50 protein-coding genes and 8 pseudogenes (1 of these 58 running past the window's edge) are annotated in these 56,588 nt (G+C 72.1%); 39 read left to right on the top strand and 19 right to left on the bottom strand.

Going from position 1 to position 56,588, the window contains the following annotated elements:
• Positions 1-126 (bottom strand): DUF4193 family protein (locus EAO77_RS41330; RefSeq protein WP_410088551.1); only part of this gene is annotated, 126 nt, incomplete at its 3' end.
• Here EAO77_RS41330 and EAO77_RS15255 point away from each other — a divergent pair.
• From EAO77_RS15255 to EAO77_RS15275, 5 genes and pseudogenes are all read left to right on the top strand, one after another.
• Positions 67-573, top strand: a pseudogene (locus tag EAO77_RS15255) (PaaI family thioesterase); the annotation flags it as partial. The gene EAO77_RS41330 and the pseudogene EAO77_RS15255 sit on opposite strands and share 60 nt — an antisense overlap.
• Positions 573-1,085, top strand: coding sequence for a dUTP diphosphatase (gene dut, locus EAO77_RS15260; protein WP_147988514.1), 513 nt, complete (start codon positions 573-575; stop codon positions 1,083-1,085). The pseudogene EAO77_RS15255 and the gene dut, both read left to right, overlap by 1 nt.
• Before the next feature lies 1 nt (position 1,086).
• Positions 1,087-1,860: a DUF3710 domain-containing protein gene (locus EAO77_RS15265; RefSeq protein ID WP_147988515.1), complete on the top strand. Its 774-nt coding sequence runs from the start codon at positions 1,087-1,089 to the stop codon at positions 1,858-1,860.
• A gap of 339 nt (positions 1,861-2,199) precedes the next feature.
• Complete coding sequence (locus tag EAO77_RS15270) at positions 2,200-2,928, top strand: ABC transporter ATP-binding protein (protein WP_147988516.1); 729 nt, start codon at positions 2,200-2,202, stop codon at positions 2,926-2,928.
• A 352-nt stretch (positions 2,929-3,280) separates the two neighbouring features.
• A pseudogene (locus EAO77_RS15275) lies at positions 3,281-5,791 on the top strand (DUF4118 domain-containing protein); the annotation flags it as partial.
• A 26-nt stretch (positions 5,792-5,817) separates the two neighbouring features.
• On the opposite strand, the pseudogene EAO77_RS41335 reads toward EAO77_RS15275, so the two are convergent.
• Together EAO77_RS41335 and EAO77_RS41340 are read right to left on the bottom strand one after the other, a co-directional pair.
• Positions 5,818-5,943 (bottom strand): annotated as a pseudogene (locus EAO77_RS41335) (ATP-binding protein); the annotation flags it as partial.
• A 98-nt stretch (positions 5,944-6,041) separates the two neighbouring features.
• Positions 6,042-6,134: pseudogene (locus tag EAO77_RS41340) on the bottom strand (hypothetical protein); the annotation flags it as partial.
• A 27-nt stretch (positions 6,135-6,161) separates the two neighbouring features.
• Here EAO77_RS41340 and EAO77_RS15290 point away from each other — a divergent pair.
• The 3 genes from EAO77_RS15290 to EAO77_RS15300 are packed head-to-tail and all read left to right on the top strand — an operon-like array spanning position 6,162 to position 8,057.
• The gene (locus EAO77_RS15290) at positions 6,162-6,848 is read left to right on the top strand and encodes a response regulator (RefSeq protein WP_147988517.1); all 687 of its coding nucleotides are present in this window, start codon (positions 6,162-6,164) and stop codon (positions 6,846-6,848) included.
• A 33-nt stretch (positions 6,849-6,881) separates the two neighbouring features.
• Entirely contained in the window at positions 6,882-7,307 is a 426-nt protein-coding gene (locus EAO77_RS15295) for an OB-fold nucleic acid binding domain-containing protein (RefSeq protein WP_147988518.1), read from the top strand.
• A gap of 3 nt (positions 7,308-7,310) precedes the next feature.
• The gene (locus EAO77_RS15300) at positions 7,311-8,057 is read left to right on the top strand and encodes a DUF3159 domain-containing protein (RefSeq protein WP_147988519.1); all 747 of its coding nucleotides are present in this window, start codon (positions 7,311-7,313) and stop codon (positions 8,055-8,057) included.
• Positions 8,058-8,132: 75 nt separating this feature from the next.
• On the opposite strand, the gene EAO77_RS15305 is transcribed toward EAO77_RS15300, so the two are convergent.
• Positions 8,133-8,801, bottom strand: coding sequence for a potassium channel family protein (locus EAO77_RS15305; protein ID WP_147988520.1), 669 nt, complete (start codon positions 8,799-8,801; stop codon positions 8,133-8,135).
• Complete coding sequence (locus tag EAO77_RS15310; protein ID WP_147988521.1) at positions 8,801-9,469, bottom strand: potassium channel family protein; 669 nt, start codon at positions 9,467-9,469, stop codon at positions 8,801-8,803. Before EAO77_RS15310 ends, EAO77_RS15305 begins: the two co-directional genes overlap by 1 nt.
• A gap of 205 nt (positions 9,470-9,674) precedes the next feature.
• Between EAO77_RS15310 and EAO77_RS15315 the strand changes: the two genes are divergently transcribed.
• Positions 9,675-11,723 carry an APC family permease gene (locus tag EAO77_RS15315; RefSeq protein WP_147988522.1) on the top strand — a complete coding sequence of 683 codons (2,049 nt, stop codon included), beginning with the start codon at positions 9,675-9,677 and terminating at the stop codon, positions 11,721-11,723.
• Positions 11,724-11,909: 186 nt separating this feature from the next.
• A complete protein-coding gene (locus tag EAO77_RS15320) occupies positions 11,910-13,244 on the top strand; it encodes a class I SAM-dependent RNA methyltransferase (protein ID WP_147988523.1) in 1,335 nt (444 codons plus the stop codon).
• Positions 13,245-13,680: 436 nt separating this feature from the next.
• On the opposite strand, the gene EAO77_RS15325 is transcribed toward EAO77_RS15320, so the two are convergent.
• The 3 genes from EAO77_RS15325 to EAO77_RS15330 form a co-directional block, all read right to left on the bottom strand.
• Positions 13,681-13,893, bottom strand: a complete 213-nt coding sequence (locus EAO77_RS15325; RefSeq protein WP_147988524.1) for a hypothetical protein — start codon at positions 13,891-13,893, stop codon at positions 13,681-13,683.
• A 371-nt stretch (positions 13,894-14,264) separates the two neighbouring features.
• On the bottom strand, positions 14,265-14,441 hold the full coding sequence (locus tag EAO77_RS38625; protein ID WP_187283219.1) for a hypothetical protein: 177 nt from the start codon (positions 14,439-14,441) through the stop codon (positions 14,265-14,267).
• Entirely contained in the window at positions 14,441-15,124 is a 684-nt protein-coding gene (locus EAO77_RS15330) for a hypothetical protein (RefSeq protein ID WP_147988525.1), read from the bottom strand. The genes EAO77_RS38625 and EAO77_RS15330 overlap by 1 nt, the downstream gene beginning before the upstream one ends.
• Before the next feature lie 226 nt (positions 15,125-15,350).
• On the opposite strand from EAO77_RS15330, the pseudogene EAO77_RS15335 reads away from it, so the two are divergent.
• From EAO77_RS15335 to EAO77_RS15345, 3 genes and pseudogenes are all read left to right on the top strand, one after another.
• Positions 15,351-15,644 (top strand): annotated as a pseudogene (locus tag EAO77_RS15335) (polymorphic toxin-type HINT domain-containing protein); the annotation flags it as partial.
• Positions 15,645-15,702: 58 nt separating this feature from the next.
• Positions 15,703-16,038: a hypothetical protein gene (locus tag EAO77_RS15340; RefSeq protein ID WP_147988527.1), complete on the top strand. Its 336-nt coding sequence runs from the start codon at positions 15,703-15,705 to the stop codon at positions 16,036-16,038.
• Positions 16,035-16,295: a hypothetical protein gene (locus EAO77_RS15345; RefSeq protein WP_147988528.1), complete on the top strand. Its 261-nt coding sequence runs from the start codon at positions 16,035-16,037 to the stop codon at positions 16,293-16,295. Before EAO77_RS15340 ends, EAO77_RS15345 begins: the two co-directional genes overlap by 4 nt.
• 103 nt (positions 16,296-16,398) lie before the next feature.
• Here the strand turns inward: EAO77_RS15345 and EAO77_RS15350 are convergent.
• Positions 16,399-16,635 (bottom strand): annotated as a pseudogene (locus tag EAO77_RS15350) (tyrosine-type recombinase/integrase); the annotation flags it as partial.
• Between the two features lie 135 nt (positions 16,636-16,770).
• Between EAO77_RS15350 and EAO77_RS15355 the strand changes: the two are divergent.
• The gene (locus tag EAO77_RS15355; RefSeq protein WP_147988529.1) at positions 16,771-17,235 is read left to right on the top strand and encodes a hypothetical protein; all 465 of its coding nucleotides are present in this window, start codon (positions 16,771-16,773) and stop codon (positions 17,233-17,235) included.
• A 69-nt stretch (positions 17,236-17,304) separates the two neighbouring features.
• On the opposite strand, the pseudogene EAO77_RS15360 reads toward EAO77_RS15355, so the two are convergent.
• A pseudogene (locus tag EAO77_RS15360) lies at positions 17,305-17,529 on the bottom strand (NucA/NucB deoxyribonuclease domain-containing protein); the annotation flags it as partial.
• Between the two features lie 695 nt (positions 17,530-18,224).
• On the opposite strand from EAO77_RS15360, the gene EAO77_RS15365 reads away from it, so the two are divergent.
• Complete coding sequence (locus EAO77_RS15365) at positions 18,225-18,575, top strand: hypothetical protein (RefSeq protein WP_147988530.1); 351 nt, start codon at positions 18,225-18,227, stop codon at positions 18,573-18,575.
• An 84-nt stretch (positions 18,576-18,659) separates the two neighbouring features.
• Here EAO77_RS15365 and EAO77_RS15370 read toward each other — a convergent pair whose 3' ends face one another.
• Positions 18,660-19,061 carry a hypothetical protein gene (locus EAO77_RS15370; protein ID WP_147988531.1) on the bottom strand — a complete coding sequence of 134 codons (402 nt, stop codon included), beginning with the start codon at positions 19,059-19,061 and terminating at the stop codon, positions 18,660-18,662.
• 126 nt (positions 19,062-19,187) lie between these two features.
• Between EAO77_RS15370 and EAO77_RS15375 the strand changes: the two are divergent.
• The 11 genes and pseudogenes from EAO77_RS15375 (at position 19,188) to argF (ending at position 32,703) form a co-directional block, all read left to right on the top strand.
• A pseudogene (locus EAO77_RS15375) lies at positions 19,188-20,423 on the top strand (IS701 family transposase).
• 240 nt (positions 20,424-20,663) lie between these two features.
• Positions 20,664-21,389 carry a formylglycine-generating enzyme family protein gene (locus EAO77_RS15380; protein ID WP_410088552.1) on the top strand — a complete coding sequence of 242 codons (726 nt, stop codon included), beginning with the start codon at positions 20,664-20,666 and terminating at the stop codon, positions 21,387-21,389.
• A 189-nt stretch (positions 21,390-21,578) separates the two neighbouring features.
• On the top strand, positions 21,579-22,844 hold the full coding sequence (locus EAO77_RS15385) for an AAA family ATPase (RefSeq protein WP_410088554.1): 1,266 nt from the start codon (positions 21,579-21,581) through the stop codon (positions 22,842-22,844).
• Positions 22,841-23,173 (top strand): nucleotide pyrophosphohydrolase, encoded by a 333-nt coding sequence (locus EAO77_RS15390; RefSeq protein WP_147988534.1) that lies wholly within the window; start codon positions 22,841-22,843, stop codon positions 23,171-23,173. The genes EAO77_RS15385 and EAO77_RS15390 overlap by 4 nt, the downstream gene beginning before the upstream one ends.
• Before the next feature lie 268 nt (positions 23,174-23,441).
• Positions 23,442-23,939 (top strand): DUF6099 family protein, encoded by a 498-nt coding sequence (locus EAO77_RS15395; protein ID WP_147989145.1) that lies wholly within the window; start codon positions 23,442-23,444, stop codon positions 23,937-23,939.
• 37 nt (positions 23,940-23,976) lie between these two features.
• Positions 23,977-24,900 (top strand): LLM class F420-dependent oxidoreductase, encoded by a 924-nt coding sequence (locus EAO77_RS15400; protein WP_147988535.1) that lies wholly within the window; start codon positions 23,977-23,979, stop codon positions 24,898-24,900.
• A gap of 207 nt (positions 24,901-25,107) precedes the next feature.
• Positions 25,108-26,019 (top strand): homocysteine S-methyltransferase, encoded by a 912-nt coding sequence (gene mmuM, locus EAO77_RS15405; protein ID WP_147988536.1) that lies wholly within the window; start codon positions 25,108-25,110, stop codon positions 26,017-26,019.
• Positions 26,020-26,095: 76 nt separating this feature from the next.
• Positions 26,096-27,634, top strand: a complete 1,539-nt coding sequence (locus EAO77_RS15410) for a 3' terminal RNA ribose 2'-O-methyltransferase Hen1 (RefSeq protein ID WP_147988537.1) — start codon at positions 26,096-26,098, stop codon at positions 27,632-27,634.
• The gene (locus EAO77_RS15415; RefSeq protein ID WP_147988538.1) at positions 27,631-30,189 is read left to right on the top strand and encodes a polynucleotide kinase-phosphatase; all 2,559 of its coding nucleotides are present in this window, start codon (positions 27,631-27,633) and stop codon (positions 30,187-30,189) included. Before EAO77_RS15410 ends, EAO77_RS15415 begins: the two co-directional genes overlap by 4 nt.
• Positions 30,190-30,368: 179 nt before the next feature.
• Complete coding sequence (locus tag EAO77_RS15420; protein WP_147988539.1) at positions 30,369-31,604, top strand: arginine deiminase; 1,236 nt, start codon at positions 30,369-30,371, stop codon at positions 31,602-31,604.
• 88 nt (positions 31,605-31,692) lie between these two features.
• Positions 31,693-32,703 carry an ornithine carbamoyltransferase gene (gene argF / locus EAO77_RS15425; protein ID WP_147988540.1) on the top strand — a complete coding sequence of 337 codons (1,011 nt, stop codon included), beginning with the start codon at positions 31,693-31,695 and terminating at the stop codon, positions 32,701-32,703.
• Positions 32,704-32,852: 149 nt separating this feature from the next.
• Here argF and EAO77_RS15430 read toward each other — a convergent pair whose 3' ends face one another.
• Positions 32,853-33,272: an ATP-binding protein gene (locus EAO77_RS15430; RefSeq protein WP_147988541.1), complete on the bottom strand. Its 420-nt coding sequence runs from the start codon at positions 33,270-33,272 to the stop codon at positions 32,853-32,855.
• Positions 33,273-33,487: 215 nt separating this feature from the next.
• Here EAO77_RS15430 and EAO77_RS15435 point away from each other — a divergent pair, with 215 nt between their 5' ends.
• Together EAO77_RS15435 and EAO77_RS15440 are read left to right on the top strand one after the other, a co-directional pair.
• On the top strand, positions 33,488-34,315 hold the full coding sequence (locus EAO77_RS15435) for an enoyl-CoA hydratase family protein (RefSeq protein ID WP_147988542.1): 828 nt from the start codon (positions 33,488-33,490) through the stop codon (positions 34,313-34,315).
• Positions 34,315-36,657 carry a bifunctional salicylyl-CoA 5-hydroxylase/oxidoreductase gene (locus EAO77_RS15440; RefSeq protein ID WP_147988543.1) on the top strand — a complete coding sequence of 781 codons (2,343 nt, stop codon included), beginning with the start codon at positions 34,315-34,317 and terminating at the stop codon, positions 36,655-36,657. The genes EAO77_RS15435 and EAO77_RS15440 overlap by 1 nt, the downstream gene beginning before the upstream one ends.
• Positions 36,658-36,726: 69 nt before the next feature.
• Here EAO77_RS15440 and EAO77_RS15445 read toward each other — a convergent pair whose 3' ends face one another.
• Positions 36,727-37,533 (bottom strand): PaaX family transcriptional regulator C-terminal domain-containing protein, encoded by an 807-nt coding sequence (locus EAO77_RS15445; protein ID WP_147988544.1) that lies wholly within the window; start codon positions 37,531-37,533, stop codon positions 36,727-36,729.
• Between the two features lie 4 nt (positions 37,534-37,537).
• On the bottom strand, positions 37,538-39,154 hold the full coding sequence (locus tag EAO77_RS15450; protein WP_147988545.1) for an AMP-binding protein: 1,617 nt from the start codon (positions 39,152-39,154) through the stop codon (positions 37,538-37,540).
• A 226-nt stretch (positions 39,155-39,380) separates the two neighbouring features.
• On the opposite strand from EAO77_RS15450, the gene EAO77_RS15455 reads away from it, so the two are divergent.
• The 3 genes from EAO77_RS15455 (at position 39,381) to EAO77_RS15465 (ending at position 42,582) form a co-directional block, all read left to right on the top strand.
• Positions 39,381-40,520 carry an acyl-CoA dehydrogenase family protein gene (locus EAO77_RS15455; RefSeq protein WP_147988546.1) on the top strand — a complete coding sequence of 380 codons (1,140 nt, stop codon included), beginning with the start codon at positions 39,381-39,383 and terminating at the stop codon, positions 40,518-40,520.
• Entirely contained in the window at positions 40,517-40,915 is a 399-nt protein-coding gene (locus tag EAO77_RS15460; protein WP_147988547.1) for a RidA family protein, read from the top strand. The genes EAO77_RS15455 and EAO77_RS15460 overlap by 4 nt, the downstream gene beginning before the upstream one ends.
• 185 nt (positions 40,916-41,100) lie before the next feature.
• Positions 41,101-42,582: an MFS transporter gene (locus EAO77_RS15465; protein WP_261993910.1), complete on the top strand. Its 1,482-nt coding sequence runs from the start codon at positions 41,101-41,103 to the stop codon at positions 42,580-42,582.
• A gap of 93 nt (positions 42,583-42,675) precedes the next feature.
• On the opposite strand, the gene EAO77_RS15470 is transcribed toward EAO77_RS15465, so the two are convergent.
• Positions 42,676-43,125, bottom strand: coding sequence for an SPW repeat protein (locus tag EAO77_RS15470; protein WP_147988549.1), 450 nt, complete (start codon positions 43,123-43,125; stop codon positions 42,676-42,678).
• A gap of 228 nt (positions 43,126-43,353) precedes the next feature.
• Between EAO77_RS15470 and EAO77_RS15475 the strand changes: the two genes are divergently transcribed.
• Positions 43,354-44,265, top strand: a complete 912-nt coding sequence (locus EAO77_RS15475) for a shikimate dehydrogenase family protein (protein WP_261993911.1) — start codon at positions 43,354-43,356, stop codon at positions 44,263-44,265.
• 49 nt (positions 44,266-44,314) lie between these two features.
• Positions 44,315-45,706 carry a class II 3-deoxy-7-phosphoheptulonate synthase gene (locus EAO77_RS15480; protein ID WP_147988550.1) on the top strand — a complete coding sequence of 464 codons (1,392 nt, stop codon included), beginning with the start codon at positions 44,315-44,317 and terminating at the stop codon, positions 45,704-45,706.
• A 128-nt stretch (positions 45,707-45,834) separates the two neighbouring features.
• Here the strand turns inward: EAO77_RS15480 and EAO77_RS15485 are convergent, their stop codons facing one another.
• Complete coding sequence (locus tag EAO77_RS15485) at positions 45,835-47,109, bottom strand: acyltransferase family protein (RefSeq protein ID WP_261993912.1); 1,275 nt, start codon at positions 47,107-47,109, stop codon at positions 45,835-45,837.
• Positions 47,110-47,328: 219 nt separating this feature from the next.
• On the opposite strand from EAO77_RS15485, the gene EAO77_RS15490 reads away from it, so the two are divergent.
• From EAO77_RS15490 to EAO77_RS15510, 5 genes are all read left to right on the top strand, one after another.
• The gene (locus EAO77_RS15490; RefSeq protein ID WP_147988551.1) at positions 47,329-48,837 is read left to right on the top strand and encodes an FAD-binding oxidoreductase; all 1,509 of its coding nucleotides are present in this window, start codon (positions 47,329-47,331) and stop codon (positions 48,835-48,837) included.
• Between the two features lie 38 nt (positions 48,838-48,875).
• Positions 48,876-50,138, top strand: a complete 1,263-nt coding sequence (locus EAO77_RS15495; RefSeq protein WP_261993913.1) for a cytochrome P450 — start codon at positions 48,876-48,878, stop codon at positions 50,136-50,138.
• Positions 50,139-50,142: 4 nt separating this feature from the next.
• A complete protein-coding gene (locus tag EAO77_RS15500; RefSeq protein WP_147988552.1) occupies positions 50,143-50,364 on the top strand; it encodes a ferredoxin in 222 nt (73 codons plus the stop codon).
• A gap of 22 nt (positions 50,365-50,386) precedes the next feature.
• Entirely contained in the window at positions 50,387-51,181 is a 795-nt protein-coding gene (locus EAO77_RS15505) for a DUF2306 domain-containing protein (protein WP_222723656.1), read from the top strand.
• Positions 51,182-51,411: 230 nt separating this feature from the next.
• Positions 51,412-52,002, top strand: a complete 591-nt coding sequence (locus tag EAO77_RS15510) for a hypothetical protein (protein ID WP_147988553.1) — start codon at positions 51,412-51,414, stop codon at positions 52,000-52,002.
• A 114-nt stretch (positions 52,003-52,116) separates the two neighbouring features.
• Here the strand turns inward: EAO77_RS15510 and EAO77_RS15515 are convergent, their stop codons facing one another.
• Together EAO77_RS15515 and EAO77_RS15520 are read right to left on the bottom strand one after the other, a co-directional pair.
• Positions 52,117-53,229 carry a Gfo/Idh/MocA family protein gene (locus EAO77_RS15515; protein WP_261993914.1) on the bottom strand — a complete coding sequence of 371 codons (1,113 nt, stop codon included), beginning with the start codon at positions 53,227-53,229 and terminating at the stop codon, positions 52,117-52,119.
• 136 nt (positions 53,230-53,365) lie between these two features.
• Positions 53,366-54,805, bottom strand: coding sequence for an MFS transporter (locus EAO77_RS15520; protein ID WP_147989151.1), 1,440 nt, complete (start codon positions 54,803-54,805; stop codon positions 53,366-53,368).
• A 209-nt stretch (positions 54,806-55,014) separates the two neighbouring features.
• On the opposite strand from EAO77_RS15520, the gene EAO77_RS15525 reads away from it, so the two are divergent.
• Positions 55,015-55,461, top strand: coding sequence for a winged helix-turn-helix transcriptional regulator (locus tag EAO77_RS15525; RefSeq protein WP_147988554.1), 447 nt, complete (start codon positions 55,015-55,017; stop codon positions 55,459-55,461).
• 90 nt (positions 55,462-55,551) lie between these two features.
• Here the strand turns inward: EAO77_RS15525 and EAO77_RS15530 are convergent, their stop codons facing one another.
• Positions 55,552-56,588, bottom strand: the 3' portion of a protein-coding gene (locus EAO77_RS15530) for a bifunctional 3-(3-hydroxy-phenyl)propionate/3-hydroxycinnamic acid hydroxylase (protein ID WP_147988555.1). The gene runs 601 nt beyond the window's last position; 1,037 of the gene's 1,638 nt are visible here — the last part of the coding sequence; the start codon falls outside the window, past its right edge — the gene reads right to left on this strand; it ends in the stop codon at positions 55,552-55,554.

Genomic DNA, 56,588 nt, shown 5'->3' on the forward strand with positions numbered 1-56,588 from the left:
GGTGAACTCGTCGGCCTGCTTGGGCAGGACCCGGACGGCCAGTTCCTCGTTGGACAGGTCTGCTCCGGTGAGCTCCTCGGTGCCCACTACGGCCACTGCTTCGGCTGCGGCGGGGAGCAGCCCCACGGGCTGCACCTGGAGGCGCGGGCGCAGGACGGCGTGCGCGTGACGGCGGAGTTCACCGTCAAGCCGGCCCACCAGGGGGCGCCCGGGCTGGCCCACGGCGGAGTCCTCGCCACGGCCCTGGACGAGACCCTCGGCTCGTTGAGCTGGCTGCTGCGTGTCATCGCCGTCACCGGCAAGCTGGAGACCGACTTCGTGCGGCCCGTGCCCGTCGGCACCGTGCTGCACCTGGACGCCGAGGTCACCGCCGTCGCCGGGCGCAAGATCTACTCCTCGGCCGTCGGCCGCATCGGCTCGCCCGACGGACCCGTGGCCGTGCGCGCGTCGGCGCTGTTCATCGAGGTCAAGGTCGACCACTTCATCGACAACGGCCGGCCCGAGGAGATCCGGGCTGCCATGGCCGACCCGGACCAGGTGCGCCGTGCCCGCGCGTTCGAGGTGAACCCCTGATGCGCGAGCCCGTCGACGTGCTGATCCGCCGCGTGGACCCCGAGGTCCCCCTGCCGTCCTACGGTCACCCCGGCGACGCGGGGGCCGACCTCATGACGTGCGAGGCCGCCGAACTGGCGCCCGGCGAGCGTGCCGTGCTGCCGACCGGCGTCTCCATCGCCCTGCCCGACGGGTACGCGGCGTTCGTGCATCCCCGCTCGGGTCTCGCGGCCCGCTGCGGAGTGGCACTCGTGAATGCCCCAGGGACGGTTGATGCCGGGTACCGTGGGGAGATCAAGGTGATCGTGGTCAACCTCGACCCGCGCGAGAGCGTGCGGTTCGAACGGTTCGACCGGATTGCCCAACTGGTCGTCCAGCAGGTCGAGAAGGTGCGCTTCCACGAGGTGGCGGAGCTTCCCGGCTCCGCGCGGGCCGAGGGGGGCTTCGGGTCCACCGGCGGTCATGCCGCCGTGGACGGCTCTACGGGTGGGAATCGATACGCTTCGGTCGTATCCGACCGGGAAGGACAGTGACGTGTTCGGACGTCGCAAGAAGAGTGGTTCCGCCGGGGACGCGGCGGACGCAACGGGCGAGGCCGAGCGAGTCGCCGACGAGTCTGCCGAGCTCGGCACGGAGGCCGGGGAATCCCGTCGGGTGAACCTCCCGCCGGCCCCGCGGCCCGACGGCCCCTGGGACGCCTCCGAGGTCTCCCGGCCCGGCGAGGGCCGCGTCGACCTGGGCGGCATGTTCGTGCCCGGGGTCGAGGGCATGGAGCTGCGGGTCGAGGTCGCCGGCGACGCGATCGTCGCGGCCACGGTCGTGCTGCGCGACAGCGCCGTACAGCTGCAGGCCTTCGCGGCGCCCAAGAAGGAAGGCATCTGGGGCGAGGTCCGCGAGGAGATCGCCGCCGGCATCACCCAGCAGGGCGGCATCATCGACGAGGTCGAGGGCCCGCTCGGCTGGGAGCTGCGGGCGCAGGTGCCCGTGCAGCTGCCCGACGGCAAGGGCGGCGTACAGCTGGTGCGCTTCGTCGGCGTCGACGGCCCCCGCTGGTTCCTGCGCGGAGTGATCTCCGGCCAGGGCGCGGTGCAGCCGCAGGCGGCCGGGCTGCTGGAGCAGATCTTCCGCGACACCGTCGTGGTGCGCGGCGACGGCCCGATGGCGCCGCGCGACCCGATCGTCCTCAAGCTGCCGGACGACGCGCAGATGGTGCCCGAGGGCGTCCAGCAGACCGAGCAGGAGGGCTCCCGGTTCTCCGGGGGCATGGGCCAGCTCCAGCGCGGCCCGGAGATCACCGAGGTCCGCTGACCGATCCACGGCCGGCCCCGGGGCCGGCCACCACGGCGGGCGGGGCGCACCCGATCACGGGCGCGCCCCGCCCGCCGTCGTGTGCCGTCCCGTCGCGTGCCGTCCGCCCCTGACCGGCGCCGGGTGCTGCGTCCCCGTCCGGTGCCGGGCCCTGTGCACCTCACCGGCGCCGGGTGCTGCGCGCCCTGACCGGTGCCGGGCCCTGTGCACCTGACCGTGCCGGGTGCTGCACGCTCCCCTGACCGTTGCCCGGCCGCATGGCCCCTGCACATACTGTGGCCACACCGATCCGGCACGCACCGCCGGCGCAGGGCGCCGGTAGCTATGGGGGGACTCGGCATGACCGAGAGCAACAGCGAGCACGCAGGCACCGCCGTCATGGAACCGGGCGACGGCCCGATGGTGCGGGTGAGCGGCCTGCGCCGGTCCTTCGGCAGCGGGGCCGCGGCCGTGCACGCACTGCGCGGGGTCTCCTTCGAGATACCCCGCGGCGAACTCGTCGCCCTCAAGGGCCGGTCCGGCTCCGGCAAGACCACCCTGCTGAACCTGGTCGGCGGCCTGGACTCACCGGACGGCGGAAGCATCACCGTCGACGGCACGGAGCTCGCCGGCCTCGGCGAGAAGGGCCTCCTGGAGCTGCGCCGCGACCGCATCGGCTTCATCTTCCAGTCCTTCGGCCTGATCCCGATCCTCAGCGCCGCGGAGAACGTCGGCGTCCCGCTGCGCCTGCGCAGGACGGAGCCGCGCGTGCGCGAGGAGAGGGTCGCGCTGATGCTCGCCCTCGTCGGCCTCGCCGACCACGCGGCCCAGCGGCCCGGCGAGCTCTCCGGAGGGCAGCAGCAGCGCGTCGCCATCGCCCGCGCGCTGGCCAACCGCCCCGCCCTGCTGATCGCCGACGAGCCGACCGGGCAGCTCGACGCCGAGACCGGCGTCGCCGTGATGGAACTCCTGCGTGCCGTCGTCCGCAGCGAGGGCGTCACCGCCCTGGTCGCCACCCATGACGCCCAGCTGCTGGACCTGGCCGACCGTGTCCTGGAACTGCGCGACGGCGAGATCGTCGAGCACTGACCGCACGGGAGAGCCCGCGGGCCCGCACCCGCGCCTGCTTTCGGGCGCGCCTGCTCCCGGCCGCACCCGCTCCCGGCCGCGCCCGTTGCCGGGAACGCCCGCACCCGGAGGTGCCCCCCGCCCACGCCACGTCCGTGCCCTGACGTCGCCCCCGCCCCCGCACGTCCCCGCCGCGCCCCCTCCCCGTGACCGGCGCCTCGCGGCGCGGGCCCGTGGCGTCAGAATCCCGTCAATACGGACCCCCGAGGGCCCTCGGGGCCCGTGCCGGGCCCGCCGCGGACGTAGGGTCGACGCTGCGCGCGGCGGCCGGGAGCCGCCGGACGGCGCGCGGGACAGAGACGACAATGAGGCCATGGGACGCGGCAAGCTTCGGATCTATTTGGGCGCGGCGCCCGGAGTCGGCAAGACCTACGCGATGCTCTCCGAGGCGCACCGGCGTGCCGAGCGCGGCACGGACTGCGTCGTCGGGTACGTGGAGCACCACGGCCGGCCCCGCACCGAGGTGCTGCTGCACGGGCTGGAACAGGTACGGCGCCAGGAGCTGACGCACCGGGGCGCGCACTTCACGGAGATGGACGTCGACGCCGTCCTCGCCCGGGGACCCGCCGTCGCGCTCGTCGACGAGCTCGCCCACACCAACGTCCCCGGCTCGCGCAACGCCAAGCGGTGGCAGGACGTCGAGGAACTCCTCGCCGCCGGCATCGACGTCATATCGACCGTCAACATCCAGCACCTCGAATCACTCGGCGACGTGGTCCACTCGATCACCGGCGTCCGGCAGCGGGAGACGGTGCCCGACGAGGTGGTCCGCCGGGCCGACCAGATCGAACTCGTCGACATGGCGCCGCAGGCGCTGCGCCGCCGGATGGCGCACGGCAACATCTACCAGCCGGACAAGGTGGACGCCGCCCTGTCCAACTACTTCCGCCCCGGCAACCTCACCGCCCTGCGCGAGCTGGCCCTGCTCTGGCTCGCCGACCGGGTCGACGAGTACCTCCAGCAGTACCGGGGCGAGCACAACATCCGCTCGACCTGGCAGGCGCGGGAGCGGATCGTCGTCGGCCTCACCGGCGGCCCCGAGGGCCGCACGCTGATCCGGCGGGCCGCGCGGATGGCGGCGAAGGGCGCGGGCGGCGAGATCCTCGCCGTGTACATCGCCCGCAGCGACGGGCTGACCTCGGCGTCCCCGAAGGAACTGACCGTCCAGCGCACCCTCGTCGAGGACCTCGGGGGCACCTTCCACCACGTCATCGGCGATGACATACCGGCCTCGCTGCTCGACTTCGCACGCGGTGTGAACGCCACCCAGATCGTCCTCGGCTCCAGCCGCCGCCGCTCCTGGCAGTACCTCTTCGGCCCCGGCGTGGGCGCGACGGTGGCCCGCGACTCGGGCCCCGACCTCGACGTCCACATCGTCACCCACGACGAGGCGGGCAAGGGCCGCGGCCTGCCCGGGAACCGCGGCGCCCGGATCGGCCGCAGCCGCACGATCGCGGCCTGGCTCGTGGGCGTGGCCGCGCCCGTGCTGCTCACCCTGGTGCTGCTGAGCGTCGAGGACGGGCCGGGACTCGCCAACGACGTCCTGCTGTTCCTCTTCCTGACCGTGCTGGCCGCGCTGCTGGGCGGTCTGCGGCCCGCGCTCGCCTCCGCCGCCGTGGGGTCCCTGCTGCTGAACTACTACTTCACCCCGCCCCGCCACACCCTCGACATCGCCGAACCGCAGAACCTCGTGGCCCTGGTGATCTTCTTCGCCGTCGCGGTGGCCGTCGCGTCCGTCGTGGACCTGGCCGCCCGCCGCACCCACCAGGCGGCCCGCCTGCGCGCCGAGTCGGAGATCCTGTCCTTCCTCGCCGGCAGCGTGCTGCGCGGCGAGACGGCGCTCGACGCCCTGCTGGAACGGGTCCGCGAGACGTTCGCCATGGAGTCGGTCGCCCTGCTGGAGCGCGCCGGCGACGTCGACCCGTGGACCTGCACCGCGAGCGTCGGCCCCGCCCCCGCCGCCCGCCCCGACGACGCCGACGTGGACATGCCGGTGGGCGACCACATGGCGCTCGCGCTGTCGGGCCGGGTGCTGCCCGCCGAGGACCGCCGGGTGCTCGCCGCGTTCGCCGCGCAGGCGGCCGTCGTCCTCGACCGGCAGCGGCTGGTGGGGGAGGCGGAGTCGGCCCGCGCGCTCGCGGAGGGCAACCGCATACGGACCGCGCTGCTCGCCGCCGTCAGCCACGACCTGCGCACCCCGCTGGCCGGCATCAAGGCCGCCGTCACCTCGCTCCGCTCCGACGACGTCGCCTGGTCCGAGGAGGACGAGGCCGAACTCCTCGCGGGCATCGAGGAGGGCGCCGACCGGCTCGACCACCTGGTCGGCAACCTCCTCGACATGTCCCGGCTCCAGACGGGCACGGTCACCCCGCTGATCCGCCAGACCAGCCTCGACGAGGTCATCCCGCTCGCCCTCGCGGGCGTCCCGCCGGAGAGCGTCGGCCTCGACATCCCCGAGACGCTGCCCATGGTGGCCGTGGACCGGGGCCTGCTGGAGCGGGCCGTCGCCAACATCGTCGAGAACGCGGTCAAGTACTCCCCCGACGGCACCCCGGTCGTCGTCGCGGCCAGCACACTCGGCGACCGGGTCGAACTGCGCGTGGTGGACCGCGGCGGCGGTGTCCCCGACGACGCCAAGGAACGGATCTTCGAACCGTTCCAGCGGGTCGGGGACGCACCGCGCGGCGCGGGCGTCGGCCTGGGGCTCGCGGTGGCGCGCGGCTTCGTCGAGGCCATGGGCGGCACGCTCAGCGCCGAGGACACCCCGGGCGGCGGCATGACGATGGTCCTGACCCTGGGCGCGTCGCCCGGGGTGTCCTCGGCGCTGAGCGTGCCGCCCATGGCCTCGACGAAGCCGCGCGCCACCGCGAGCCCCAGGCCGACGCCCGCGCCGCGCGGTGCGTCCCCGACCCGCTGGAACGGTTCGAAGATCCGTTCCTTGGCGTCGTCGGGGACACCGCCGCCGCGGTCCACCACGCGCAGTTCGACCCGGTCGCCGAGGGACCGGGCGACGCGCCCAGGGTCAGGACCATCGTCATGCCGCCGCCCGGGGTGTCCTCGGCGCTGAGCGTGCCGCCCATGGCCTCGACGAAGCCGCGCGCCACCGCGAGCCCCAGGCCGACGCCCCCGCGGGCCCTGCCCGGCCCCGGCCCACTCCACAGTCCCATCCAGCACGGCAGAAAGGCGGACCGGTCATGACCCGGGTGCTCGTGGTCGACGACGAGCCGCAGATCGTACGCGCCCTCGTGATCAACCTGAAGGCGCGCAAGTACGAGGTGGACTCGGCCCACGACGGCGCCACCGCGCTCGAACTGGCCGCCGCACGCCACCCCGACGTCGTCGTGCTCGACCTCGGTCTGCCCGACATGGACGGCGTCGAGGTGATCAGGGGCCTGCGCGGCTGGACCAGGGTGCCCATCCTGGTGCTCTCCGCCCGCCACTCCTCCGACGAGAAGGTGGAGGCCCTCGACGCCGGCGCCGACGACTACGTCACCAAGCCCTTCGGCATGGACGAGCTGCTCGCCCGGCTGAGGGCCGCCGTGCGGCGGGCCGAGCCCGTCGGCGGCGGAGACGACGACGTCGTGAGCGTGGACACGGCGTCCTTCACCGTCGATCTCGCCGCGAAGAAGGTGCACCGCGACGGACGCGACGTCCGGCTCACCCCGACCGAGTGGCATCTGCTGGAGGTCCTGGTCCGCAACACCGGCCGGCTGGTCAGCCAGAAGCAGCTGCTCCAGGAGGTCTGGGGCCCCTCGTACGGCACCGAGACCAACTATCTGCGCGTGTACATGGCGCAGCTGCGCCGCAAACTGGAGGCCGACCCCTCGCACCCGCGCCACTTCGTCACCGAGCCGGGCATGGGCTACCGCTTCGAACGTTGATGCGCCGTCGAGAGGGGCCGGTACGCTTTCCGTATGAGTGCAACACCCCGCTCCGAGAAGGCGGCGCGCGACGAGAGGGCGGCCCGACCGGCCGGCCGCTTCCGCCGCATGTTCGACCGGCTCGCCTCCTCCCAGGAGGCCCTCGAGTCGGAGGAGCTCCAGGAGGACACGCAGGCTTCCGGATGCACCCGGATCTGCGACTGCGACGACCGCGCGATCGTCCGCGTCACTGGTACCTTGCGCACGGTGACCCTGCGGCCGCGGGCCGGGGTGCCGGCGCTGGAGGCGGAGCTCTTCGACGGCACGGCCCCGCTGGACGTCGTCTGGCTCGGCCGCCGGTCCATCGTCGGCATCGAGCCCGGACGCCGGCTGATCGCCTCGGGCCGGATCTCGATGAGCCACGGCCGCCGGGTGCTGTTCAATCCCAAATACGAACTCCGACCGCTCGGACAGGAGTAGCCGGTGACGTCCGCAGACAAGCCGACCCAGACGACCGATGACCAGCAGCCCGGCGACGCGGCCGACTCCAGGGCCGTCACGGAGGCGGCGCTGTTCGAGGCGTTCGGCGGCGTGCGCGGCATGGTGGAGACGGTCCTGCCGGGCCTGCTCTTCGTCACGATCTACACCGTCAACAAAGACCTGCACATGTCCGCGATCGCCGCGATCGCGGTCTCGCTGGTACTGGTCGCCGTCCGGCTGATCCGCAAGGACACCGTCAAGCACGCCTTCAGCGGCGTCTTCGGCGTCGGCTTCGGCGTCGTCTTCGCGATGATGACCGGCGACGCCAAGGACTTCTACCTGCCCGGCATGCTCTACACGCTCGGCCTGGCGCTGGCGTACCTCGTCACCGCCGTCGCGGGCGTCCCCCTGATCGGGCTGATCCTCGGGCCGGTCTTCAAGGAGAACCTCTCCTGGCGCACCCGCAACCCCGGCCGCAAGCAGGCGTACACCAAGGCCAGCTACGCCTGGGGGCTGATCCTCCTCGCGAAGTGCGCGATCCTCTTCCCGCTCTACTGGTGGGCCGACACCACCCAGCTCGGCTGGGTGCTGGTCGCGCTCAAGATCCCGCCCTTCCTGCTGGCCGTCTGGCTGACCTGGGTCTTCCTCGCCAAGGCGCCGCCGCCGATCGACGTGTTCGCCGAGATGGAGGCCGAGGAGCGGGCCGAGGAGGCCCGCAAGGCCGCCGCCAAGCAGGACACCGTGCCGTAGGCGCGCCGTCCTCGCCGCGTACGAAGGGGCCGGAACCGATCACGGTTCCGGGCCCCTTCGTGCTCAGTGGCCCGCTCAGGACTCGCGGCGCACCGACAGCAGGTCCTCCAGCTGCTCCTCCCGGGCCTGCGCCGCGACGAAGAGCAGCTCGTCGCCGGCCTCCAGCGACTCCTCCACGCTCGGCGTCAGGACCCGGGACCCGCGGATGATCGTGACCAGCGAGGTGTCCTGGGGCCAGTCCACCTCCCCGACCCGGGTGCCGGCGAGGGCCGACTCCGGCGGGAGGGTGAGCTCGACCAGGTTGGCGTCGCCGTGGCTGAAACGGAGCAGCCGGACGAGATCGCCGACACTCACCGCCTCCTCGACCAGCGCGGACATCAGCCGCGGCGTCGAGACGGCGACGTCCACGCCCCAGGACTCGTTGAAGAGCCACTCGTTCTTCGGGTTGTTCACCCGGGACACCACGCGCGGCACCCCGTACTCGGTCTTCGCGAGCAGCGAGACGACCAGGTTGACCTTGTCGTCGCCGGTCGCCGCGATCACCACGTTGCACCGCTGCAGGGCGGCCTCGTCGAGCGAGGTGATCTCGCACGCGTCGGCCAGCAGCCACTCCGCCTGCGGCACCCGCTCCACCGAGATCGCGGTGGGCGCCTTGTCGATCAGGAGCACCTCGTGCCCGTTCTCCAGCAGCTCGGCGGCGATGGAACGACCCACCGCGCCGGCGCCCGCAATAGCGACCCGCATCAGTTCCCGCCCTCCTCGGGGCCCTCGGCGAACGCCGCCTCGACCTTTCCGATCTCGTCCGTGCGCAGCATCACGTGCACGAGGTCGCCCTCCTGGAGCACCGTCTGCGACGTCGGCAGGACCGCCTCGCCCAACCGGGTGAGGAACGCGACCCGCACACCGGTCTCCTCCTGGAGCCGGCTGATCTTGTGGCCGATCCACGCCGGTGAGGTGTGCACCTCCGCCAGCTCGACCGTCCCGCTCGGATCCCGCCACAGCGGCTCCGCGCCCGACGGCAGGAGCCGGCGCAGCATCTGGTCCGCGGTCCAGCGGACCGTCGCGACCGTCGGGATGCCCAGACGCTGGTACACCTCGGCGCGGCGCGGGTCGTAGATGCGGGCGGCGACGTTCTCGATGCCGAACATCTCGCGGGCCACCCGGGCCGCGATGATGTTCGAGTTGTCCCCGCTGCTGACCGCCGCGAACGCGCCGGCCTCCTCGATGCCCGCCTCGCGCAGGGTGTCCTGGTCGAAGCCGACACCGGTGACGCGGCGACCGCCGAATCCCGATCCCAGGCGGCGGAAGGCCGTGGGGTCCCGGTCGACGACGGCGACCGTGTGCCCCTGCTGCTCCAGGGTCTGCGCGAGAGCGGCTCCCACTCGCCCGCACCCCATGATGACGATGTGCACGACCGTCCTTCCGGCTGTTTCTTGGTCTCATCTCGCTGTCAAGGCCCTACAGGGTCTCAGACCACGACCCCAGCCAACCACGCGCGGTCCTACCGTGGACCCCTGCGTCATGGCGAGATGACATTCCGCTAAGACGCAACAGGATTCCGTTAAGGCCCGCATGGTGAGTACGGTCGGCGCATTTCGAACGCTTACGATCCTCTCCGTGTCCAAACTGACCGACCTGCCCAAACGGATTCTGATCGGCCGGGCGCTGCGCAGCGACAGACTGGGCGAGACCCTTCTCCCCAAGCGCATCGCACTCCCCGTCTTCGCCTCCGACCCGCTCTCCTCCGTGGCGTACGCACCCGGCGAAGTACTGCTGGTCCTGTCCATCGCAGGTCTGTCGGCGTACCACTTCAGCCCCTGGATCGCCGGCGCGGTCGTCGTGCTGATGTTCACGGTCGTCGCCTCGTACCGACAGAACGTCCACGCCTACCCGAGCGGCGGCGGCGACTACGAGGTCGCCACCACCAACCTCGGCCCGAAGGCCGGCCTCACCGTCGCCAGCGCCCTGCTCGTCGACTACGTGCTGACCGTCGCCGTGTCGATCTCCTCCGGCGTCGAGAACCTCGGCTCGGCCGTTCCGTTCGTCGTCGAGCACAAGGTGCTCAGCGCCATCGTGATAATCGTGCTGCTGACGCTGATGAACCTGCGCGGCGTGAAGGAGTCCGGCAAGCTCTTCGCGATTCCGACGTACGTCTTCGTCTTCGGCGTCTTCGTCATGATCATCTGGGGCGCCTACCAGGGACTCGTCCTCGACGAGACCATGCGCGCCCCGACCGCCGACTACGAGATCAAGCCGGAGCACGGCGGACTCGCCGGCTTCGCGCTCTTCTTCCTGCTGCTGCGCGCCTTCTCCTCCGGATGCGCCGCGCTCACCGGCGTCGAGGCCATCAGCAACGGCGTCCCCGCCTTCCGCAAGCCCAAGAGCCGCAACGCCGCCACCACCCTGCTGCTCATGGGCACCCTCGCCGTCACCATGTTCTGCGGCATCATCGGCCTCGCCATGGCCACCGACGTCAAGATGGCCGAGAACCCGGCGAAGGACCTGCTCGCCGACGGCGTGCCCGTCGGCTCCGACTACGTCCAGCACCCGGTGATCTCCCAGGTCGCGGCCGCCGTCTTCGGCGACGGAACCTTCTTCTTCGTCGTGCTCGCCGCCGCCACCGCCCTGGTGCTGTTCCTCGCCGCGAACACCGCCTACAACGGCTTCCCGCTCCTCGGCTCGATCCTCGCCCAGGACCGCTACCTGCCGCGCCAGCTGCACACCCGCGGCGACCGCCTCGCCTTCTCCAACGGCATCGTGCTCCTGTCCGGAGCCGCCGTCCTGCTGGTGTGGATCTACGGAGCCGACTCCACCAAGCTCATCCAGCTGTACATCGTCGGAGTCTTCGTCTCCTTCACCCTCAGCCAGACCGGCATGGTCCGGCACTGGAACCGGCACCTGCGGACCGAACGCGACAAGGCCAAGCGGCGCCACATGATCCGCTCCCGCGCGATCAACACCTTCGGCGCCTTCTTCACCGGCCTGGTCCTCGTCGTCGTGCTCGCCACGAAGTTCACCCACGGCGCCTGGGTCGCCCTGCTCGGCATGGTCATCTTCTTCGGCACCATGACCGCGATCCGCCGCCACTACGACCGCGTCGCCGAGGAGATCGCCGCCCCCGACGAGCCCAGCGACGACACCGTGCGCCCCTCCCGGGTCCACTCCATCGTCCTCGTCTCCAAGGTCCACCGGCCCACCCTGCGCGCCCTCTCGTACGCCCAGCTCATGCGCTCCGACAAGCTGGAGGCCGTCAGCATCAACGTCGACCCGGCGGAGACCAAGGCGCTGCGCGACGAATGGGAACGGCGCGGCATCAACGTGCCCCTGAAGATCCTCGACTCGCCCTACCGCGAGATCACCCGGCCGATCATCGACTACGTCAAGGGCCTGCGCCGCGAGAGCCCGCGCGACGCGGTCAGCGTGATCATCCCCGAGTACGTCGTCGGCCACTGGTACGAGCACCTCCTCCACAACCAGAGCGCGCTGCGCCTCAAGGGCAGGCTGCTCTTCACCGCCGGTGTGATGGTGACCTCCGTGCCCTACCAGCTCGAATCCTCCGAGGCCGCGAGGAAGCGGGCCCGCAAGCGCGCCGACTGGAACGCGCCCGGTTCGGTGCGGCGCGGGCCGGTCGACCGCAGGCAGAAGGAGCCCAGCGGCAGGAGCTGACGCGCGGTGGGGGCGGATGCGGGCCGGGAGCGGGCCGGGTCCGGTGGGCATCCGGTGGGCCGCTCACCTCGTCCGGTCGGAAGCGTGCCGGGGCGGACGTAGACTGGTGGGTCGTTGTCCGCGCGCGGATCGTCTCGGCGATCCCCACCGTCCGCGGCCGCCCCCGATCTCTGGAGTCACCCCGTCATGCAGAACGCACCCGAGACGTCGCCGTCGCTGGTCGGGGAGGAGTACGAGGTCGAGGTCGGTCCCGTCGCCCACGGCGGCCACTGCATCGCCCGCACCGACGAGGGCCGCGTCCTGTTCGTCCGGCACACCCTGCCCGGCGAGAAGGTCGTCGCCCGCGTCACCGAGGGCGACGAGGACTCCCGCTTCCTGCGCGCCGATGCCGTCTCGATCATCGAGGCGTCCAAGGACCGCGTCGAGGCCCCCTGCCCGTTCTCCGGACCGGGCAGGTGCGGCGGCTGCGACTGGCAGCACGCCAAGCCCGGCGCGCAGCGCCGCTTCAAGGGCGAGGTCATCGCCGAGCAGCTCCAACGGCTCGCGGGTCTCACCCCCGAGGAGGCCGGCTGGGACGGCACCGTCATGCCGGCCGAGGGCGACAAGCTGCCGCCCGGCCAGGTCCCGCAGTGGCGCACCCGCGTCCAGTACGCCATCGACGAGGCCGGCCACGTCGGCCTGCGCCGGCACCGCTCCCACGAGGTCGAGCCCATCGAGCACTGCATGATCGCCGCGGAGGGCGTCAGCGAACTCGGCATCGAGGAGCGCCTGTGGGAGGGCATGGAGACCGTCGAGGCGATCGCCGCCTCCGGCTCCGGCGACCGCCAGGTCATCCTCACCCCGCGCCCCGGCGCCCGGCTGCCGCTCGTCGAACTCGACAAGCCCGTCTCCGTTCTCCGCGTCGACGAGAAGGACGGCGGCGTCCACCGGGTGCACGGCCGCGCCTTCGTCCGCGAGCGTGCCGACGAGCGCACCCACCGGGTGGGCAACGGCGGCTTCTGGCAGGTCCACCCCCAGGCCGCCGACACCCTGATGCGCGCCGTGATGCAGGGCCTGCTGCCCCGCAAGGGCGACATGGCCCTCGACCTCTACTGCGGCGTCGGCCTCTTCGCGGGCGCACTCGCCGACCGCGTCGGCGACAAGGGCGCCGTCCTCGGCATCGAGACCGGCAAGCGCGCGGTGGAGGACGCCCGCCACAACCTCCAGCAGTTCGACCGCGTCCGCATCGAGCACGGCAAGGTCGACGCGGTGCTGCCGCGTACCGGCATCGACAGCGTGGACCTCATCGTCCTCGACCCGCCCCGCGCGGGCGCCGGCAAGCAGACCGTCCGCCACCTGGCCTCCCTCGGGGCGCGTCGCATCGCCTACGTGGCGTGCGACCCGGCGGCGCTGGCGCGCGACATCGCGTACTTCGCGGAGTCGGGCTACAAGCCGCGCACGCTGCGGGCGTTCGACCTGTTCCCGATGACGCATCATGTGGAGTGCGTGGCGATTCTGGAGCCGGTCAAGAAGGACGCCTGACCTGCTGTTTTGTGCGTGCGCATTATGTGCGGTGTGGGCGTTGCGGGCGATATCCTGACGCTGAAATGACGCTCGTGACGCTCATTTGACGCTCGTTCTGATGGGGTGTCAGGCGGGCTGGCGTGCTGCTCAGGCCGCTTGTGGCGGCCAAGATTGCGTGGAGTTCTCTCGGGAAAAGGGCCACGAGTCGTCCTGGCGTTGGGATGAAGAGATCCCCTTGAAGCCATCGCCCCAGGGTGCTCACCTACGGAGGCCGCGCAGCGTGCGCACCCCTCCCCGGCTACGTCGGGTTTCGCAGCCGCGACTGGCGCGGGCGCCGACCACGTCCAGGATAAACCGGCTTGAGCCGCACTGAGTACAGAGCCCGTGTGTCTCCCCCCGTCGCACCGGCTCATCCGGCTCCACCAGGCCCACCGCCTGGTGGAGCCGTCGCCCATCAGGCCGGAGCGAGGTAGGCCAGGACCTTCATCCCGAGCGCCGAGGCGGAGATGAACAGCGTGATCCCACTCGCAACGGTCAGGCAGCCGCTGAGGCCAAGGCCGACCAGAACGAAGCTGACGACCAGCGCGATGATGACGGCGAGCAGAAAGACGATGACCGTGCCGAGGATCCGGCCGGACTGCGGGGTCGCGCTGGAAGACGTACTCATGGGCCCCTCCCAAGGGACAGAGGGGGTGCCGGACCTGAGCCTGTGAAGGCAGCTCGCAGTCCGACACCACCAGGACAGGTGTCGAAAGCGAGCTACTGCCGGCACAGAAGCTCGAAGCGGCTGCCCTGTTGTACGTCGTCGCTCCGCAGGAACATCTGCGGCTGCCGACCAACCATCCCAGGTCGCGAAGCCGTTACCTCATCCACGCATGGGCCGGAGAGGAACGACACACAGCATACGCGGGGGTTCTGACAGGCTCGAATCGATTTCGGCCTACGGGTATGCCACCGCCCCAGGTACGGCAGGGCGAGGAGATTCGGACGAGGCGCCGAGCGCGAACCGGCGCCTCCTCGCTAGACGGTGACCACCGGTCAGCGGGGCGGGGCCGATCCGCTCCCGCCGGAGCCCATCAGCAGGTACAGCAGCGTCACCACCCCCGCTCCGGTGAGCAGGGCCACGCCCACGTCCGGGTGAAGGTAGGCGACGTACGCCGTGACCGCACCGGCCATCATCAGAACCACGGCACGGAGATCGAGCGGGCCGCCCATCACTTGGCCACCGCCGAACTGACCGAGGGGACCATGATGACGCCGGCAGCGGCGAGCTCCTGGGCCCGGCGCCGGACACGGCCGAGGCGGCGCTCCACCGCCTTGCGTGTGGTGCCGAGCCGCTGCGCGATCTGTTCCTGCGTGGCACCGGAGGTCAGCATCAACATGCAGACAGCCCGTTCCTCCCACGAGGCGTCGGCCAGGATCGTGTCGACCGTGTCGCGGAACAGCATCTGCGCCGCGGGTTCCGGGTCGAGGCTGACCTTGGGGAACCCTCCGATGACGTCGGGGTGGAGGACTTCCGCAAGGCGGCGGCGGTACGGGCCGGCCCACTCCCGGTACGCGTCACGGAAGCAGCCGAGGCACAGGCCGATGAAGAAGGTGCGGATGGACGCGCCTCTCTCCGGGTTCCAGCGTCCCTGGGAGAGCAGACGCATGAACAAGGGAACGGCCTTCCCCAAGCAGAGCCCGGCGATGTCGACGCGGACCTCATCGCGCCGCATCATCTCCTCCACTTCCGTGTACGGGGCGAAGAAGTAGATGTCGCTCTCACGGCAGCGGGCGATGATCTCACCCTCCCCCATCCACTTCCGCAGGACGCGCCACCCGTACAGCCAAAGGTCTTCCCGGAGAAGCTCGAACCGCGGACCGGTAAACCCGTCGGTCATCAGCTGCTCGTGCAACTCGCTGTCGGCGGCCCGCTGCTCGGGGTTCCCCCGGTGCGCCTCGGGGTAGCCGGCGGACGACTACCTGGAGCCCGGCGCCGCCGAACTCACCGCCGCCTCCAAGCGGGCCTCCGACGGCATCACCAAGCGGGCCGTCGCCAAGCACACAACCCAGCAGACCGACTTCGGAACCGCAGCATGTGAGCGATACGACTACCTGATGGCGCCCAGCTCGCCACCTACCAAGAACCTCGTCGATGTCACCATCGACACCGACGGCAACGCCGGCACAGCCGTGGCCACGGTCACCGCCACCGACGGCCACCCGTTCTGGGTCCCCGAACTCGGAGAATGGCTCGACGCCGAAGACCTGCAGCAAGGCCAGTGGCTCCGCACCAGCGCAGGCACTTTCGTCCAGATCACGGCAGTCCACCACCGGACGACTCCGGACGCCCGGGTTCACAACCTCACCGTCAGTGACCTGCACACGTACTATGTGCTGGCGGGCTCCGCACCGGTACTCGTACATAAATGCGGGTCCGCGTGGTGGTAACGAAAGCACTTACTCTATCTCGCATAATGCGAGTGGAAGTGACGTGATTGCCGACCTCGATAGTGACGGCATTCTGACCATGATGATGCACAACTATCCCGACAATGGTTCACCGCTGCAGGGTAAGGCGATGTTCGACGAAGTTATGGGCCACTTCGGGGACCGAGTTCAGGGTGTCCAGGGGATCTGGATCTACGGAGATAACCTTGGAGGCTTCAATGAAGCCGTCCGTGGTGGTGCAAGCCTCGTGTCGGCAGCCAAGGGAACCTGGACTGGAAGGCAGGCAGCCAGATATGGCTTCACTCGTGCGAGGATCGATGAAGCAGTTCCGAGGCTCGACGGGGACTTCCAGCAAGTCCTTGCCACATTCCGAAGATGAGGGAACTGGTGGACGAGGAAATTGAACGATTGGCGCGCTTGGCCGTCGAGTACCACGGAATTGGGTGCAGCATCGCAGAGATCGCTGATCTCCTAATCGACAAGCATCCAAACTTGAGGTTGGCGCCGTTCCGGCTGGCCCAAGTGCTTCGATCGGCCTTCGGTCTTTCGGTTCATGACCTGCAATACGTCACGGCATGGGTGCAAGGTGAGATTTCACTGGAGACATTGGAGGAGCGTCTTCAGGTGACTCGGTAAGTCAGCCTCAGTCCGTAACATGCTGTGGACATTTCGAGAGGCCCCACCGAATGGATATTCGGTGGGGCCTCTCGGGCGTTTGACGGCAACGCCGACGGCAACGTCAGCGGACGCCTGCCGCGGCGGGTGGGTCGTCCGGGTTGTCGTTGACAGGGTCGAGGGCGCCATTCAGAGTGTCGATGGCTTGGCGTTGGAGGCGGAGCCTTACGGGGGCATAGACGCCAGCGGTGACGCCGATGTGTGCGTGTCCCAACAGCTCCTTGATCACAACGAGGTCCACGCCTTGCTCCAGGAGTAGCGTCGCGGTCGAGTGGCGTAGGTCGTGGAAGCGGATGCGGCGGGGCTGTAAATCGTTCGGTGTGTCTGCATCATCTCGGTCGTGCGGGCGGACTACCGGCAGAGGGGTGCGGGCCCGCCGCTGCGGTGGCGTCCAGGCTGGTGAGCGAGTGTGGTGTGACCGTAACGAGGAGTTGGTGTGGCGAACCTGACGCGGCGTGTGCGATTCGGGGCCGAGGTGGGCTATCACAGCTTCTGCCTCCAGGAGTCGGACGATGCCGCCCTGCCGGTGCCCTATCCGGACGACTCCGTCTTCGGGCAGTTCCTCACGCTGTTCCCCGGTCGGATCGACATCTTCAGCGCCGGCCATACCCACACCGCCGCGGTGACCGTCGACGTGTGGGACGGCCGGCCGCCGGATGAGGGTCGCGGAAAGTGGGACGAGTACGCAGAGGGCGAGTACGTCTCCACGAGTGGCATCGTGGCCGTCTGGTCGATGAGCCTCGGGCGGACCGAGCAGGACATCCCGCTGTCTGACGGGGCGGGCCGCTGGCACGTGCAGGTGCACTCGGCCGGCCGGTCGGAGGCCGAGCGCCTATCTGCCGAGACGGGCTCCGCAGACGGCGTGGAGCGCTATCTTGTCCGTTTCTGGCCTGCGGAGTAGCAGGGCGCCGTGCACACGGTGGTGGGGGCGCGACCCGCCGCCGTTCGGGCGTCACGCCCCCTGCCGTGGCTAAGAGTCGATCTGCACCATGAAGCCGTCATCGAGGCCGTCGACGAGACGGTTCCTCGCGTAGAAGCCGAGGAGCAGACCGCCGGCCGCACCGTTGTCGGCCTTGGCCACCGGGAGGACCGAGAAATTGAACGGCTTGGCTTCCGAATCGTGATCTGCCTGCGCGGCACCCTCGTACATGGTGGCGAAGGGATACTCGTCGCACTCGCGCGTGCCGGTCTGCCAGTTGGCGGAGGATTTGGTTCAGGAGTGACCCTGCCTCCCGACGGAACCAGCCCCCGGACCCGGCTCGCACGCGGACTGGCGGCAGACCCTTCGACGGCCGTGGGAGGCGTCAGCCCTGCCCGACGGACTCACCCCCCGCACGAGTCCGTCGCGCCTTCGGCCCTTCCGCACGAAGGCCGTCTGTCCAGCCGAAGCATTGGAATCCGCCCGGCCTGGCCCAGGACGCCCTCCCGGCCGCAGGTACGAGCAGCCCGCCACCCACTATGGCGTGCACACAGTTCGTAGACCGGGCTCCGCGAAACGACGCAGGAATAGACCAACGACCCCGCGACCGCGCCGCACCGGTTAAAGATCAAGTCAGTCGGGCTGCGGTGCGCAAGCGTATTCATGAGCAGGCGCTCGTTGAGGTTCGGGGCTGTCCGGGGCATGGGACGATGGTCAAGAGGCGGCTCGCGAGGCCAAGTCCGCGGTCGAGACGATCATCTCGTCCGAGAGCGGCGGCCGGGTGCTCGTCGAGCTTGGCACAGCCGCCCGTGGGGTCGGCGACCGACTCCCTGTCCTTTTGCTCCACGATCAGGCCCCTGGGGCCGGCGACGAAGTGAATGGACAGTACCTACGCGACCCGCCTCATGCGCCAACCATCATGATTGATAACTCTGCAGTTCCACCCCGCCACACCAGAAGACGAGGAACCCATGCGCACCCGCGCCGTCGCCGCACTCATCGCCGCAGGCTTGCTCGCAACGCTCACCGCGTGCAGCAGCGACCCGACGTACACCGTTGTCGATGTGCGAGACAACGGCATTATGAGGATGGCGGACCTGCAACTGCCGGATGCCACTCAAGCCCAGGCAGAGCAGGCAATCCGGGATTACACCGACACCATCGACGGCCCCAAGTGGGCCACCGTGACCCTGTACCGCGATCTCGCCGATGGGGAGCTGTGCCGAGGGACGTGGGTGAAGGACCAGCAGACCTCCGAAAAGTTGTCCGGAGGATCCTTCACGTCCGATACGTGGCCCGCCCTGCAAGTGCAGTGTCCCTAGTACTCCAGCTGCAGATCGTGATCTTGATCGCGGTGAAGCCGCTGTACATCGAGCGGTCTCATGCCGGGCTGGGCGTCTCGCGGCTCACTTGCTCGGGTCTGTGATGACGATGTCGATGGCGCTGGCTTCTGGCCCCGGCGTGTTCACGGCGACACGTACGTTGAACTGGCCCCGGTCGCCTACACGATGGACGATGCGGGTCAGTTGCTCGACATCGCCGACTGCGATACGCCCGTCGGGCAGTAGGAGGGGAGCGTCGAAGACGGTGGCGAACTCCGGGTCGGGGTGTTCGGCCTGCGGGTCGTGAGGCGGTGTGAAGAGACGCACCTTGATCAGCCCCCTTTGTGGTCGAACCCGGACGGCCACGTGCGTGTCGCAACTGGCCGCGGGGGTGGAGTCCAGGGCGAGGGTGAGGGGAACCCAGTCGGTTGCCCCGAGGTGCAGAACGGGGTGATTGACGTAGATGTCGACGCCGGCGACCTGCATGGTGCTCCTCCTGCCGATATGACTGCGGCCACCGTTGATCATCGGTGTGTGAAGACAAACGATCATGCGGTGGCCGCTGGTCACAGCGTAGACCCTGCCCGCTGGCAGGAGGCGTTCGAGGACCTGATGGGGCGCATAGCAGGCAGGTTCGCGCGGGTGGAGGCCCGGCGCCGGGCGGGACGGCTGGTGCTCGGGCTGCTGTCGGACCTGCCGCGTAAGAACTGCTGGACGATCGCAGAGTGGGCCGGGGAAGCGACGCCGCACGGCATGCAGCACTTGTTGTGCCGGGCGTCCTGGGACGCCGACGCGGTTCGCGACGACGTGCGTGACTACGTCGTGGAGCAGCTCCGTGACGAGCGGGCAGTGCTCGTCGTTGACGAGACCGGCGACATGAAGAAGGGCACCCACACTATCGGCGTGCAGCGTCAATACACCGGTACTGCGGGCCGGATCGAGAACTCTCAGGTCGCCGTCTACCTCGTCTATGCGGGAGCGCGCGGACACGCGGCGGTGGACCGTGAGCTTTACGTCTCGCGCTCATGGACGTGTGAGCCGGACCGCTGCCGGGCCGCCGGCCTGCCCGAAGACACAGCCTTTGCTACCAAGCCAGAACTGCTGGCCGCATGATCGGCCGGTTCCTCGATGCCGGGCACCACGTGGGCTGGGTCGCTGGCGATGAGGTCTACGGCGGCAACCCACGTCTGCGGGCCGTGCTGGAAGCGCGTGGTGTCAGCTACGTGATGGCCGTTGCCTGTTCCACCGAAGTCGCCACTGGCGCAGGCAAGTTCCGTGCAGACGTGCTGGCCGCGAAAGTGCCCAAGCGGGCCTGGCAGAAGCTGTCGGCCGGGGGCGGCGCCAAGGGGCACCGCTTCTACGACTGGGCGGTCATCGATCTGGCCTGCTTCGGATCGGGCCACCACCAGCTGCTGATCCGCCGCAACCGCACCACCGGAGAACGGGCCTACTACCGTTGCTTCTCGCCTGCCCCGGAACCCCTTGCCACTCTGGTCCACGTCGCCGGGTCGAGGTGGCGAGTGGAGGAGACCTTCCAGTCGGGAAAGGGCCTTGCGGGACTGGACGAGCACCAGGTCCGCCGCTTCACCTCCTGGTCGCGCTGGGTCACCCTGGCCATGCTCGCGCACGCCTTTCCTAGCGGTCACCCGAGCCACCGAACATGCCCGCCATCCGGCACCGGATGGGTTGATCCCGCTCACCTGCAACGAGATCCAGCGACTGTTCACAGCGCTCGTCAGGCCCACGCCCGATGTGCTCCACCGACTGCGCTGGTCCGGCTGGCGACGCCGTCACCAGGCCCGATCCAGGACCAGCCACTACCGCCGACAAGCCGTCGATCAGACATGAAGATCACGATCTACAGCTGGAGTACTAGCCACATGCGCTCATCGTTCACTTGTGCTGATCTGGCGCACCCGGTCTTCCTGCAAGCACGGCGTGCCAAGGGGTGGCTGGCGCTGGGCGGTGCACGCCCTCATTCCAAGGTCGCTGTCCGCATCGGTCCGTCGGCCGATGCCCGTCCTCGGAGCCGAGGTGATCATGGGGGTTGTCCGTGCGAGCCGGGAAGGAGCTGTGCGAGTGGAGCAAATGGACTGGGTCGAGGTGCCGGCCGGGGTGCTCCGGCGGGGCACGCCCGTCGAGGAGGTGGCGGCGGTGGCGCGGCGCTACCGCGACACCGGGGTGCCGGTGGAGTGGTACAGAAAGGAGGCCCCACGCGCGGAGATCCACGTCCCGGCGTTCCGGATCGCGCGGACGCAGGTGACGGTCGGTCAGTGGGAGCCCTTCGCGGCGGCCACCGGCCGTCCGGCCGGACAGGGGCCGGCGGACCACCCGGTGGTCGGGGTCGACTGGGAGGCGGCGGCGGCCTACTGCCGGTGGCTGGGGAATCGGCTCGGGATCGGGGTGCGGCTGCCGACGGAGGACGAGTGGGAGCGCGCCGCGCGGGGTGACGACGGGCGGGAGTTCCCCTGGGGCGAGGAGTATCGCACCGGCCTGGCCAATCTGGTGGACCTCGGGATCGGGACCACTACGCCGGTCGGTTCGTTCCCCGGTGGCGCCAGCCCTTTCGGGGTGCTGGACATGGCGGGCAACGTCGACGAGTGGACCTCCACCGTCTACGCCCCTTACCCGGGCGCGCCCGCCGGGGTGCCCGGCACGGAGGACTGGGCCTTCGACCGGCACATCACCCGTGGCGGTGCGTTCCGCCACGACCGGGACCTGGCCCGATGCGCACGGCGGCACGGCGCCTACGAGGCGGACCTCGCGGCGATCGGCGTCGGCTTCCGGACGGCGGCACCGGCCGTTCGCGAGTGACCCGTCGGGCGGGTGGTGCTCGCGGGCAACGGCCCGTCGTGGTCGGGTCGTTGGCTAGGGTGGCCGGTGGAGACTGATTCCTCCGCCTATGACCGGGGCGGGGGCACACGCCGGCGCGTTCGGGGCGGCCCGTTCGCGGCACGCGCGGCGCGGACATCACGGGGGGCTCGGCGATGGGGAGTCGGTGGCATCCCCTCCCATCCCCTCCCCGTCCCCGCTTCCGGCCCTGCTTCCGTTTCCGCTCCCGTCCCCGGTCCGGCCCCGGCTTCCGCCCGCGCCGACGTTCCGGCCCCGGCTTCCGCCCGCGCCGACGTTCCGGCGCCGGCGCCCCCGGGCCCGCCCGTGCGGCCCGCGGTCACCGAACTGCGCCTGTCAGCCTTCAAATCGCACCGCGGGGCGGTTCTCCCCATCGGCCCGCTCACCCTGTTCGCCGGGGTGAGCGGCAGCGGCAAGTCGAGTGCCCTCCAGGCGTACGAGGCCCTGGCCCGGCTCGCCGCCGGCCAGGGCCTCGAACGCGCCTTCCCCGACCCCGACGGCTGCGTCCCCGAGTGGGCCAGACCCGACCGGCAGGGCCGGCGCGGCTTCCGCATCGGCTGCACCGTGCGGGGCCCGGCCGGCGAGGTACGGCTCGATCTCGCCGTCCAGGCCGAGCCCGATCTGCGGATCGTGGGGGAGCGGCTGACCTGCGACGGAGACGTCGTCCTCGCCACCGCCCTGCGCGACCCGCGCCGCCGCACGGTCGAGGCGGCCTGGCACACCTCCGGCACCGCCGTGGTCACCCGCGCGGCGCTGCCGGACGACCGGCTCGGCACCCCGCTCCTGCCGCTGCACGTCGCGGGCCGGACGGCCGCGCAGTTACGGGTTCTCGCCGCGGCCGAGCAGGTGGTCATGGCCCTGAGGTCGGCGTTCGCCTGCGACCCCCGGCCCGAACGGATGCGGGCGCCGGTGCCCGCCGGCAGCGGCCGGCTCCGGCGCGGCTGCGACAACCTGGCCGAGGTGCTGCACCGGACCCGCAGCGAGTGCACCCGGCGCCACGCCCGGCTGACGGCGGCGGCGCGCGCGGGATGCGCGGGCGAGGTCGCGGACGTCCGCGTGGAGCGCACCCCGGACGGCGTCGTCAGGGCGCTGCTCGGCCGGGGGGCCGCGGCCGCCCCCACCCCCGTCGGACGCCTCGGCGAGGGGGAACTGCGGTATCTGGCCCTCGCGCTGGTGCTGCTCACCGGGCCCGGGGTGCTCGCCGTCGACCAGGTCGCCGAGGTGCCCGAGGCGTATCAGTCGCTCACGGTCGTCGCGGACGGCCTCGACCGCTGTCTGCACCCGGAGCAGACCCGCGAACTGGTGCTGCTGGCGGTCGAGATGTGCGCCCGGGGCCACATCCGGCTCGTCGGCGCGGTCTCCGACGCGGCGTGCGCCCGCTCGATCCCCGGGGTGTCGGTGGTAGACCTGGTGAGGTGACGAGAGACGACGGACTCGATGTGGCCGGACTCCAGCGCAGGCTCGCCGACTTCGCGGCGGCACGCGGCTGGGAGCCGTACCACACGCCCAAGAACCTGGCCGTGGCGCTCAGCGTCGAGGCGGCCGAACTGGTCGAGATCTTCCAGTGGATGACGCCCGAGGAGTCTGCGGCGGTGATGTCGGACGCGAGCAGCGCGCACCGGGTGAGGGACGAGGCGGCGGACGTCCTCGCCTATCTGCTCCAGTTCTGCGAGGTGCTGGGGGTCGACGTGCTGGCGGCCCTCCAGGACAAGATCGAGCGCAACGAACAGCGCTTCCCGGCGCCCTGATCGGCTGCCCCCGGCGGGCGGGGCGGCCGGCCCGCGCCGGGGGGCGTGCCGTGCGCGGGAGGCGGGGCACGCGGTGCGACGGGGGCGGGGCACGCCGTGCCGTGAGGGGTGCCGCGGCCACCTCTTCGTCACTCTTCGGAGTCATCGAGTTATCCACAACTGCCTTGGTGTCCACAGATTTCCGAATTCCCCTAGCTTTTCTGGTCGATGACCTTCACTCTGGGTAATGAACAGTGTGGGCAGTACATCGTACGAACGGGGGCTCGGCATGGACGCGTTACGGCTCATCGAGATCAGCGGGCAGGCGCTGCGGCAGAGTGAGCAGGGCACGGAGGTCACCCAGGTGGTGGCGGAGGCCTGGCAGATCCAGGCGCTCGCCCAGGCCGTCGGCAGCAGAATCGCCCTCGGCGGCCCTCCCGATCTGAGGGGCGAGGCCACGGCGCTCAGCGAGACGGGCGGCAGGGGAGCGGGGGTCCCCGACCATCCCGCCGTGCGCGGCGGCGGGCCGCGCGCCGTCCAGCTCACCGAAGTGGCGCACCCCGAAGCGGTGCTGACCGCACTGCTCGGGCTGCTGGGGGACGTGGGCATCGCCCTGGTCGGAGTCGCCTGCGCCACCGACGACGAAGGTCTCTACTGGCAGTGCATCGAGACGATAGACGCGGCCGACGAGTCCAGCGACCGGGTCCGCGCCATGCTCCGCCGCCTCGCCGAGGGGGAGCGCGGGCGTCCGTGCGAGACGGCCCGGGGGCGCGCGGGCCCGCCGTGACCGGCGAGGCGCCCCGGGGACGGTGCAGGATGGAAGCATGGATCTTCGCATCTTCACCGAGCCCCAGCAGGGGGCCGACTACGACACCCTCCTCACCGTCGCCAAGGCCACCGAGGACCTCGGCTTCGACGCCTTCTTCCGTTCCGACCACTACCTGAGCATGGGCTCGGCCGACGGCCTCCCCGGCCCCACCGACGCCTGGATCACGCTGGCCGGGCTGGCCCGTGAGACCCGCAGGATCCGCCTGGGCACGCTGATGACCGCCGGCACCTTCCGGCTGCCGGGTGTCCTCGCCATCCAGGTCGCCCAGGTCGACCAGATGTCCGGCGGCCGCATCGAACTCGGCCTCGGCGCGGGCTGGTTCGAGGAGGAGCACCGCGCCTACGGAATCCCCTTCCCCAAGGAGAAGTTCGCCAGGCTGGAGGAGCAGCTGGCGATCGTCACCGGCCTGTGGTCCACCGAGACGGGCAAGAAGTTCAGCTACGAGGGCACCCATTACCAGCTGACCGACTCGCCTGCCCTGCCGAAGCCCGTCCAGTCGAGGATCCCGGTGCTGATCGGCGGCCACGGAGCCGTCCGCACCCCGCGTCTGGCCGCGCAGTACGCCGACGAGTTCAACCTGCCCTTCGCCTCGGTCGAGGACACCGAGCGGCAGTTCGGCCGGGTGCGGGAAGCCGCCCGGGAGGCCGGGCGCGACGCGGACGACCTCGTGTACTCCAACGCCCTGGTGGTCTGCGTCGGCAAGGACGACGCGGAGGTCGCCCGCCGCGCGGCGGCGATCGGCCGCGAGGCGGACGAACTCAGGGCCAACGGCCTCGCCGGCTCCCCCGCCGAGGTCGTGGACAAGATCGGGCGCTACGCGGCGACGGGCTCCTCGCGGGTCTACCTCCAGGTGCTCGACCTCGACGACCTCGACCACCTGGAACTGATCTCCTCCCAGGTCCAGTCCCAGCTGTCCTGACCTGCCGGCCGCCGGGGCGCGGACGGACGCGGCCCGTGCCCCGGCCCGCCGGGCCGGATGCGCGCCGGGGCGCGCCTGCCACGCGAGCCCGTCGGCGGTTCGCGCGGCGCCGGCCCCGCCGCGCCCGGCCGAGGGCGCGGACATGCCCGCCCGCGCCCCCTGGCCGGGGCGGTGCACCCCGGCCCCGCCCTGCACCCGGAGGCAGACATGAGACCGACCCGCCCCCTCGCCGAGGCCCTGGCCGAGCGTGCCCTCGTCCTCGACGGCGGCCTGTCCGACCAGCTCCGGGCCCAGGGCTGCGACCTGTCCGACGACCTCTGGTCGGCCCGTCTCCTCGCCGACGACCCCCGGCAGATCGAGGCGGCGCACGCCGCCTACGTCGAGGCGGGAGCCCAGGTCCTGATCACGGCCAGCTACCAGGCCACCTTCGAGGGCTTCGCACGCCGGGACATCGGGCGCGCACGGACCAGGAGGCTGCTCGCCCGCAGTGTGGAACTGGCGCGCCGGGCCGGGGAGAGGGCGGCCCACGAGGTGTGGGTCGCCGCCTCCGTCGGGCCGTACGGCGCGTACCTCGCCGACGGCAGCGAGTACCGCGGCGCCTACGGGCTGGACGCGGGGGAGCTGGAGCGCTTCCACCGTCCCCGCGTCGAGGCGCTCGCCGCGGCCCGGCCCGACGTGCTGGCGCTGGAGACCGTGCCCGACACGGACGAGGCCCGCGCCCTGCTCGCGGCCACCGAGGGATGCGGGGTGCCGCTCTGGCTGTCGTACACCGTCGCGGGCGGCCGGACCCGCGCCGGGCAGGATCTGGCGGAGGCGTTCGCCCTCGTGGCCGGCCGGGACGACGTCATCGCCGTCGGGGTCAACTGCTGCGCACCGGAGGAGGCCGAGGACGCGGCCCGGCTCGCCGTACGGGTGACCGGCAGACCCGCCGTCGTGTACCCCAACAGCGGCGAGCGGTGGGACCGGGCCGCGCACCGCTGGGCGGGCGCCGTCGTCTACGACCCGGCCGACGGGCCCCGCTGGCGGGCCGCCGGCGCGCGCCTGGTGGGCGGCTGCTGCCGGGTGGGCCCCGCCCGGATCGCGGCGCTGGCGGGCGGCCTCGGCGGCGGCGGGCGGTGACGCACGGGCGCGACCGGCGCCGTGCGCCACGAAAACCGCTGGTCGCAGGGGGGTGCGGCCGACGATACTCGGACGGGTGTTCCTGACGATCAGTACCACCGGCACCCCTGAACGCCCCGCCACCGACCTGGGCTTTCTGCTGCACAAGCATCCCGACCGGGCGCAGGCGTTCTCCACCGCGCACGGCACGGCTCATGTCTTCTACCCCGAGGCGTCCGCCGAGCGGTGCACCGCCGCACTGCTGCTGGAGGTCGATCCGGTGGCGCTCGTGCGCCGGGGCAGGGGCAAGGGCCGGGGCGGAGCTCCCGACGCCGCCCTCGCGCAGTACGTCAACGACCGGCCGTACGCCGCCTCCTCGCTGCTGTCCGTGGCCATGAGCACGGTCTTCAAGAGCGCCCTGCGCGGCGTCTGCGCCGCTCTGCCCGAGCGCGCCGCGGCACCTCTGCCGCTGCGCATCGAGGTGCCGGCCGTCGCCGCCCGCGGCGGAGTGGAACTGGTCCGCAGGCTGTTCGCCCCGCTCGGCTGGACGTCGGTGGAGGCCGAACCGATCCCCCTCGACGAGCAGTTCCCCGGCTGGGGCGACTCCCGGTACGTGCGGCTCGCCCTGGAGGGCGAGCTCCGGCTCGCCGACGCGCTGCGCCAGCTCTACGTCCTGCTGCCCGTCATGGACGACGCGAAGCACTACTGGGTGGCCACCGACGAGGTCGACAAACTGCTGCGCGCGGGTGAGGGATGGCTCGCCGACCACCCCGAGCAGAAGCTGATCACCAGCCGCTATCTCTCCCGCCGCTGGGGACTCACCCGGCAGGCCATGGAGCGGCTCGAACTCGTCCGCCTCGCGGAGACGGACGACCTCGCCGTCGAGGACGTGGACAACGCCGTCGACGAGACCACGGACACCGAGGAGCGGCCCGTGCCGCTCGCCGAGCAGCGCCGGGAGGCGATCCTGGCCGCCCTGCGCCAGAGCGGGGCCCAGCGCGTGCTCGACCTGGGCTGCGGTCAGGGCCAGCTGGTGCAGGCGCTGCTGAAGGACGTCACGTTCACCGAGATCGTCGGTGTCGACGTGTCGGTGCGGGCGCTCACCGTCGCCGGTCGGCGGCTGCGGCTGGACCGGCTGGGGGAGCGCCAGGCGTCCCGTGTCAGCCTGATGCAGGGGTCGCTCACGTACACGGACAAGCGGATCGCCGGGTACGATGCGGCCGTGCTCAGCGAGGTGATCGAGCACCTGGACCTGCCGAGGCTGCCGGCGCTGGAGTACGCCGTCTTCGGCGCGGCCCGCCCCCGCACGGTGCTGGTGACCACGCCGAACGTCGAGTACAACGTCCGCTGGGAGAGCCTGCCGGCCGGGCACACACGCCACGGCGACCACCGCTTCGAGTGGACCCGTGCGGAGTTCCGCGACTGGGCGCTGGCCGTGGCCGGGCGCCACGGCTACACGGTGGGCTTCACTCCCGTCGGGCCGGACGACCCGGAGGTCGGACCGCCCACGCAGATGGCCGTCTTCGAGAAGGCGGGCCCCGACGGTCCGGACGACCCCCGCGGGACGGCCGAAGGCGCCGCTCCGCACACGCACCCCACCCCTCACACGTCCGAGAAGGAGGCGACGGCGGCATGACCACCACCACCGAGGAAGCGACCACCACCCCGGGCCGGCAGCTGCCGGTCACCGACCTGTCCCTGGTCGTGCTCGTCGGCGCCACCGGCTCCGGCAAGTCGACCTTCGCCCGCCGGCACTTCAAGCCGACCGAGGTCGTCTCCTCCGACTTCTGCCGCGGGCTCGTCGCCGACGACGAGAACGACCAGAGCGCCAGCGCCGACGCCTTCGACGTCCTGCACTACATCGTCGGCAAGCGCCTCGCCGCGGGCCGGCTGACCGTCGTCGACGCCACCAATGTGCAGACCGAGAGCCGGCGGCAGCTCGTGAAGCTGGCCCGCGAGCACGATGTACTGCCCATCGCGATCGTCCTCGACCTGCCCGAGGACGTCTGCGCCCGCCGCAACGCCGCGCGCCCGGACCGGGCCGGCATGCCGCGGCACGTCATCTCCCGCCACCGCCGCGAACTGCGCCGCTCGCTGCGCGGGCTGGAGCGCGAGGGCTTCCGCAAGGTCCACGTGCTGCGCAGCGTCGAGGAGGTCGAGAGCGCCGGCGTCGTCCTGGAGCGCCGCTACAACGACCTCCGCCACCTCACCGGACCGTTCGACATCATCGGCGACATCCACGGCTGCCGGTCCGAGCTGGAGACCCTGCTGGGCCGGCTCGGGTACGAGGACGGGGTGCACCCCGACGGCCGGACGGCCGTCTTCGTCGGCGACCTCGTCGACCGGGGGCCGGACAGCCCCGGCGTGCTGCGCCGGGTCATGGGGATGGTCGCCGCCGGCAGCGCCCTGTGCGTGCCGGGCAACCACGAGAACAAGCTGGCCCGCTGGCTCAAGGGGCGCAACGTCCAGCGCACCCACGGCCTCGCCGAGACGATCGAGCAGCTGGAGAAGGAGGACGACGCCTTCCGCGAGCAGGTGCGCGAGTTCATCGACGGACTCGTCAGCCACTACGTCCTCGACGAGGGCCGGCTCGTCGTCTGCCACGCCGGTCTGCCCGAGAAGTACCACGGCCGCACCTCCGGCCGGGTCCGCTCGCACGCCCTGTACGGCGAGACCACGGGCGAGACCGACGAGTTCGGCCTGCCCGTGCGCTACCCCTGGGCCGAGGACTACCGGGGCCGGGCGGCCGTCGTGTACGGCCACACCCCCGTCCCCAGCACCTCCTGGATCAACAACACCATCTGCCTGGACACCGGCGCCGTGTTCGGCGGCCGGATGACCGCCCTGCGCTGGCCCGAGCGCGAACTGGTCGACGTCCCCGCCGAGAAGGTCTGGTACGAACCGGTGAAGCCGCTGCTCACCGAGACCCCGGGCAGCCGCGAGGGTCGCCCGCTCGACCTCGCCGACGTGCAGGGCCGCCGGGTCGTCGAGACCCGGCACCTGGCGCGTGTCGCCGTGCGCGAGGAGAACGCCGCGGCGGCGCTCGAGGTGATGAGCCGCTTCGCCGTCGATCCCCGGCTGCTCGCCTACCTCCCGCCGACGATGGCCCCCACCGCCACCTCGCGCCGGGAGGGCTACCTGGAGCACCCGGCCGAGGCCTTCGCCCAGTACGCGGCGGACGGTGTGGCCCAGGTGGTGTGCGAGGAGAAGCACATGGGGTCGCGCGCGGTGGCCCTGGTCTGCCGCGACGCCGGCGCCGCCCGCCGCCGCTTCGGCGTCGACGGACCCACGGGCACCGTCCACACCCGCACCGGGCGCCCCTTCTTCGACGACCAGGAGGTCACCGAGGAGATCCTGGACCGGCTGCGCGCGGCGGTCGGCGCCGCCGGACTGTGGGACGAGCTGGAGACGGACTGGCTGCTGCTGGACGCGGAGCTGATGCCCTGGTCCCTGAAGGCGTCCGGTCTGCTGCGGACGCAGTACGCCGCGGTCGGCGCCGCGGCCGGAGCGGTGCTGCCCGGGGCGACGGCCGCACTCCGCTCGGCCGCCGGCCGGGGCGTGCCGGTGGACGGGCTGCTCGACCGGCAGCGCGAACGCGGCGAGGACGCGCGGGCGTTCACCGACGCCTACCGGCGCTACTGCTGGACGACCGACGGCCTGGACGGGGTGCGCCTCGCCCCGTTCCAGCTGCTCGCCGCCGAGGGCCGCTCGCTCGCCGGCGTCCCGCACGACCGGCAACTGGCGTGGCTTGACCGGCTGGTGGAGCACGACCCGACCGGACTGCTCCAGGTCACCCGACGGCTCGTCGTCGACACCGGTGACGAGGAGTCGGTCCGCGCCGGCACCGACTGGTGGCTGGAGATGACCGGCCGCGGCGGTGAGGGCATGGTCGTCAAGCCGCTCGCGGCCCTGGCCAGGGACGGCGGCGGCCGGCTGGTGCAGCCCGGTGTCAAGGTGCGGGGCCGTGAGTACCTGCGGATCATCTACGGCCCGGAGTACACCCGGCCCGACAACCTCGGCAGGCTGCGCGACCGCTTCCTGGGCCACAAGCGCTCGCTGGCCCTGCGCGAGTACGCCCTCGGCCTCGAGGCGCTCGACCGGCTGGCGGACGGGGAGCCGCTGTGGCGGGTGCACGAGGCCGTGTTCGCCGTCCTGGCCCTGGAGTCGGAGCCGGTCGACCCCCGCCTCTGACCGTCCGCCGTGCCGGGCCCGCTCCCGCCGCCGGACCGTACGGTGACCCGCCGGTCGCACAGGGCGATCGGCGGTCGCCGTACGGGCTCGGGGGGGACGGCGCCCCGCCTCGGCCGTTCCGGAATGCGGAGTCGGCCGTTCGCCGGGTGAACGGCCTCCCGTCCGGCCAGGATGGAGACATGGCATTCCACGTCGACTCCGAGACCGGCCGGCTGCGGCAGGTCATCCTCCACCGGCCGGATCTGGAACTGAAACGGCTCACACCGAGCAACAAGACCGCGCTGCTCTTCGACGACGTGCTCTGGGTGCGCCGGGCGCGCCAGGAGCACGACGGTTTCGCGGACGTGCTGCGCGACCGCGGGGTGCAGGTGCACCTCTTCGGGGATCTGCTGCGCGAGTCGCTGGAGATCGAGGAGGCGCGCAAGCTCGTGCTGGACCGCGTCTTCGACGAGAAGGAGTACGGCCCGCTCGCCACGGACCACCTGAGAGCCGCGTTCGACGAGATGCCCACGTCCGGCCTGGTCGAGGCGCTGGTCGGCGGGATGACCAAGCGCGAGTTCCTCGCCGGTCACACGGAGCCCACCTCGGTCCGGTTCCACACCATGGACCTGGACGACTTCCTGCTGCACCCGCTGCCCAACCACCTTTTCACCCGCGACACTTCGGCCTGGATATACGACGGGGTGTCGATCAACGCGATGCGCTGGCCCGCCCGTCAGCGCGAGACGGTGCACTTCGAGGCGATCTACAAGTACCACCCGCACTTCGTCGGGGAGCACGCCTCGCACTTCCACCACTGGTCGGAGGGGCAGGACGACTACCCGTCCACGATCGAGGGCGGTGACGTGCTCGTCATCGGCAACGGCGCGGTGCTGATCGGGATGAGCGAGCGGACCACGCCGCAGGCGGTGGAGATGCTGGCGCGCGGTCTCTTCGCGGCCGGCTCGGCCCGCACCATCGTGGCGCTGGACATGCCGAAGCGCCGGGCGTTCATGCACCTGGACACCGTGATGACCATGGTCGACGCGGACACCTTCACGCAGTACGCGGGGCTCGGCATGCTGCGCTCCTACACGATCGAGCCGGGCGACGTCTCCGGCGGTCTGCGGGTCAGCGACCATCCGCCCGAGCGGATGCACGACGCGATCGCGGCGGCCCTCGGTCTGAAGGACATCCGGGTGCTGACCGCGACCCAGGACGTGCACGCGGCCGAGCGGGAGCAGTGGGACGACGGCTGCAACGTGCTGGCGGTCGAGCCGGGCGTGGTGGTGGCCTACGAGCGCAACGCGACGACCAACACGCATCTGCGCAAACAGGGCATCGAGGTCATCGAGATCCCCGGCAGCGAGCTGGGCAGGGGGCGGGGAGGGCCCCGGTGCATGAGCTGTCCGGTCGAGCGGGAGGCCGTGCGGTGAACACTCGGCGGAGGTCTGTATAGCGATGCAGGGTGTCGTATAGACTTCCATGCGTTCACTGCTTTTCCGCCACCCAGGAGCAGCCATCATGGCGATACATCTCGAAGGCCGCCACTTTCTGAAGGAGCTGGACTTCACGGCAGAGGAGTTCCGCGCCCTGCTCGCCCTGGCCGCGGAGCTCAAGGCCGCCAAGCGCGCCGGCGCCGAGGTCCAGCGGCTGCGGGGCAGGAACATCGCCCTGATCTTCGAGAAGTCGTCGACGCGTACGCGCTGCGCGTTCGAGGTGGCGGCGGCCGACCAGGGCGCGTCGACGACCTACATCGATCCGGCCGGTTCCCACATCGGCAAGAAGGAGTCGGCGAAGGACACCGCACGGGTCCTCGGCCGGATGTTCGACGCGATCGAGTTCCGCGGTGACGCGCAGCACACGGTCGAGGAGCTGGCCGCCCACGCCGGGGTGCCGGTCTACAACGGGCTGACCGACGACTGGCACCCCACCCAGATGCTCGCCGACGTGCTCACCATGACCGAGCACTGCGACAAGCCCCTGGACCGGATCGCCTTCGCCTACCTGGGCGACGCCCGCTTCAACATGGGCAACAGCTATCTCGTCACGGCGGCGCTGCTCGGCATGGACGTGCGGATCGTGGCGCCCCGTGCCTACTGGCCGGCCGTGGAGGTCGTCGCCGCCGCGCAGGAGCTGGCGGCGGCGAGCGGGGCGCGGATCGAGCTCACGGAGGACATCGGCGAGGGCGTCCGGGGCGCGGACTTCGTCGTCACCGACGTCTGGGTGTCGATGGGGGAGCCCGAGGAGGTCTGGGACGAGCGGATCAAGGCGCTCTCCCCGTACGCGGTGACCATGGACGTGCTGCGGGCCACCGGCAACCCCGGCGTGAAGTTCCTGCACTGCCTGCCGGCCTTCCACGACCTGGGCACCAAGGTCGCCCGGCAGATCCACGAGCGCCACGGCCTGTCCGAGCTGGAGGTCACCGACGAGGTCTTCGAGTCGGCCCACTCGGTCGTCTTCGACGAGGCCGAGAACCGGATGCACACCATCAAGGCGGTCCTGGTGGCGACGCTGGCCGGAGGCCGCGGCTGAGCAGGCGCCGCACGGCGCGGGTCGGGTGGCGTCTCCTCGGCTCTGTACGAGGTGGGCGGCGGTCCCTCGGCGCCGCGCGAAGTGGGCGGCGGTCCCTCGGCGCCGCACGAGGCGGGCGGCGGTCGGTCCCGCGTGGGCCGGGCTGCGGTTCAGCTCCGCACGGTGAGCGAGAACCAGACCGCCTTGCCCCAGGTGGTGAGGCGGTGTCCGCACTCGGAGCTCAGCGCGCGGATCAGCAGCAGCCCCCGGCCGTGCTCCTGCCAGGGGCCGGGGTCCGGCTCCTGCGCGTGCGGCGACAGGGCGGCCGGCGGCTCGGGGTCGGCGTCGTGCACCTCGACGCGGCACTGCTTGGGCAGCAGCCGGACGACCAGCTCTATCCGGGACTCGCCCGGGGTGTGCCGGACCGCGTTGGCGACCAGCTCCGCGGTGAGCAGCTCGGCGGTGTCCCGGTCGGCGGGGTCGTCGGTGTCCGCGAGGGCGGCCCGTATCGCCGCACGGGCCATCGGCACGGCGGCCGCGGTGTGCGGGAGCGGCACGTGCCAGGAGGCGGGAGCGGTGGAGTCGGGCACAGCGGATGTCCGTTCGGCGTCGGTCGTCCCCCCACCCTACGGAGGCGCCGTGCGCCGCTCACCGGCCCGGACGTGTTCGGCGGGGACCTGTGCCGGAACCATGACGAGACCTGTGCACTGTCACAACGCTCTATCGCGCCCTCATGACGGCGGTCACAAACGGGTGATAACTTCGAGGGGCAGGCCGCAGCAGACCGCCCGCCGAAGGAGCACACGTGAGCCCCTTTACCGGATCAGCACCGCCGACCGACGCCTGGCACCATCTGCGGCTGACCAGGGACGACGGGGTCGCGACCGTCACCCTCGCCCGCCCCGACAAGCTCAACGCGCTCACCTTCGGCGCCTACGCCGACCTGCGCGACCTGCTGGCCGAGCTCTCACGGGACCGCTCGGTGCGGGCCCTGGTGCTCGGCGGCGAAGGCCGCGGCTTCTGCTCCGGCGGTGACGTCGACGAGATCATCGGCGCCACCCTGTCCATGGACACCGCCCAGCTCCTCGACTTCAACCGGATGACCGGTCAGGTGGTCCGCGCCGTCCGGGAGTGCCCCTTCCCGGTGATCGCCGCACTGCACGGGGTGGCCGCGGGCGCGGGCGCGGTGCTGGCGCTCGCGGCCGACTTCCGGATCGCCGACCCCTCCACCCGGTTCGCCTTCCTCTTCACCCGGGTCGGGCTGTCGGGCGGCGACATGGGCGCCGCCTATCTGCTGCCGCGCGTCGTCGGGCTCGGCCACGCCACCCGGCTGCTGATGCTCGGCGAGCCGGTGCGGGCACCTGAGGCCGAGCGGATCGGCCTGCTGAGCGAACTGGTCGAGGAGGGCGGCGCCGGCGCCCGTGCCGCCGAGCTCGCCCGGCACCTCGCGGACGGCCCGGCACTCGCGTACGCGCAGACCAAGGCACTGCTCACGGCCGAACTGGACATGCCGCTCGCGGCGGCCGTGGAGATGGACGCCGCGACCCAGGCCCTGCTGATGAACGGCGAGGACTACGCCGAGTTCCACGCGGCCTTCACCGAGAAGCGGCCCCCGAAGTGGCGGGGCCGCTGATGCGCCCGCCGCCCGCGGCACCCGGGACGCCACCGGACACCCGTGGTCTGCGCGTCGCCGTCATCGGGGGCGGACCCGGCGGTCTCTACGCCGCCGCGCTGCTCAAGCGCCTCGGCCCCGGGCGGGACGTCACCGTGTGGGAACGCAACGCGCCCGACGACACCTTCGGCTTCGGCGTCGTCCTGTCGGACGAGACCCTCGGCGGCATCGCGCACGCCGACCCCGTCGTCCATGCCGCGCTCAAGGAGGAGTTCGTCCGCTGGGACGGCATCGACATCGTGCACCGCGGGCACCGCCAGAGCTCCGGCGGCCACGGGTTCGCCGCCCTCGGACGCCGCAGGCTGCTGGAGATCCTGCACCGGCGCTGCGCCTCCCTCGGCGTGCGGCTGCGCTTTCGCACCCCGGCGCCGCCCGCCGCCGAACTCGCCACGACCCACGACCTGGTGATCGCCGCCGACGGGGTGCACAGCGCCACCCGAGCCGCCCACGCCGACGTCTTCGGGCCGCGGATCACCTCCCACCGCTGCCGCTACCTGTGGCTCGCCGCCGACTTCGCCTTCTCCGCCTTCCGGTTCGAGATCGCCGAGACCGAGCACGGCGTCATGCAGCTCCACGGCTACCCGTACGCGGCGGACGCCTCCACCGTCATCGTCGAGATGCGCGAGGAGGTCTGGGAGGCCGCGGGCTTCGGCGAGCTCGACGAACAGGAGTCCGCGTCCCGCTGCGCCAAGGTCTTCGCGCAGGCGCTCGACGGCCGCCCCCTGCGCGGCAACTCCTCCGCCTGGACCGCCTTCCGCACCGTCGTCAACGACCGCTGGTCCGACGGCCGGATCGTGCTGCTCGGCGACGCCGCCCACACCGCGCACTTCTCCATCGGCTCGGGCACGAAGCTGGCCGTCGAGGACGCCCTCGCGCTCGCCGCGTGCGTCGAGGAGCACTCCCGGCTCCCCGCGGCGCTCGCCGCGTACGAGAGCGAACGCAGGCCGGTCGTGGAGTCCACCCAGCGCGCCGCCGCCGCGAGCCTGCGCTGGTTCGAGGAGCTCGGGCGCCATCTCGACCAGCCGCCGCGGCAGTTCGCGTTCAACCTGCTCACCCGCAGCCGGCGGGTCACCCACGCCAACCTGCGGCTGCGCGACGCCGCCTTCACGGACACCGTCGAGCGCGAGTTCGGCTGTCCGCCCGGCACACCCCCGATGTTCACCCCCTTCCGGCTGCGCGGCCTCACTCTGCGCAACCGGGTCGTCGTCTCGCCCATGGACATGTACTCCGCCGAGGACGGACTCCCCGGCGACTTCCACCTCGTCCACCTCGGCGCACGCGCGCTCGGCGGCGCGGGCCTGGTGATGACCGAGATGGTGTGCGTCAGCCCCGAGGGCCGCATCACACCGGGGTGCACGGGCCTCTACACGCCCGAGCACACGGCCGCCTGGCGCCGTGTCACCGATTTCGTGCACCGGCAGGCGCCCGGGACCGCCATTGGGATCCAGCTCGGGCACTCCGGCCGCAAGGGGTCCACCCGCCGGATGTGGGACGGCATGGACCAGCCGCTGGAGCACGGGAACTGGCCGCTGGCGGCCGCCTCGCCGCTGCCGTACCTCCCCGGTGTCAGCCAGGTCCCGGAGTCCCTCGACCGTGCCGGACTCGACACCGTCCGCGAACAGTTCGCGGCCGCCACCCGCCGGGCCGCGGAGAGCGGCTTCGACCTCCTCGAACTGCACTGCGCACACGGGTACCTGCTCTCCGGGTTCCTCTCCCCGCTCACCAACCGGCGCACCGACGCCTACGGCGCCTCGCTCCGGGGCCGGCTGCGCTTCCCGCTGGAGGTCTTCGACACCATGCGGGAGATCTGGCCGGACGACCGCCCGATGACCGTCCGCATCTCCGCGACCGACTGGGCGGACGGCGGCACCACGGCCGAGGACGCCGTGGCCTTCGCCCGCGCCTTCGCCGCCCACGGGGCCGATGCCGTCGACGTCTCCACCGGTCAGGTGGTTCCCGGCGAGAAGCCCGAGTACGGCCGCTCGTACCAGACCCCGTTCGCGGACCGCATCCGCGGCGAGGCGGGCGTGCCCGTCATCGCCGTGGGCGCGATCTCCTCCTGGGACGACGTCAACTCGATCCTGCTCGCCGGACGGGCCGACCTGTGCGCCGTCGGCCGGCCGCATCTGTACGACCCCCAGTGGACGCTGCACGCGGCGGCCGAACAGGGCTACCGGGGCGAGGGCGCCGTGTGGCCGGTGCCGTACCGCGCGGGCAGCCGCACGCCGCCGACCGGCCGCACCGACGCTCCCCGTCCCCGTCTCACGCTCGGCTCACCGGGCGGGGCGACGCCGGCCCCCTGAGCGGGCCGGCCCGCCCGTCGGGCCGGGGAGCCGTTTCGCCGGCCGGCCCCGCCCCGCCCGGTGGGCGGGTCAGGGGCGGACGAACGCCGCGCCCGCGTCGCGCAGGCGGGCGTGGAGGCGGGCGAAGACGTCGGCCGAGCGGCCGCCGGGCCAGCCCTGCGGCAGCAGCTCCGGCGGCAGGCCCGGGTCGGCGTACGGCAGCCGGCGCCAGGAGTCCAGCGCGGGCAGGTAGTCGCGGTAGGCGTCCTGCGCGGGTGTCTCCGCACGCCGCTCCCAGGCCCTGAGCACCGGCTCGTGCCGGTCCAGGAACTCCTCGTGCTGTTTGGCGATCGCCGCCAGGTCCCACCAGCGGCCGACCGCCTCGGCCGTCGCCGTGAACCCCAGGTGCTCGCCGCGGAACAGGTCGGCGTACGGGTCGAGCCGCAGGCGGCGCAGGGTGTGCCGGGTCTCGTCGAACAGACGGGCCGGGGCGATCCACACCCCCGGCGCCGCCGCCCCGAAACCGAGCCTGACCAGCCGGGAGCGGAGCAGGTGCCGCTTGGCGCGCTCGGCCTCGGGGACCGAGAAGACGACCAGCACCCAGCCGTCGGCGAGCTCCGCCGGCGCGCCCGCGAAGATCCGCCGGTCGCCGTCGTCGAGGAGTTGCCGGGCGTCGTCGGACAGTGCGTAGCCGGCCGCGCCGTCAGCGGTGCGCTCCGGCACGAGCAGACCGCGGCGCTTGAGCCGGGACACCGAGGAGCGGACGGACGGCGCGTCGACGCCGAGGGCCCCCAGCAGCCGGATCAGCTCGGCCACGGCGAACGGCCCCGGGCGCATCCGTCCGTAGGCGCCGTAGAGGGTGACGATCAGCGATCGCGGAGTGTGCAGCTCGGCCACGCGATCACTCTAGAGCCCTCAGCCGGAAGCGCTGAAGCTTGCCGGTGGGTGTACGCGGAAGGGAGTCGAGGAAGACGATCCGGCGGGGGCACTTGTAGGGAGCGAGCAGCTGCTTGACCGCTTCGGTGAGCGCGTCCGCGGTGGCCTCTCCCCGCGGCAGGCCGTCACGCAGGACGACGTAGGCGACGACGATCTGCCCGCGCAGCTCGTCGTCGTGTCCGACGACCGCGGCCTCGGCCACGTCGGGGTGCTGGAGCAGGGCGTCCTCCACCTCGGGGCCCGCGATGTTGTACCCGGCCGAGATGATCATGTCGTCGGCGCGGGCGACGTAGCGGAAGCGGCCGTCCGGCTCGCGGACGTAGGTGTCGCCGGTGAGGTTCCATCCGTCGCGCACGTACGTGCGCTGGCGCGGGTCGGCCAGGTAGCGGCAGCCGACCGGGCCGCGCACGGCGAGCAGGCCCGGCTCGCCGTCGGGCACCGGCAGGCCGTCCGGGCCGACGACGCGCGCCTGCCAGCCGGGGACCGGGAGCCCCGTGGTGCCGGGCCGGATCTCCTCGTCCGCGGCGGAGATGAAGATGTGCAGCAGTTCGGTCGCCCCGATGCCGTTGATGATCCGCTGCCCGGTCCGCTCGTGCCACTGCCGCCAGGTCGCGGCGGGGAGGTTCTCACCGGCGGACACACAGCGCCGCAGCGAGCCGAGGTCGTGCCCGTCGAGGTGGTCCAGCATCACCCGGTAGGCGGTCGGCGCGGTGAAGAGCACCGACACCCGGTGTTCGGCGACGGCCGGCAGCAGCTGGCGCGGTCCCGCCTGTTCCAGCAGCAGGGCCGCGGCTCCCGCCCGCAGGGGGAAGAGGACGAGGCCGCCGAGGCCGAAGGTGAAGCCCAGCGGCGGGCTGCCCGCGAACAGGTCGTCCGGCCGGGGGCGCAGCACCTGGGCGGAGAAGGTGTCGGCGACGGCGAGGACGTCGCGGTGGAAGTGCATGCACCCCTTCGGCCGTCCCGTCGTCCCCGAGGTGAACGCGATCAGCGCGACGTCGTCGGCGGCCGTGGCGACGGGCGTGTACGGCTCCCCGGGCGCCCGTGCCGCCCGCCGCAGCAGGTCGTCCGGCCCGGGGCCGCCGTACTCCGTGATCCGCAGCCCCGGCACGCCCGCCTTGACCAGCTCGTCGACCGAGCGGACGTCGCACAGGGCGTGGCGGACCTCCGCGATCGCGCAGATGGTGGCCAGCTCCCCGGCCCGCTGCTGGGCGAGCACCGTGACCGCGACCGCCCCGGCCTTGAGCACGGCCAGCCAGCAGGCCACCAGATGCGGTGTCGTCGGTCCGCGCAGCAGCACCCGGTTGCCCGGCACCACCCCGAGACCGTCGGTGAGCACGTGCGCGATGCGGTCCACCCGTTCGCGCAGTTCCCCGTAGGTCCAGCTCGCGCCGTCGCCGGTGCGCAGGGCGGGCCGGCCGGGGCCGAGGCGGTCGACGGTGGTGTCCAGCAGCTCGGCGGCGCAGTTCAGCCGCTCGGGATAGCGGAGCGCCGGCAGGTCGAGGAGCAGGTCCGGCCATTCGCCGGGGGGTGGCAGATGATCGCGCGCGAAGGTGTCGAGGTGGGCCGAAGGTGTCAGCTCCATGGTTCGCCCCCTGGCTGTGGTGGGGTCGCGAAACGGTCCCCGGTGCGAAGGGGACGCCGGACGAGCGTATCGTGATGGTGACGACAGTCAACAGTGCGCGATACCCTCCGTACGGGGGCGGCGGAACCCGCCGCCCCCGGGTGCCCGGCCGATCGGACACCTGCCCGTCCCGGCACACCGCACCGCCTCGGAGCCCGGCCCCCGACCGTCGGAAGCGAGGGCGTGAATGCCCGCATTCTCACTCGATCCGGTACAGACCGCCTGGTGCGGCGAGCTGCGCGACCTGGCCCGCGACCGGTTGCGGCCGCTCGCCGAGCAGGGCCCACCGGGCCGGCTCAACCGCCCCCTGGTCGCCGCCCTCGGTGAACTCGGTCTGCTCAAGCGCCTGTTCGCCTCGGGATCGCTGGAGCTGTGCCTCATGCGCGAATCCCTGGCGTACGGCTGCACGGAGGCCGAGACGGCACTCGCGCTCCAGGGGCTCGGTGCCTCCCCCGTGCTCCGCGCGGGCACCGAGGCCCAGCGGGCGCGCTGGCTCCCGGAGGTCGTGGCGGGACGTGCGGTCGCCGCCTTCGCGCTCAGCGAGCCCAGCGCCGGGTCCGACGCCGCGGCGCTCGCCCTCCGGGCCGTGCCCGACGGCCGGGGCTGGCGGCTGAGCGGGGAGAAGTGCTGGATCTCGAACGCCCCCGAGGCCGATTTCTACTCGGTCTTCGCCCGGACGACGGAGGGGGCGGGCGCCCGCGGTGTCACCGCCTTCCTCGTCCCCGCCGACCGTCCCGGGCTCACCGGCACGCCGCTCGACATGCTGTCGCCGCACCCCGTCGGGGCGCTCGTCTTCGACGGGGTGCCGGTGACCGAGGACGACCTGCTCGGCGAGCGGGACCGCGGCTTTCGGGTCGCGATGGACACGCTGAACCGCTTCCGTCCCAGCGTCGGCGCCTTCGCCGTCGGCATGGCCCAGGCGGCCCTCGACGCCGCCCTGGCGCACACCGCGGACCGGACGGCCTTCGGAGCCCCGCTGAAGGAGCTCCAGTCGGTCGCCCACACCGTGGCGGAGATGGCCACCCGCACCGAGGCCGCCCGCCTGATGGTGTACGCGGCGGCCTGCGCGTACGACGAGGGGCGGGACGGTGTGCCCCGGCAGGCGGCGATGGCGAAGCTGCTCGCCACCGAGACCGCCCAGTACGTCGTCGACGCCGCCGTCCAGTTGCACGGCGCCCGCGCCCTGCAACGCGGCCACCTGCTCGAACACCTCTACCGCGAGGTGCGTGCCCCGCGGATCTACGAGGGCGCCACCGAGGTCCAGCGCACCATCGTCGCCAAGGAGCTGTACGCGCTCCAGGCGCCTACCGCGGAGGCCACCGGATGAGTCTGCACCGGCACAACCCGGCGGAGCTCTCGCCGCCCGCCGGGTTCTCGCACGCGGTCACCGCCACCGGCTCCCGGCTGGTCTTCCTCGCCGGCCAGACGGCCCTGGACGGCGGGGGCAAGGTCGTCGGGGGCACGCTGCCGGAGCAGTTCGAGGTGGCCCTCACCAACCTCCTCACCGCACTCGCGGCGGCCGGTGGCACGCCCCACGACCTCGCGCGGGTCACGGTCTACGCCACCGACGTGGCCGACTACCGGGCGCACGCCGCCGAACTGGGCCGCGTCTGGCGCCGGCTGGCGGGCCGCGACTACCCGGCGATGGCGGTGATCGGCGTGGTGCGGCTGTGGGACGAGGAGTGCCTCGTCGAGGTCGACGGGACGGCGGTCCTGCCCTGATCGAGTGGTGACGCCCCGGGGGCGGGCTTAACGTCGAACAGTGGACGGTCCCGTCCGCAAACCTGCCGTACGGGTGACCCGCCGGCAGGGGATGTCCGGCCACCGAGGCACGGTGCTCCATGACGACCCCGCAGCCCGCGACAACCGCTCAGGACCACGCCCCCGGCAAGGGCGGCGGAAACGCAATGGCGCTTCTGGTCATCGCCTCCTGTCAGTTGATGGTGGTCCTCGACATCACCATCGTGAACATCGCGCTGCCCCACATCCAGAGCGACCTGGACTTCTCGACCACCAGCCTGTCGTGGGTGGTCAACGCCTACACCCTGACCTTCGGCGGGCTGCTGCTCCTCGGCGGACGGGCGGGCGACATCCTCGGCCGGCGGCGTGTGTTCATCTTCGGCGTGCTGCTGTTCGTCCTGGCCTCGCTGCTCGGCGGCCTCGCGCAGAGCAGCGGCCAGCTGCTCGCCGCCCGGGCCCTCCAGGGCGTCGGCGGCGCCATCGCGTCGCCGACCTCGCTGGCCCTGATCACCACCACGTTCAAGGAGGGCCCGGAACGCAACCGGGCCTTCGGCGTCTTCGCGGCCGTGTCGGCGGGCGGCGGCGCGATCGGGCTGCTGGCGGGCGGCATGCTCGTCGAGTGGCTGGACTGGCGCTGGGTGCTCTTCGTCAACGTCCCCATCGGCCTGCTGATCGCCTTCGCCGCACCGCGCTACATCAAGGAGTCCGCACGCCATCCGGGCAACTTCGACATCCTCGGCGCGCTGACCTCCACGCTGGGCATGGCCGCGCTGGTCTACGGGTTCATCCGGGCCGCGCAGGAGGGCTGGCGCGATCCGGTCACCCTCGGGTCCTTCGCCGCCGCGGTGATCCTGCTGACCGCCTTCATCGCCGTCGAGCGGCGCTCGAAGCAGCCGATCACACCGCTGCACATGTTCGCCGATCGCAACCGCGCGGGCACGTACGGCATCATGCTGTGCCTCGCCGCGGCGATGTTCGGGATGTTCTTCTTCCTGACCCTCTTCGTGCAGAACGTCCTCGGCTTCAGCCCGCTCGAAGCCGGTCTCGCGTTCCTGCCGGTCAGCGCCGTGATCGCGATCGGGGCGGGCCTCGCCTCGCAGTTGCTCCCCCGCTACGGGCCCAAGCCGTTCATGGTGACGGGCGCGCTGCTCGCCGCGGCCGGTCTCGGCTGGCTGACGCTGACGGACGTCCACTCCACCTACGCGGGCAGCATCCTCGGACCGATGCTGGTCTTCAGCCTCGGCATGGGCATGCTCTTCGTCTCGCTGACCCTGATGGCGCTGTCCCGGGTGCCGGTGCACGAGTCGGGCGCCGCCTCCGGTCTCCTCAACGCCACCCAGCAGGTCGGCGGTTCGCTGGGGCTGTCCATCCTGGTCACCGTCTTCGGCACCGCCAGCAACAACGAGGCCGACCAGCAGGTCCCGGCCTTCCTCGCCCAGGCGAGCCCGGCGGAGCGCCTGCAGTTCGAGCGCACGGGGCAGCTGCCGCCCCCGTGGTCGAGCGAAGTGCTCACCTCGGGTGTCTCGGCGGCCTTCGTCACCGCGGCGGTCTTCGCCGTGATCGCCGCCCTGATCGCCCTGTTCGCGATCAAGGTGCGCGCCGACGACCTGGAACGGCTCAAGGGCGGGGGCGCGCTGCCCGCGCCCTGACGTCTGCGCGGCCGCACACGCGGACGAGGGCCCCGGCTCGGACCGGGGCCCTCGTTTGCGCGGCGGCCCGGTGGACCGCCGTGCCGGGGCGGATCAGCTCATCGCGGAGGGACCGATGGACGGCTTGCGGCCGCCGCGGCCGCCGGCGGCCATGGCGAGACCGCACAGCAGCGCCACCGCTCCGGCGATCACGTTGCTGACCACGGTGCGGGTGGTGGACACGTCGCCGGAGACGAGCCACGGGGAGACGATCGTGAACGCGCCGATCGCGCAGGCGGCCCACGCCATGGCGTGGGTGCGCTCGTACGCCGAGGCGAAGCCGCTCATGCAGGCGCAGTAGGCGATGCCGAGGATCAGGTTGGTCACAGCCAGACCGGTGAGTCCGCTGAAGCCCGCTATCCAGGGCGACGCCGCGAGGTAGACGCCGGTGAGCAGCGCCAGGGCCTCGACGCCCTGGGCCGTGGGATTGGACGTCGCGCGTTCGAAGCGGGAGCGCATCTCCGCGAGGTCCGGGTGCTGGGAAATGTCTGAGCGGGTGGTCATGGTGGGCCGCCTCCTGCCGCAGCCTTATCTGTCCTTTATGTCCATGGAACGCCCGAACCGGCGGCGGGTCAATGGGTATTGTGTACCGATTTGACGGAGTGGCCCGGCTGTGCCGCGTCCACACAGGGGGGTCTGAGGGGATGCCCGGCCCGCCGGGGCGCGCCTAGTGTCGTCGGCGACGCGGGGGCCGGTGCCCCCGCCGCGCCCAGGGCGGACAGGGAGGCAACGGTGACCGGTACGGACCCCGCCGCACACGGTGCGCCCCTCGCCCCGGGCGGGCCCGGCGCCCCCGCCGTGTCCGGGACGACCCGGCTCTACGCCGTCCTCGGCGACCCGGTCTCCCAGGTGCAGGCCCCCGCGATGCTCAACCCCCTCTTCGCCCGCCTCGGCACCGACGCGGTCCTCGTGCCCGTCCATGTGCGCCCCGGCGACCTGGACGTCACCGTGCCCGGCCTCCAGCGCGTCCGGAACCTCGACGGGCTCCTGATCACCGTGCCCCACAAGGCCGACTGCCTCCGCTTCGCCGACGAGATCAGCCCCGCCGCCCGGCTCAGCGGCTCGGCCAACGCCCTGCGCCGCGGACCCGACGGCCGCTGGCACGCCGACAACTTCGACGGCGTGGGCTTCGTCCGCGGTCTCCGCGCCGCCGGCCACCGGCCCGGGACCGCCACGGTCTGCGTCGCCGGCGCCGGGGGAGCGGGGTCGGCGATCGCCGTCGCCCTGCTGCTCGCCGGCGCCCGGGTCACCGTCTGGGACACCGACACCGCCCGCGTCGAGCGGCTCGTGGACCGCCTCGCCCCCACCTGGCCCGGCCGCGTCCACGCGGCGGACGGACCGGTCGACGCGGACATCGCCGTCAACGCCACACCCCTCGGGCTGCGCCCGGACGACCCGCTGCCGTTCACCCCCGGCCGCCTGCGCCCCGGGACGCTCGTCGCCGACATCGTGATGAAACCGCGCCGCACCGCGCTGCTTGCGGCGGCCGAGGCATGCGGCCTGCCCGTCCACCCCGGCGCGCCGATGCTCGCCGAACAGCTGGCGCTCTACCGGGAGTTCTTCGCCCTCGGCGACGCCGCCGGACCCGCCGCGGAGGCGGCCGCCGCCGGCGGGGAGCCCGCCCCGGCGGCAGTGGGGGCCTGATTACCGGAGGGTGGCCGCCCCCTCGCCGGGCCTCCCTACGCTCCACCGCATGCCAGCACTCATAGAGACCGTCACCCGCCCGCGTGAGGCGGCCGGGACGCTGCCGCCCGCAGTGGCGGCCCGGGTGACCGACGCACTCGCCCGCCCCGCTGCCCAGCAGCCCGACTACCCCGACACCGGCGCCGTCACCGAGGTGCGCGAGACCCTCGAACGCATGCCGTCACTCGTCCTGCCGGGCGAGGTCGACCGGCTGCACCGGCGCCTCGCCGACGTCGCCCACGGACGCGCCTTCCTGCTGCACGGCGGCGACTGCGCCGAGACGTTCGCCGGCAACACCGAGGACCACGTCCGCGCCAACATCCGCACCCTGCTGCAGATGGCGGTCGTCCTCACCTGGGGCGCGAACCTGCCCGTCGTGAAGGTCGGCCGCATCGCGGGCCAGTACGCCAAACCCCGCTCGAAGGCCACCGACGACCTGACCCTGCCCGTCTACCGGGGCGACATCGTCAACTCCGCCTCCCCCACACCCGCTTCGCGTGTCGCCGACCCCTCCCGCATGCTCACCGCGTACGCGCACTCCGCGGCCGCCCTCAACCATGTGCGCTCCATGATGGCGTCGGGCGCGGCGGACCTCGGGCGCGTGCAGGGGTGGAACCAGGACTTCGTCCGCGACTCCCCGGCGGGCGAGCGCTACCGCGCCCTCGCCGCGGACATCGACAACGGCCTGCGCTTCATGGCCGCCTGCCGGGCCGACCACAGCGCCCTGCACACCACCGAGGTGTACGCCAGCCACGAGGCCCTGCTCCTCGACTACGAACGGGCCATGCTGCGCACCGCCGAGGGCGACGACGGCAGGGCCGGGCTCTACGGGCTCTCCGGGCACTTCCTGTGGATCGGGGAGCGCACCCGCCGGCTCGACGGGGCCCATGTGGCCCTGGCGTCCCTGCTCGCCAACCCCATCGGCGTCAAGATCGGCCCCGGCACCACGCCGGAGCAGGCCGTGGAGTACGTCGAGCGGCTGGACCCCGACAGCAGGCCCGGCAGGCTCACGCTCATCAGCCGCATGGGACGCGACAAGGTCCGCGACGTGCTGCCCGCCATCGTGGAGAAGGTCACGGCGACCGGGCACCGGGTGATCTGGCAGTGCGACCCCATGCACGGCAACACCAAGGAGACCGCGAGCGGCTACAAGTCCCGCCACTTCGACGACATCCTCGACGAGGTGCAGGGCTTCTTCCAGGTGCACCGCGCACTCGGCACCCATCCCGGCGGGCTGCACATCGAGCTCACCGGGGACCATGTCACCGAATGCCTCGGCGGCGCACGCCGGCTGGACGACGCCTCGCTCGCGGCCCGCTACGAGACCAACTGCGACCCCCGGCTCAACCCCGAGCAGTCCGTCGAGATGGCCTTCCTGGTGGCCGAGCTGATGCGCGGCTGAACAGCGGAGGCGCCCGGTGGACGCGGGCCTTCCGCGTCCACCGGGCGCCGGCGGTCCGTCCGTCACACCACGGCCGGACGGACCGTGTCACCCGTGCCCGGCGGGGGATGGGCGGGCACGGGCGACGTTCAGGGGCGAGCCGGGCCGCCGCCGGCCGACGCCGTGGCGACCGGCTCCGCCGCCGGGGCCGCGGCGGCTGCGGCCGCCGGTTCCGGCGGGACCGCGGCGGGCACCACGGGCACGCTGCCGGCCCGCCTGCGCGGCCTGCTCCACAGCTTCATCGCCGGGTTCTCCACGCAGGCGTACAGGAACCAGCCCGCCAGCAGCGTCGCCACGAACATCCCGGCCATCACCAGGACGGCCACCGGAGTGCTGTAGGTCGCGTTGCCCAGCAGGGCCTGCCGGCCCCAGAAGATCACCACGCCCTGGCACAGGTAGAAGCCGAAGGAGACATTGCCCAGCCACTGCATCACCGGGCCGTCCAGGTACGTCTTCACCCCCCGGACGTCGGCCGACGCGGCGGCCGCGATGGCGACACCGAACGGCACGACCGTCACGGAGACGAAGTTGTACGGCGCCGGCGCGTACATCGCCGCCGCGTACCCGGCGGCCAGCAGCCCCAGCACCGGCACGACACCGATCCGCGGCCAGCGTCCCGCCATCACGATCCGCGCCAGCAGCATGCCCAGCAGGAACTCGAACATCCGCATCGGCGGGAAGGTGTAGTTGAACCACATCTGCGTCGTCGAGATCGGGATCATCGGCGACCGCGGGGTGTCCGGGATCAGATACGTCGTCACCAGCGCCACCCCGACCGTCGCCAGCGCGGCGCCCGCCGCCCACCACCACAGCCGGCTCACGGCGATCCGCCGCACACCGAGCAGCAGCAACGGGAACGCCAGATAGAACAGCAGCTCCGCACAGAGCGACCAGGCCGGTGCGTTCACGCTCATCTGGACGTCGAACTTGTTGATCCAGGAATTCACCAGGAAAAGATTCGGCAGCCAGGTGCTCACCGGAGTGTAGGCGGACGCGAAGAGAATCATCGCGGCGGCCCACATCACGATGTGATTCGGGAAGATCTTCACGACGCGCCGGCGCCAGTAGGCCGTCAGCCGCTCACCCGGCTTCACCGACCAGGTGATGACGAATCCGCTCAGCAGAAAGAAGAACGACACTCCCAGATATCCGGCGGGTGCGAAGAATTCCAGCAGCCCCTGCGCGATGTCCTGGTCCGCGAAGGGATTCACCGGCCCCGTGGGGTCGACCGGCCCGATGGGCTGGAGAGCGTGGATGAAGAACACCAGAAGGGCGGCGAAGAACCGCATGCCCGTGAGGGACGGGAGCTTGCTGCGGCCACGTATGTGCGGATCGGTGTCCACACTCGGAACGGTTGCGGGCACGGTGGATCTCCTTCGCTGGCGAGGCGGGGGAATTCCCCGGCGCCCAGAGCGTACGGAACAGGCCATCCCGCGAGAACCCTGAATTTCCGGGGGGCCGCGCGGGAGCCGAACTGAGGGGGGTCCTAGGGGAATACGCACGGATCCGCCGCCGAATACGGTTCTCGCGCACATCCGACAACTCGCATGTGACAGCACGACATATCTCCGGAGGAAGCAACCATGCTCGATCGAAGGAATCTGCTCCGCGCCGGCGGCGTCCTCGCCGCGACGGTCGCCACCGGGGCGGCCGCCGGGGCACCGGCGGCCGGGGCACCGGCCGCCGGCCGGCGCCGGTCCCAGTGCCCCGACTGGTCGGCGCTGCGCTCCCGCATCCAGGGCGATGTCGTGCTGCCCGGCGACGCCGCCTACGACGCCTCCAAGCAGCTCGCCATCGGCGAGTACGACGCCGTCACCCCGGCGGGCATCGTCTACGGCGAGACCCCGGCCGACGTCCAGGCCGTCGTGCGCTTCGCCCAGGACAACAGCCTGACGCTGCGCACCCGCAGCGGCGGCCACAACTTCGCCGGCTGGTCCACCGGCGAGGGCCTGGTGCTCGACGTCCGCCGCATGAACCACGTCACCGGCGGCGGCTCGCCCACCGTCCACGTGGGCCCCGGCACCCAGAGCATCGAGGCGCTCGGCGTCCTCAAGCAGTACGGCCAGGGCATGGTCACCGGCACCTGCCACGACGTGTGCGTCGGCGGCTACTACTCCGGCGGCGGTGTCGGCTACCAGAGCCGTCCCTTCGGCATCGGCTCCGACCGCATGGTCTCCGCCAAGGTGGTCCTGGCCGACGGCCGGCTCGTCACCGCCTCCGAGCGCTCCAACCCGGACCTGTTCTGGGCGCTGCGCGGCAGCGGCGGCGGCAACTGGGGCGTCCTCGTCGACGTCGAGCTGCGCCCCATCTCCGTGCCCCGGATGGTCTTCTACGAGCAGATCTGGAGCTGGGACGACGCGGAGAAGTTCCTCGACACCTGGCAGCAGTGGTACCGGACCACGCCGCGCAACAGCACCGGCCAGGTCATCGTGATCCAGCCGGACGCCGGCTCCGGCAACCCGCCGATCGTCCTCCAGCAGGGCGCCTACTACGGCACCAAGGAGGAGGCCGACGCCGGCCTCGCCGAGCTCGCCGGACTGGTCGGCTCCACCCCCGCCACCAGCAAGGTCCTCGATCTGCCCTTCGCCGACGGCATGCAGTACGTCTACGGCCTCGCCGAGGGCGGCTCCCACCCGCGCACCCTGTGGCAGCGGATGCGCGCCCGCATCGTCGACCAGCCGCTCGGCACGGCCGGGACCGCCGCCGCGCTCGCGGCCTTCGAGTCGGCGCCGCGCACGGGCCAGACCCGCTACCTGAGCTTCGTCGGCCTCGGCGGCGCCGTCGGCGACAAGGCGCCCACCGACACCGCGTTCGTGCACCGCGGCGCCCTCTTCCACATCGGCTACGGCGTCGCCCTGCCGGACGCCTCGCCGGCCGACGAGGACGTCGCCGCGGCCGTGGGCTGGGCCACCACCGGCTTCAACGTGATCAACCCGCTGTCCGGGGGCCACTCGTACATCAACTTCCCCGACATGTACCTCGACAACTGGCAGAACGCCTACTACGGCGTCAACTACGACCGCCTCAAGCGGCTGAAGAGGGCGTACGACCCGTACCGCTTCTTCGACCACCCGCGCGCCATCGGCAACTGAACCGACCTCACCCACCAGGACAGAGAGGCGACCCGACGATGACGGTCACCGACCAGGACACCACCGGCTCCAGCGGGACAGCGGCCGTACCTCCGCCGGGCTGCCCCATGCACGGCGTACCGGCCTACCCCTTCGGAGAGCCGGTCGCCACCGACCTGCACCCCCGCTACGCCGAGGTCCGCGCCGAACAGGCGCTCACCCGCGTGGACATGCAGTACGGCGGCGAGGCATGGCTCGCCACCCGCCACGCCGACATCAAGACCGTGCTCGCCGACCCGCGCTTCAGCCGGGCGGCGACCGTCGGCAAGGACGTCCCGCGCGTCCGCAAGGCGTTCGAGGAACAGAACATCGTCAGCATGGACGACCCGGAGCACGGCCGGCTGCGCAAGCTGGTCGCCAAGGCGTTCACCGTGCGCCGGGTCGAACTCATACGTCCCCGCGCCCAGGAGATCGCCGACGAGCTCCTGGACCGCCTCACCGCTTCCGGCAACACCGGTGATCTGGCCTCCCAGTACGCCTGGATGCTCCCGATCACCGTGATCTGCGAGATGCTCGCGGTGCCGCTGGAGGACCACTACAAGTTCCGCGGCTGGATCGACACCTGGCTGACCATCGGCAACGAGCACACGCTCGAGGAGATGAACGAGGCCCGCTTCGAGAAGCTGCCCGAGTACATGGGCTCGCTGATCGCCAAGCGCCGCGCCGAGCCGGGCGACGACCTGCTGTCCGCCCTCGTCGCGGCGCGCGACGAGGAGGACCGGCTCAGCGAGGAGGAGCTGATCACCATGTCGATCGCCCTCCTCGCCACCGGCCACCACACCACCGCCAACCAGCTGGCGAACCACCTCTACATCCTGCTGAGCCGGCGCGGGCAGTGGGAGCGCCTGGTCGCCGAACCCGAGCTGCTGCCGACGGCGATCGAGGAGCTGCTGCGGGTCACCCCGCTCAGCCCCTACTCGGAGAACACCCGCATCGCCGTCGAGGACATCGAGATCGGCGGACAGCTGGTCAAGGCCGGCGAGGCCGTCATGATCTTCCCCGCCGTCGGGAACCGCGACCCGCGCGTCTTCGAGGCTCCCGAGGAGCTCGACCTCACCCGCAAGCACAACCCGCACATCGCCTTCGGCCACGGCATCCACCACTGCCTCGGCGCCCCGCTCGCCCGGCTCGAACTCCAGGTCGCGCTCGGCACCCTGCTGCGCCGTCTGCCGAGCCTGGAACTCGCGGTGCCGGCCGAGGAGGTGCCGTGGAAGTCCGACCACGTGGTGCGCGGTGTGGCCGCGCTGCCCGTGCGGTGGTGACCGCATGACCTGGCACATCGAGGTCGACCAGCGGGCCTGCATGGGCGCCGGCCTGTGCAACGGCAACCTGCCCGACCGCTTCCGTCTCGTCGGCGGCAAGGCCGAGCCCACCGAGACGGGCATCGAGCCCGACGAGGACGTGCTCGACGCCGCCGACTACTGCCCCTACCGGGCCATCCGGATCACCGACATGGCAACCGGCGAATCCCTCGCGGCCGCCGACTGACTGACACGATGGGAGAACGGCCGTGACGATCACGACGACCGAACCGGAGCAGGCCGCACCCGCGGAGAGACCCGTGGCCGGCCCCGCCCCGTCCCCCCGCTGGTGGCGCCGCCCCTGGGTGGGGCCCCTGGCCCTGGTGAGCGCGGTGTTCATCGCCATGGCCGTGCCGCGGTACCTCACCCTCGACCCCGCCGACTCCAAGATCCCCCCGGCGGCCGGACACCCGTGGCACTACGCGGTCCTGGTGGCGCACGTCGTGTTCGGCACGGTCGCCCTGGTGACCTGCTGCCTCCAGGTCTGGCCCGTCCTGCGGGCGCGGCACCCGAAGGTGCACCGCTGGAGCGGGCGCCTGTATCTGGTGGCGGGCGTGCTGCCCGCGGGAGTCTCCGGCATCGCCGTCGCCCTCGTCAGCCCCTCGGGGCTGTCGATGCAGATGTCGACCATCATGACCTCGGTGCTGTGGGTCGGCACCGCGGTCGCGGGCTACCGGATGGCCCGGCAGCGGCGGTTCGACGACCACCGGCGGTGGATGGTGCGCAGCTTCGCACTGACGCTGTCCATCATCCTCAGCCGGATCCTCGGTGTGGTCTACGACCACACGATCCTGCCCCAGCCCGACACCCAGGACATCGCCCAGCTGATCGCCTGGGGCCAGGCGAGGGCGGGCCTCGCGTCGTGGCCCGGCTGGATCCTGCCGCTGCTCCTCGCCGAGTGGTGGCTGGTCGAGCGGGGCTCCGGCGCACGTCACAAGGCCCGCCAGGCGCGCCGCCGGTCGGCCCTCGCGGCCGCCGGGCGGACCGGCACCGGTACGTCCTGACCGGCCGGACCCCGCACACCGCACCCCCAGGGGCCGTCTCCGCCACGGAGACGGCCCCCCGCGCGTGGCCGCCGGGCCAGGTCGACGGCGCGGTCCGTGCGCTTGGTGCATGATCGGGTCGTCGGCGGCGGGGTCGCCGGATGGTCGTGGCGTCGTGAGGGCGTCCCCCGGCCGGTCCCGGGCGGCCGACGGAGGGGGATCCCGGGCCGGCGGATCGAGGGGGAGGTCCCGTGGAGCAGGAGCAGGAGCAGGAGCAGCCGGATCGGATCGCGGACGGTCTGTCGATCATGCACGCCCTCGCCCGGGCACTCGGCACCCGGTACTCCGAGAGGACTCCGCAATGGACGGATCTCGGCTTCCCCGTGATCGACCGGGGCCGGCACGCGATCTTCCCGCTCGCGGTGGCCCCTGTGCGGGAGGCCGGCGCTCCGGTGGGGGGCGGGCGCCTGTCGGAGATGCGTGACGGCCTGCGGCGCAGCTGCGTCCACCACTTCGGGGGCGACGACTTCCACGCGGAGATGGAGCTCGACGCCGAGGAGGGGTACGGCCGGAAGCTCGCCGACGCCGGAGCCGTCGTCACCGGACCGCCCTGGCAGTGCCTGTGGGGCATCCAGCGCTTCGCCGTGGTGCTCGCGCACGGGGTCGGTCACGAAGGGGCGGTGGAGACCCTCGCTCTCCACGTCGTTCCGATGGACTGGGTCCGCTACCGCCCGCTCAACGCGGGAACCAAGCGCGAAGCGGCACGCCACCGCCGGATCCTCGGGGAGCGGGACGCCGCCGACGCGGTCTGGTCGTGGCCGCTCGACGCTCCGGACGCGTGAGAGCCGGCGGGAGACCGCCGCCCCCACGACCCGTGGCCGCCGGGCCCGTGCGCAGGGCGACGCCCCGGCCCCCGCCGGAGCGCGGGGACCGGGGCGTCGGGCACGGGGGCCGGGTCAGCCGGCGGACGGGTGGGTGAGGCGACGGCGTTCACCCGTCGCCGCGGACTCCTTGATGGCGTCGATGACACGGTGCATCCGGGCCGCGGTGCCGAAGTCCGGCTCGGACGGCTCACCGGTACGGATCGCCCGCGCGAGGTCGGTGTACACCTGGTGCACGTTGCGCACCGGTGCGGGCGCCTGGGGGAGCAGCGGACGGTAGCTCGCGGGCACCGCGATCTCGACGGGAGGCCGGCCGCCGAGGGCGTGGGTGAGGACGAACTCGGGGCCGACGAGCGAGTCGTCGGTGGAGCGCAGCACCAGCCGCCCCGCCGAGCCGTGCACCTCGATGCGGAACCCGTCCCCGTGCGGGCCGCCGGTCATGAAGTGCACGGACGACGCGGCACCGGACTCCAGCAGACCGCCCACCACGATCTGGTCGGGCGAGGTCACCTCGAGCTCCTCGCCCGTCTCCTCCAGCGTGATGCTGGTGATGCGGGTCGCGAGCGTCGCCGACAGCTCGGTGAAGTCCCCGACCACGTACCGGTACATGTCCATCGAGTGCCCGGCCACGACGGCCAGGTGGTTCACGCCCTTGGTGTGGTCGAACAGCGCGGCGTACCGCTCGGACCAGACCGTCGGGGTGGACAGCGAGTACGTCAGCGACGTCGACAGCACCTCGCCGACGAGCCCGTCCGCCACCAGGTCCCGCAGCAGACGCACCGCGGGGTGGTGGCGGCTCTGGAGGCCCACCGCGTGCCGGACGCCGGCCTTCTGCGCCGCGCTGCGGAACCCCTCCGCGGTCGGGGCGTCCAGGGCCAGCGGCCACTCGCTGTACACGTGCTTGCCCGCGGCGACGGCGGTCTCCACGAGGCCGTCCCGCTGGGGGAGTTGCACGGCGATGGTGACGAGGTCGACCTCGGGGTGCTCCATGAGCGCCCGGGCGTCGTCGAAGGCGTGCCGCGCCCCCCACGTGCCGGCCGCCGCCTCGGCGGACTCCCGGCTGGTCCCGGCGACGGCCGTGATCTCGTAGTCGTCCGCGAGAGCCGACAGCGCCGGCAGATGGATGCCCCGCCCCCAGCCGCGCTCGGCGTGCGCTCCCACCACTCCCACACGGATCCTGTCCGCCACGTCGAACACCTTTCGTCTGTGCCTTTGTCTGTCATGTGCGACCGGCCGGCCGCCGGTGCGCCAGTCTGCCGACGGTGCGGGGCGCGACCGGCGAACTCCGGTCACGCCCCGCACCGTTGACCCGTCACTCACCCGGTCAGTGCACGACCACGGTCTTGACGGTCGTGTCGCGCACCGTCTCCTCCGGGCTGCCCGGCGCGCTCTCACCCGCACCGGCGCCCGCCGCGGGAGCCGTGTCCCGCAGGACGAAGAAGGTGACGAGCCACGCCAGGAAGACGAATCCCGCCGCGAAGACGAACGCCAGGCTGTAGCCGTCCCGCAGTGCCTGGATCTGCGCGGTGCCCTCCGACAGCAGGGTGTTGCTGCGCGAGGTGGCGACGGTGGCGAGCACCGCGAGACCGACCGCGGCGCCGGCCTGCTGCGCCGTGTTGTTGAGACCGGAGGCGAGACCGGCGTCGGCCGGGGCGGCACCGGACATGGCCCGCATGATGACCGACGGCACCGTCAGACCCATGCCGAAGCCCTGGATGACGAGCGTCGGGGCCACGTCCACCCAGTAGTTGCCGTCGACGGGGGCCCGGCTGAGCAGCAGCAGGCCGCCGCCGAGGAACAGCAGACCGGTCAGCAGCACCCGGCGGGTGCCGAAGCGCGCCGTGAGCTTCGCCGTGAAGAACAGCGACATGGTGCCGATGACCAGCGGCGCCGGGAGGAAGGCGAGACCCGTCTGCATGGAGTCGAAGCCGAGAACCCGCTGGAGGTAGAGGGCGTTGAGGAACTGGAAGCCGAAGCCCGCCGAGAAGACGAGCACCACGGCGATGTTGGCTCCGCTGATCTCACGGTTGCGGAAGATGCGCAGGGCCAGCAGCGGACGCGCCGCCTTCGCCTGGCGGACGAGGAAGGCGATGAGCAGGACGACGGAGACGGCGCCGTAGATGCCCAGCTCGGCGGCGCTGTAGTGGTCCTCGGAGACCTGCGAGATGGTGAAGACGCCCAGCGACAGACCGGCCGTCACCAGGACGGCGCCGATGGCGTCGGCACCGGCACGCAGCCCGAGCCCGGAGGTCGCGGACAGCAGTTTGATACCGGCGACCAGGGCGATCGCGCCGATCGGCAGGTTGATGAGGAACACCCAGTGCCAGCCGAGCGCGTCCGTGATGACACCGCCGGCGATCAGGCCGATGGAGGCGCCGCCCGCCGAGACGAAGCTGTAGATGCCCATGGCCTTGGCCTGCTCGGCGGGCTCCGGGTACAGGCCCACGATCATGCCGAGCACCACCGCCGAGGCGAGCGCCGCGCCGACGCCCTGCAGGAAGCGGCCGCCGATCAGCATCTCCTGGTTGGTGGCGACACCGCAGAGCAGCGAGGCGAGCGTGAACGTCACCAGACCGGCGAGGAACACCTTCTTGCTGCCGATCAGGTCGCCGAGACGGCCGGAGAGCAGCAGCAGGCCCGCGAAGGCGATGAGGTACGAGTTCACGACCCAGGACAGGCCGCCCTGGGAGAAGTCGAGGTCGTTCTGGATGGTCGGCAGCGCGACCGTGACGATCGTCCCGTCAAGGATGATCATCAACTGCATGGTGCAGAGCGTTGCGAGCGCCAGCCCGCGCGAGCTGGTCGTGCCGGTCTGTGGGGTCACGGCTCTCTTCTTTCCTGAGGAGAAGGGGTGGGTGCCGGCGATCGGCCGGCGTGCGCGAAGACGTAGCTGCACAGGGGCTGACATGGTGTACGTCTTGTTACAGAGACCATGGTCTGGGACCATGAGGCGCGGCGGAAGGAGGCACTTTCATGTCCCAGGGGAACACCGATGTGACCACCGAGGTCAGCGCGGTGCAGCAGTGTGAAACTCCTGCCGCGCAGGCCGCGTGTTCGGTTCTCGAAGTACTCGGACGAGTGAGCGGCAAATGGAGCATCGGCATCCTGCTGGTCACGACGCAGGGGCCCGCCCGCTTCACCGAGCTGGAGCGCCAGGTGAAGGGCATCAGCCGCCGCATGCTCACCCTCACCCTGCGGAACCTGGAGCGGGACGGCCTGCTGACCCGCACGGTCTACCCCACGGTGCCGCCGAAGGTCGAGTACACGGCGACCCCGATGGCCCGCGAGCTCTACGACTCCCTGCTCGCGCTGACCGGTTGGGCGGAGCGCCACCTCCACGAGATCGACCGCGCACGCGCCGACTACGACGGCGGCACTGCCGCCCCCGCCGCGGTGCGCACACCGGCGCTGGCCGGCTGACGGCCCGGCCGCCGACGGCACCTCGCGGCGGCTGCCGTGCGCGCACCGCGCGCACGGCACCCACCGCATGACGTTCATGGCAGGGATGCCTCAGCCCGCCGCGACGGGGACGGCCGTACGCACCGTCAGCTGCTCGCGCAGGGCCTCCACGAGCAGTCCGGCCTCCTCGGGACCGTCCGCCGCGCCGAACACATAGGTGTCCGGCCGGACCAGGACCGTCCGCGCGCCGATGCCGTCCAGATAGGCGCCGAAGGTGCCCTCCGTGTCGACCACGGCGCCCTCCGGCTCGCTCCCGGCAGGGGTGCCGGCCGGCAGCAGCCGGACCAGCCGGGCACCGAGCCCGCGCAGGAACGCCCGCTGGTCCCCGGAGAGGAACGTCTCGGGGTCGTCGCGCGACACCAGGACGAAGCCCCGCCCGACGACCTCGTCGAACAGCCCCCGCACCACACCGCGGGACACCACGGGCTGCGGCACCTGGTCGCCGGAACCGGGCAGCCGGCGGCCCCGGTCGTCGCGGAGCAGCACCCCCTTCGTCAGCGGCTGGAACGGCGACTGCTGCGGCCGCGCCAGCTTCCGCTCCCGCGCCGCGATCATCACCGCGTCACGGTCGGCCGCCGCCTTCGGGTCGGTCTGGCAGATCACCTTGCCCAGGTTCACCGACATGCCGATGGCGTGCTGCACATGCGCCCGGCGCTCCGTCACATAGGTGTCCAGCAGCGACTCGTCGGCGAGCCCGGTCATCTCCAGGTCCAGCTTCCACGCCAGGTTCGCCACGTCACGGAAGCCCGAGCTCATGCCCTGCCCCGCGAACGGCGGCATCAGATGCGCCGCGTCGCCCGCGATCAGCAGCCGGCCCCGGCGCCATTGCTGCGCCGTGCTCGCCTGGAACGTGTAGACGGCATGGCGCTCCATGATCCCGTCGTCGGGGGTGATCCCGCACAGCGACAGCAGCCGCCATGCCGTCTCCCGGCTGTCCATGTCCTGCTTGCGTTCACCGGGCAGCAGCATGAACTCCCAGCGCCGGTGCCCCGGCCCCGCCGACACCTGGGTCCGGGGGCGGTCCGGATCGCAGATCTGCAGATTGTTCGGCCGGAAATCGCGCCTGTCGTGCAGCACCAGATCGCAGA

Source organism: Streptomyces sp. T39 (genome assembly GCF_008042045.1).
GTDB lineage: Bacteria > Actinomycetota > Actinomycetes > Streptomycetales > Streptomycetaceae > Streptomyces.

Excerpts from the sequence above, each read along its gene's own strand:
- EAO77_RS15490 (WP_147988551.1), top strand. The coding sequence starts at position 47,329 with ATGCTCGATCGAAGGAATCTGCTCCGCGCCGGCGGCGTCCTCGCCGCG.
- EAO77_RS15465 (WP_261993910.1), top strand. The coding sequence starts at position 41,101 with ATGGCGCTTCTGGTCATCGCCTCCTGTCAGTTGATGGTGGTCCTCGAC.
- EAO77_RS15400 (WP_147988535.1), top strand. The coding sequence starts at position 23,977 with ATGGATCTTCGCATCTTCACCGAGCCCCAGCAGGGGGCCGACTACGAC.
- argF (WP_147988540.1), top strand. The coding sequence starts at position 31,693 with ATGGCGATACATCTCGAAGGCCGCCACTTTCTGAAGGAGCTGGACTTC.
- EAO77_RS15305 (WP_147988520.1), bottom strand. The coding sequence starts at position 8,801 with ATGCGGGTCGCTATTGCGGGCGCCGGCGCGGTGGGTCGTTCCATCGCC.
- dut (WP_147988514.1), top strand. The coding sequence starts at position 573 with ATGCGCGAGCCCGTCGACGTGCTGATCCGCCGCGTGGACCCCGAGGTC.
- EAO77_RS15325 (WP_147988524.1), bottom strand. The coding sequence starts at position 13,893 with ATGAGTACGTCTTCCAGCGCGACCCCGCAGTCCGGCCGGATCCTCGGC.
- EAO77_RS15320 (WP_147988523.1), top strand. The coding sequence starts at position 11,910 with ATGCAGAACGCACCCGAGACGTCGCCGTCGCTGGTCGGGGAGGAGTAC.
- EAO77_RS15470 (WP_147988549.1), bottom strand. The coding sequence starts at position 43,125 with ATGACCACCCGCTCAGACATTTCCCAGCACCCGGACCTCGCGGAGATG.
- EAO77_RS15495 (WP_261993913.1), top strand. The coding sequence starts at position 48,876 with ATGACGGTCACCGACCAGGACACCACCGGCTCCAGCGGGACAGCGGCC.
- EAO77_RS15270 (WP_147988516.1), top strand. The coding sequence starts at position 2,200 with ATGACCGAGAGCAACAGCGAGCACGCAGGCACCGCCGTCATGGAACCG.
- EAO77_RS15290 (WP_147988517.1), top strand. The coding sequence starts at position 6,162 with ATGACCCGGGTGCTCGTGGTCGACGACGAGCCGCAGATCGTACGCGCC.
- EAO77_RS15460 (WP_147988547.1), top strand. The coding sequence starts at position 40,517 with ATGAGTCTGCACCGGCACAACCCGGCGGAGCTCTCGCCGCCCGCCGGG.
- EAO77_RS15455 (WP_147988546.1), top strand. The coding sequence starts at position 39,381 with ATGCCCGCATTCTCACTCGATCCGGTACAGACCGCCTGGTGCGGCGAG.
- EAO77_RS15480 (WP_147988550.1), top strand. The coding sequence starts at position 44,315 with ATGCCAGCACTCATAGAGACCGTCACCCGCCCGCGTGAGGCGGCCGGG.
- EAO77_RS15500 (WP_147988552.1), top strand. The coding sequence starts at position 50,143 with ATGACCTGGCACATCGAGGTCGACCAGCGGGCCTGCATGGGCGCCGGC.
- EAO77_RS38625 (WP_187283219.1), bottom strand. The coding sequence starts at position 14,441 with ATGGGCGGCCCGCTCGATCTCCGTGCCGTGGTTCTGATGATGGCCGGT.
- EAO77_RS15450 (WP_147988545.1), bottom strand. The coding sequence starts at position 39,154 with ATGGAGCTGACACCTTCGGCCCACCTCGACACCTTCGCGCGCGATCAT.
- EAO77_RS15415 (WP_147988538.1), top strand. The coding sequence starts at position 27,631 with ATGACCACCACCACCGAGGAAGCGACCACCACCCCGGGCCGGCAGCTG.
- EAO77_RS15420 (WP_147988539.1), top strand. The coding sequence starts at position 30,369 with ATGGCATTCCACGTCGACTCCGAGACCGGCCGGCTGCGGCAGGTCATC.
- EAO77_RS15520 (WP_147989151.1), bottom strand. The coding sequence starts at position 54,805 with ATGCAGTTGATGATCATCCTTGACGGGACGATCGTCACGGTCGCGCTG.
- EAO77_RS15525 (WP_147988554.1), top strand. The coding sequence starts at position 55,015 with ATGTCCCAGGGGAACACCGATGTGACCACCGAGGTCAGCGCGGTGCAG.
- EAO77_RS15295 (WP_147988518.1), top strand. The coding sequence starts at position 6,882 with ATGAGTGCAACACCCCGCTCCGAGAAGGCGGCGCGCGACGAGAGGGCG.
- EAO77_RS15365 (WP_147988530.1), top strand. The coding sequence starts at position 18,225 with ATGCGCACCCGCGCCGTCGCCGCACTCATCGCCGCAGGCTTGCTCGCA.
- EAO77_RS15380 (WP_410088552.1), top strand. The coding sequence starts at position 20,664 with ATGGACTGGGTCGAGGTGCCGGCCGGGGTGCTCCGGCGGGGCACGCCC.
- EAO77_RS15395 (WP_147989145.1), top strand. The coding sequence starts at position 23,442 with ATGGACGCGTTACGGCTCATCGAGATCAGCGGGCAGGCGCTGCGGCAG.
- EAO77_RS15370 (WP_147988531.1), bottom strand. The coding sequence starts at position 19,061 with ATGCAGGTCGCCGGCGTCGACATCTACGTCAATCACCCCGTTCTGCAC.
- mmuM (WP_147988536.1), top strand. The coding sequence starts at position 25,108 with ATGAGACCGACCCGCCCCCTCGCCGAGGCCCTGGCCGAGCGTGCCCTC.
- EAO77_RS15345 (WP_147988528.1), top strand. The coding sequence starts at position 16,035 with ATGAGGGAACTGGTGGACGAGGAAATTGAACGATTGGCGCGCTTGGCC.
- EAO77_RS15440 (WP_147988543.1), top strand. The coding sequence starts at position 34,315 with ATGCGCCCGCCGCCCGCGGCACCCGGGACGCCACCGGACACCCGTGGT.